Below are 57,671 nucleotides of genomic sequence, written 5' to 3'. Positions count from 1 at the left end.
TGTTGATATGGGAAGCGACTTCTGCATGTTTTCAGAATTAGAATCCGATTGCCGTATTAATAACAAATCTATTGAAAAATATCTGGGCTATGTAAAATACTTGATATCCCACTACTCTCTGCCTTCTCTAAATGTTTCTGGTATACAAGAGCTACTCCGAGCTGGTGCACGCGAGTGTGAAGACCAACAATTTTTCCCATTAAGCCCATTGTGGCACAACAGCCTACTCAGCGAAGCTGCCATTGAATCGGGATCCGAGATCATTGAAGGCGCTCATATTAAAGCTGCTTTGGCATCAAGGTACTTCTCCGAATCTTATCTACCGAAACGTGCACTTGAAGACATTCTGGATGGTCAGGTCGTTATTGAGACCGAAGGCGAGCAAATTGGGCAAGTCAATGGGCTAACTGTGGTTGATGTTACAGGTCACCCTGTATCTTACGGTGAGCCAGCACGTATTTCCTGTGTTATGCACTTCGGCGATGGCGACATTTCAGATGTTGAACGCAAAGCAGACTTAGCTGGTAATATTCATGCCAAAGGTATGATGATAATGCAGGCTTTTGTAAGTAGAGCATTGGATCTAGAAGAGCCGTTGCCGTATTCAGCATCCATTGTATTTGAACAGTCCTACTGCGAAACAGACGGAGACAGTGCCTCACTGGCGCAACTGTGCTCCTTCCTAAGTGCACTTGCGGAAGTACCAATAAATCAGCAAATCGCGGTTACAGGTGCGGTTGACCAATTTGGTCGTGTACAGGCTGTAGGCGGGTTAAATGAAAAAATTGAAGGCTTCTTTGACGTTTGTGCTCATCAAGGTCTGAGTGGCGGTCAAGGCGTTATTTTACCCCTTACAAACCTTAAGCACCTCGTGTTAAAAGACGAGGTTGTCGAAGCCATTAAAGAGAATAGATTCCACATTTGGACCGTCGAATCTGTTGATCAAGCCTTGCCATTACTGACTGGTAAGGAGTTCAGAGGTGACGGTGAAAACACCATATTGGCGAAAATCATTGAAAGATTAGAAAATTTTGATAAGCCAGAACAAGGTAATCGTTTGATTGATCGAATAAAACAGTGGTTCGACCATAACTGATCCGACTTGTTTAGCGTACACCTGTTCACTAAGATGCCCCTACGTATTTTTGGAGTAATAAATAATGCAAAATAAACGTGAATCGTATAATCGCGAAGAACTTCTAGCTTCCAGCCGCGGCGAGTTGTTTGGTCCTACTGGTCCTCAACTTCCTGCACCAAACATGCTAATGATGGATCGCATCACAAAGATGTCTGAAACTGAAGGCGAATATGGGAAAGGACGTATTGAAGCAGAGCTAGATATTACTCCGGATCTCTGGTTCTTTGACTGCCACTTCCCTGGCGACCCTGTTATGCCAGGTTGCCTTGGTCTCGATGCTATGTGGCAGCTAGTTGGTTTCTATCTAGGTTGGGTTGGCGGCGAAGGTAAAGGTCGTGCTCTTGGGGTTGGCGAAGTGAAATTCACAGGTCAAATTCTTCCAACAGCAAAAAAAGTGACTTACCAAATCGACATGAAGCGTGTCGTAAACCGCAGACTGGTTATGGGCTTGGCAGACGGCCGAGTTCTAGTCGACGGAAAAGAAATCTACGTAGCGAAAGATTTGAAAGTGGGTCTTTTCCAAGACACTTCTTCTTTCTAAGATCGAAGTTAAGCATGACGAATACAGTGGCTAACCCACTGTATTTTTTTGTTCAATACATTTAGTTATAGTGCATTAAGAATTATTTTAAAAGACCCCAAGATGTGGGGTCTGTAAAGAGTAATGTGTATGGGTGGATAAATTTATTTATAGAGACCAGCTTGCTTGTCATCTCTGGCATCACGCCAACCGCCTAGCCAATACGATTTCGCGTCCATCTGCTGGTAGGGGCAAGCCTCCTGAGATCGACCGTTCAGACCCGCTTTATATCCCTGAGATTGAGCTCTTTCAAGGCGATCACGCTTCTGTCTCTTCATAGTACAGTCCTCATACAATGTAAATCGTTATCTTACTACTATTACTGTTGCGTGGAGTTTTTATGACTCCGCTATTAAGAATTGTACAATCGGCCGCGATCCTCAAGGCACAAAAAAGGCACGGATCCATTTTTGTGAACCCATGCCCAGTATTAACAATATTTCTATTTACGGCGGAAACTGATTAGTGATAGGACACCTAACAAGAGGATCCCTAGCCCTGCACCTTTACGTTCTACAGGATCTTTATCGGCAGTTCGCTGCTGAATATTCGATGCTGTAGCACCATTTATCGGTGTAAGTTTAATAGAAACAAGCTTTTCCGTGCCGCTGCACGAAGCATTGTGGCTCGTCGTTTTATAGCCACCAGCACACATCATTGCAGAAGCAGAAATGATGCCAGCATTGTTAATGTCATTTGCATCGATGATCCTAAATTGGTTACTATGACCCGAAACCGATCCATCGTTAGTTAAATCATCAAGCCACCAAGCTTTATTTTGGAAAATACTGCCGCGGTTACCCGCTATGCTTCCAACATTGTATGGGTAAATGAAAGCACGCTTACGTCTAAGTTTACCATCCACTTCACGAACGTTTTCAGCGTCAATACGACCTACAATTTCATTGAAATCGTTCACTGCACGCATATCACCACCCGACCCCGCGAAGAAGATCCCGCCAGTCAAATAAGTGGCCGTTGGATTAGCAGAAGAAGCATTCGCAAGCCATAAACGATTGTTCAATGAGCCCTCTTCTACTGGCACATCAGTACGGCTACGTTTGTAATCGTAGTTACCACGCTTGGTCGAGCCTATAACCAACATATTTTGGTTAATATCTGTCGCAATAGAGCTATGGTAAATGTACCCATCTGGGTTTAATGTCGTCCCGTCAATGTCTTTTGTTGACCAGCCAGTAATTTTTTGAGGGTTTAAGCTATCTTCAAATTTTGGCTCAAATATAGCCGCTTCTGGAAGCATATCTGAAGAGTTCTTACGGTTATAGTAACCTACAAGAACAGGCTTATCTTCTAAAGTAGAACCCGATACTTTATTAATAACTGCGGCGCGAACACTAGCCTGACTTGACTGAGTGCCGCTGGATGTAACCGTTACTTTCGTTACGCTTACCGACGCAGGATCTGTGACATCCCACATCACCGCTTGATTATTGAAACGTAAGTTTTGGCACTGAGAGCGTGTATGAGGGTCGGAAACTGTTTCACAATCCGACTTAGTACCAAATATTGAGAATGCTGACGATCCCACAACGTACTTTTTCTCACCTGATCCGTCCTGATTATCATAAGCAAACGAATCAAACGCGCGAGTCACACCCATTGTATCGAGTGGCTGAGAAGTCACGATAGGTGCAAGTACGGTAGAACCATAGAAGCCTCGGCTTTTATACTGGCGAGCGTAGTTGCTAGACCCCGTATGAAGGTAGCCGCTGCTTGAATTACCTATAGCCGTTGTCCCATCAAAGTTGTTCACTACTATTTCATTTGTACCAGAAATATTGCCCGATACTTCAGAGATCAAAGAACCACTCGTTAAAAATGCTTTTGTGTTGTTGTTGTCTGCTGAAAACGGTGTAGACCACGTAAACGAGTTCAAGACACGCTGGGCACCGCCTGAACCATTCGTACCATAGAAAAAGCGGTTAGCCCATGCTTCACATGTGTTGTAGCGCAAGTTGTAATCGCAATATTTACGATATTCGTCGCGATTACTTGTTTGATCAACAAATCGGAAGCGGTTATCAAAAAGAAAATCCATTTCATCGTTGATCCACTGACCTGCCTCACCAATACGACCACGAGAGGAGACAACAGGGTTACTACTACTGCTTGCACATGCTTCTGCAAAGCAGTTAGTCACACCCGTGGATTCGCTTATTGCAGAGCCAAAGTTCTCATTCTCTGAACTGCTTACAACTTCAATATTGTATAACGCTGCATGAGCAGACGTTGCACCTATGATCAGTGACGTTATTGCCGAAAGTTTAAATACTCTATTACGACTCATAGTTATTTCTTATTCCTGTTGCATCGCTTCAAGCTCTTCCCAGCGCTCAAAGGCAATTTCTAATTCCTGTTCCGCAGCGGACAACTTATCCAATACAGATTGTGTAGCATCTACCGGTTTTGAGAAAAACTCCGGATCATTCACCTGTGCTTGAAAATCTTCAATCGTTTGCTCTAAGTCCTCTAAGCGTTGCGGCAAGGTCTCTAGCTCTCGCTGTAGCTTATACGATAATTTCTTAGGCTTAGCACGGGCTGCTAAATTTTTGGGACTTTCCTCAACCTGTTTTTCACCTGTAACCTGAGCACCAACATCAGCGGGTTTCTCAGCAGCTCTTAAAGAGCGAGATTGAGATCTTTGTTGCTGCGCGTCATGATAGCCGCCAACAAATTCTTCTATCTGACCATTGCCTTCAAAAATCCAGCTGGTCGTGACAGTATTATCAACAAATTCCCTATCGTGGCTGACTAACAGCAAAGTACCCTGATAGTTGGCAAGTAATTCTTCCAAAAGTTCCAGAGTTTCGATATCCAAATCGTTCGTTGGTTCATCGAGAACCAATAAATTATTGGGACGAAGGAAAATGCGCGCCAATAAAAGGCGATTCTTCTCACCACCAGATAAGGCTTTAACAGGAGTACGAGCTCGCTTAGGAGCAAAAAGGAAATCTTGAAGATAGCTTAACGCGTGACGCTGACGGCCACCTACCATCACCTCTTGCTTACCATCTGCAAGGTTATCAATGACGGATTTTTCTGGATCTAGAATCTCGCGATACTGATCGAAGTACGCCACTTCGAGTTTGGTACCACAATGAAGTTTGCCTGAATCCGGTTCGAGCGTTCCTAGAAGCAACTTTAACACGGTACTTTTACCGCATCCGTTTGGACCGATCAGCGCAATTCGGTCACCACGCATAATATTAAAGGTGAAGTCATCAACAATTGTATTGCCTTCGAAGCCAAAGTTAACGCTTTTAGCTTCAAATACGATCTTCCCTGAGCGCGATGCCTCATCAATCTGGATATTCGCTTTTCCCTGCACTTCACGGCGATCGCTTCTCTCTTGACGTAGCGCTTTTAACGCTCGAACACGTCCTTCATTACGAGTACGTCTAGCTTTAATGCCTTGACGGATCCAAACTTCTTCCTGAGCAAGCTTTTTATCGAATTCTGCGTTTTGCATCTCTTCAACGCGAAGCATTTCTTCTTTTTCAACCAAGTAGTTTTCATAATCACCAGGGAAACTGGCTAACTGACCACGATCCAAATCCACAATTCGCGTTGCCATGGATTTTATGAACGCACGGTCGTGCGAGATGAAAATGATGGATCCACGAAAGTCTTTCAGGAAACCTTCTAACCATTCAATCGTTGTGACGTCTAGGTGGTTGGTCGGCTCATCCAGTAACAAAACATCTGGCTCACAGACAAGCGCTCTCGCTAGCGCGGCTTTTCGTTGCCAGCCACCAGATAAATCAGAAAGCAGTGTATGTCCATCAAGGCTCAGCGCACCCAAAACATTCTCAATTCTATCTTCAAAACGCCAAGCACCAGAATGCTCGAGTTGCTCTTGTACCGTAGCGAGCTTATTTATGTTCTTTTCACTTGGGTCGACAGCAACGAGATCGAGCAGATCTTGATAGATCTTAAGTTGCTCACCAGCTCCAGCCAGACCTTCTGAAACATAATCGAAAACAGTGCCTGATTCATTGCGCGGTGGATCTTGTTCTAAACGGGATACAACAACGTCTTGCGTTACTTGCATCTTGCCGTCGTCCATAATAATTTCGCCCGCCAACACTTTCATAAGTGTTGATTTGCCCGCACCGTTGCGCCCTACTAAACAAACGCGTTCATTTTCCTGAAGCGCGAAATCTGCGTGATCAAGTAATGGGTGATCGCCGAACGCAAGTTGTCCATTATGAATGGTAATTAATGCCATGTTCTTCTAACCATTGTTGTAATTCTTGTAAATCGAAAGGCCACCCCAGTTCTGAAGGCTCTGAACCTACTATTGAAACAACCGGAATAGTGACCCCGTAACGTTGAAATAGGTTGTCGTCAAAAGCGATATCAACGACTTTGACGTGTTCAATCACGCCAGCCTGCCCTAATAAGCCATATGCCATCTCACAGAGATGGCATCCTTCAGTACTGTAGAGTGTTAACACACCTTATCCTTGATGAGTGACGATCCAGCAATTGTGGATATGCTTATTACGCGAGAAATCTTGAGGTAACGTCTGTGATGAAATGTTCTCAGCTTTCAACCCAAGCTCCGCGAGCGCGTCCAAATCCATTTTGAAATGACGTTTATTGTTTGAAAAGACAATTGTGCCGTTACCGCGTAACAGCCGCTTTAAATTTTTCATTAACTGAATGTGATCGCGTTGTATATCGAACGACTGTTCCATGCGTTTAGAGTTTGAAAACGTCGGGGGATCAATAAAAATAAGATCGAACTCACCATCTGCTTGCTCTAACCATTGAAGGCAATCGGCTTGAACGAACTGATGCTCGCTCCCAGAAATGCCGTTTATGGCTAAGTTTTCTTGAGCCCACTCTAGGTAAGTTTTGGACATATCTACTGTGGTTGTAGATTTGGCGCCACCGCAAGCTGCATGTACCGTCGCAGAACCTGTGTAAGCAAATAGGTTTAGGAAGTCTTTACCACCAGCTAGTTGGCCAAGCTTACGACGCGTTAGCTTGTGATCAAGGAATAAACCGGTATCGAGGTAATCGTGGAGATTAACTAAAAGATCCACACCGTATTCCGTTACCTGCATAAACTCAGAGTTTTGACTGAGTTTTTGATACTGGCTACTTCCCTTTTTCTTCTCTCTTACTTTAAGTACGACATTGTTCGCTTCTACACCTGTTACTTGAATAGTCGCGCGGATAATATCGGTTAATCTGCGTTTGGTTTTTTCTTCCGGTATATTTTTAGGCGCCGCATATTCTTGAATTACGATATGGTCTTGGTAAATATCAATCGCCGCGTTGTATTCAGGTAAGTCCGCATCGTATACACGATAACAATCTAATTTCTCTTTTCTCGCCCACTTACTCAGTTTTGTTAAGTTTTTCTTTAGGCGATTCGCAAAATCAGGGGCAACCAAGGTTTCTTGCTTCGTTTCTTGGCTGGACTCAGATGAAGTAGCATTTCTTTCACTGATACTATAGTTCTTTTGGTGACATTGTAACGCACCATTCGCCAGTTTGAACTGTTTCTCAGCACGCATACGCAAACAGGCAAGCAATTCATCAGATGAAGAGAAAATAGAAGCTTGGCAACCGCCAAATTCTGTTTTTAATTGCGCTCCAAAAGCAGTGTATAAGGCAATGAGACCAGGCTGTGTTCCCAAGCGCTCACCATAAGGCGGGTTTGATACGATAACACCACCATCAAACTCTTTAGGGCGTTTAACCTGCGCGGCATCCTCTTTTGCAAAGAGAATCAGTGACTCCACACCTGCTCGTTTGGCGTTTTCACGCGCCGTTTTTAGAACACGTGCGTCGTTATCAAACCCAAAGAACTTCGATTCAACCTTTTTAACACCCCTACGCGCTTGCACATTGGCTTCAGATTTAATCTCTGCCCATTTCTCAGGCTCAAAATCAGAAAGTGATTCAAAACACCAATATTTGCGATTCACGCCAGGAGCCATGTTAGCCGCCATCATTGCTGCTTCAATCAACAACGTACCGGAGCCACACATAGGATCTAACAAGTTATTCCCTTGCTGCCAGCCACTACGCGAAATAATGGCTGCAGCAAGTGTCTCGCGAAGTGGTGCTCTACCGGCCTCAGTTCGATAACCACGATGATGCAGCCCAGAACCAACCATATCAAAGCCGACCAATGCATTGTCTTTAAATAGACGAACATGCACACGCAGATCTGGATGATCTTTTTGGATCGACGGTCTAGAGAGATTCTTTTTGTTAAAAGAGTCAACGATGCCATCTTTTACTTTTAAAGCACCGTATTGGCTATTACGAATTTCTCGGTTTGTACCGTTGAAGTCCACCACAAAAGTTTTGTTGCTATCGAAGTGCGATGACCAGTTAATCGCTGCAACCGACAAGTACAAGTCCATATCATCCTGACAATTGAATTCAGAAAGAATACGAACGAAACGTGATGCCAACCTACTCCACAAACATACTCTGTAGATTTGCGTGTTGGTCGCTTTAAATTTTACCCCTGCTTGAACTGGTTTTGGATCTTCAATCCCCAAATTTTTCAATTCATCTGCAAGTAGGTTTTCAAGCCCGTTGGAAGTGACGGCTAAATACTGATTCATACTGGTCTTTTGGTAACAAAAATGAGCTCGATTATACCTGAGCAAGAAGCACAAACCGAACTCAATCTTTCCAAAAATTAGTCTTAGCAATCTAAGTGCACATTTTTCAAACAATTTACTCGCGCCTTTAAAGAAATTACTCCTGTTTTAGTCAGTAAGTACTTAGTGACAATAAAACTGACGCTTTTAAAGGGAACACAGGGATAGTGCATACTTATTCTCGCCAATTTTGGTATATACCAGATCGGATTTATTGATGTAATTAAGGTACATTTCGGGCTAAAACAGGAATTTTTTCACCTTATAAACGGGAATTTAGGTATAAACGTAAGCATAAATAGAGAAAACTTTTATTTGACGGTGTTCAAATTTCTCACAACTGATATCGGCTAGGACCGGATTCGGTGTATTAGAGGCTGGCTGAGACAAGAGAAATTGCGCGAAATGAAGACAAAAAAAGAGCCATTGGCAATGCCAACAGCTCGAAGGAACGATTTCATTAGGGATGTAAAAACGCGTTTTAGCCTACCAGAGCTATCGGCGCATAGTTGTCAAATGCTTCTGCCTTTGCTATGCGATCATGCATAACTTTGACAGACTGACAAAAACTGAGAGATTTCGATGCAGTAAGTTGGAATCCATCTAATTCTACTGAAGCGCATACGCTGGCGTTGTCGCAAACTTCTACAACAACAAAAAGACCGCTATTTAATTCATTTTTTAAATAAACTAATTCGCCTTGCGAAGGGTTATGCCCTTCTCCTTGATAGTCGAAAAACCAGCTTTTAGGTTGCACAGGCTTATGGTAGCGGTGCGTTGCGACACAATTCAGAACCAACTGAGCCTGCCTAGGCTCTGTTAGAGGAAGAGTTTGTACGGATTCCTTAAATTGCTGGAATACTGAAGCGTCATCAACAGAAAATTCACTGTCTCTGAATGCGCAGTCCACTAAAAACTTTTGGGGAATCTCTACTTTAAAAGCCATGCCGTCATCAAGCCCTAATACCAGGGCGCTTACTTTTTTATCAAAGTACCACTTCCAGTTGTCGCTTGGTTTCAACATGTTCCGTCTCTTCAATCTTCATAGTGATCAGTAATTTAGAATTCAAGTCACTGAACTAAAATCCATTTACTCATTTATTCTACAAAGCGATCGACAAAAAAAAAGGGGAAAAATCCCCTTTTGTTTTTGTGAATATGATGTGATTTTCAGAAGAAAATTTATAGGTTTTTCACAATATCTCTGACTAAACCAGGACCTTTGTAGATAAAACCTGAATAGACTTGAACCAACTTAGCGCCTGCAAGCATTTTTTCTTTTGCAGCAACATAGGAATCAACACCACCCACTCCAATGATAGGAAGTTTGTCGCCTAGCTCTTCGTGAAGTTTGCGAACGACTTCAGTACTTCTCGATTGTACTGGTCGCCCACTTAACCCACCCGCTTCGTTTGCGTTTTTCATTCCTTCAACAATCGAACGGTCTAACGTTGTATTAGTTGCAATTACGCCATCAATTTTATTCTTGATGAGTGATTCACAAATCTGAACGATTTCATCGTCACTGAGGTCAGGAGCAATTTTCAATGCAAGTGGAACGTATTTTCCGTGTTCAGTTTCAAGTTCTGCTTGTTTGGCTTTCAAGTCAGACAATAATTCATCAAGCGCTTCGCCATACTGAAGTGAGCGAAGTCCCGGCGTGTTTGGAGAAGAAATGTTTACCGCAATGTAACCGGCATACTGATACACTTTTTCCATGCAGATCAGGTAGTCTTCACTTCCCTTTTCAATTGGGGTGTCTTTGTTCTTGCCGATGTTGATTCCAAGGACGCCATCATAAGTTGATTTTTTTACGTTTTCGACAAGATGATCCACACCAAGATTGTTAAAGCCCATACGGTTGATAATGCCCTCGGCTTCAACCAAACGGAACAAACGAGGTTTGTCATTACCTGGTTGAGGTTTGGGTGTAACAGTCCCTACTTCTACAAAACCAAAACCCATCGCACCAAACGCATCGATACATTCTCCGTTCTTATCTAAGCCAGCCGCTAAGCCAACTGGATTTTTAAACGTAAGACCCATGCATTCTACTGGTCGGTGAGGAAGTTGCTGTCGATAGAAGAGATCAAGAGGAGTGCCGTTGAAGCGTTTGAAATTATCTATTGCGAGCTCGTGTGCCTTTTCGGCATCGAGTTGAAAAAAGCCAGTTCTGGCTAGACGGTAAAGCATTGTGCCTCCGAAAGAAAAAAGCCCCGTTAAACGGGGCTGTATTATTTACTCATTTGAAGCACAATTCAAATTTAATAACGTTAATTCTCTCAGAGCGACGGAAAATTTAGCAAATTCATGGACCGAACCCACTTTAAACTCGTTAAGAATGTTCTCCCAACGAACCAAAGACGATCCATTATTCTCAATCCACTCATCCAGTGCTTTATCCACATTGACCTTACCTTCACTGCAATCGCAATGGAGAACTTGCGCAGTTAACAATCTCTGCTGCCAATCAAGATCTTCTCTGAAAGATGCTCTCGCAAGGGCTTGCCAGTTGTTTTCTACCGCTTGATTATTGATTTGTTTGAGGAACCAATGCAAAGACAGACGATCACCTAATGTGAAGTACATCTTAGCCGCTTCTTTCACAGATTTGCCTTCATCACGGGCTACTGAGGATATATCCAGTGCCGAGTACAGACTCGACAATCGAGACACATAGTTTGCGACAGGACGCTCAATACCCTGTTCGATCCACAGATCGGCAAGATCGTTGTGCTCTTGAACTTCGTCTTTAACCAATAAGTTATCCAGATCTTTCATTACCGCTTGAACATCATCGTGGTAAAGAGCAACAAGCTCATTAACTGTTGACTTGTTCGAACGATTTCTTAATAACCAGCGGCTAAGTCGACGCAAAATACGACGAATTGAGTACATAAGATCATACTGAGCGATCGTGGTTGCTGTATTGTCGAAGCTTCTCACTTGCTTCATTATTCCGCCAAGCTCGAAGATTTCGCGGGCAGCAGAGTAAGCATTTGCGATATCAACAACGGTTGCACCCGTCTCCTCTTGCATTCGAGTGACGAAATTACAACCCATCTCGTTAACCATCTGGTTTGCAAGACATGTCGCAATAATTTCTGCTCTTAGAGGATGGGTATCCATTTGTGACAAATAGTTACGGCGTAACTCTGATGGGAAGTAATTGACCAATTGCTGTGCGTGAAACTCATCATTCGAAATTTCATCACTGACCAACTGCTCTTTCAGAACCATTTTACCGTATGCTACGAGTACCGAAAGTTCAGGACGGGTCAACGCCTGCCCCATTTTTTCACGCTCTAGTAGAGTTTCGTCATCCGGAATGTATTCTAATGCGCGATCCAAATGCCCCGATCGTTCCATTGTGTGAATAAAGCGGATTTGCTCTTTCACCAAAGAAGAACCTTGCTGTTCACTTACTGAAATAGATTCGGATTGCCAATAGGCGTCTTTTAGTACGATTTCGCCAACTTCATCTTCCATCTTATCTAGGATAAGGTTTCTTTGTTTAACCGTTAGGTCGCCATTAGCGACTAAGCTGTTCAGGAAGATCTTAATGTTGACTTCATTATCTGAACAATCAACACCGCCAACGTTATCAACAAAATCGGTATTCACTCGACCGCCACGCAAAGCGTATTCGATACGACCAAGTTGGGTCATACCCAAGTTACCACCCTCACCGACAACTTTGGCTCTCATGTCTTTGCCGTCGATACGCAATGCATCATTCGCTCGGTCACCAACATCAGTGTGTGTTTCAGTTGAAGCTTTAACGTAGGTGCCGATACCACCATTCCAGAACAAATCGACTTCCATATGTAAGATCGCTTTGATCAAGTCATTGGGTGCCATTGAACTTTTGCGTGTACCCAGCATTTTTTGGATCTCTGGCGTCAAGTCGATCGACTTAGCACGACGGGAGAAAATACCCCCACCTTTAGAGATCAACTTCTTGTCATAATCTTCCCAACTTGAGCGTGGCAATTTAAACAAGCGATCACGTTCTTTCCAGCTTTTCGCCGAATCTGGTGTTGGATCGATAAAGATGTGTAAATGGTTAAACGCTGCTTGCAATCGAATATGCTTTGAAAGAAGCATACCGTTACCAAATACATCGCCCGCCATATCTCCAACAGCAATACAGGTAAAGTCTGTGGTTTGACAGTTCACACCCATTTCACGGAAGTGACGTTTTACCGATTCCCAACCGCCTTTCGCAGTAATACCCATTGCTTTGTGGTCGTAACCATTAGAACCACCAGAAGCAAATGCGTCACCAAGCCAGAAGTTGTACTCATCAGCAACTGAGTTTGCAAGATCCGAGAATGTTGCTGTGCCTTTATCCGCCGCGACGACTAAATACGCATCGTCTTCATCATGACGAACTACGTTCTCAGGATGAGAGACATTACCTTCTACAATATTGTCGGATACATCGAGCAATGCGCGAATGAATTGTTTGTAACAACGTTGACCTTCCGCAAAGATCTCATCACGCGTGGTCAAATTTGGTTGACGCTTACAAACAAAGCCGCCTTTAGCACCAACTGGAACAATAACGGTGTTCTTGACCTGCTGTGCTTTAACCAAGCCCAAAATTTCTGTACGGAAATCTTCTTGTCGGTCTGACCAACGAAGACCACCACGAGCCACTTTACCACCACGTAAATGGACACCCTCTATGTCAGGGGCATAAACGAAAATCTCAAACGCTGGTACAGGCTGAGGTATTTCTGGAATATCGGTGGGTTTTAGCTTCAACGCCAACCATGGTTTCGGCTGACCATCTTGTGCAAGCTGGTAATAGTTAGTGCGGAGCGTAGCAAGTATCATATCCGTGTAGCGACGAATGATACGATCATCATCGAGGCTTTCAACTCCATCCAGTTGCTCATTGATCTTGTTGATCAGCTCTGTTTGGTTCTTTTTGGCACCTTTAAATTTAGGATCAAAACGTTTACCAAATAAATCAACTAACCCTTTTGCAATATCAGGGTGATGCGACAGCGTTTCTTCAATGTAACTTTGACTGAATGGGAAACCGACTTGACGCATGTATCTCGCATAGCTTCGAAGTATCGTGATTTCACGCCCCGATAGGCCTGCACCAAGAACCAATCTATTGAACCCGTCACTCTCTAGCTTACCCGACCAAATATCGGCGAAAGCTTGTTGGAAACGATCTCGCGCTTCACGTAAGTCAACCGATACGCTCGCACCGAGTAACATTGAGAAATCAAGAATCCAATACGTAACTCCATTGGATTTTCGAACTTCGTATGGCGCTTCACCGATAACACGCAGTCCCAAGTTTTCCAACATAGGGAGTACATCAGAAAGATGAATCGGTTGCTCACGATGGTACAGTTTTAAGTGTACGGCTTTGGAATCATGGCTCTCTTCTTGAGGGCGATAGAAAAGCATACCCAGATCTTCAGCATCTTTAAGTGCTTCTAATCGTTCTATATCGGCAACCGCAGAACCTGGCAGCATCGCCTCTTTGTATGAACGAGGGAAAGCACGAAGGTATTCTTTTGATAAAGGCAAACCCGTACTTTCACCGTTGTTAGCAATGATCGCTTCTTGTAGTCGGTCATCCCAAGACGAAGATACTTCCATAAGGTTTTGCTCTATTTCTTTAACATCGACATCAATGTTGTTGTTTTTCACATGGACAATGTAGTGAGTTCTCGCCAATGGACTTTCTGAAAAGAACGTTGTGAATTCTACTTCTTGATCAGAATTGAGGTATTCCCCAAGTATGCGCTGAGTTTGACGACGCAGCTGGGTGTTGTAGCGCTCTTTGGTTACATAAACCATGCAACTGAAGAAACGACCAAACGGGTCTTTACGAATGAACAACCGAAGCATGTCTCGGTCTTGCATTTGAACAACACCAGAACCAACTTGAAGTAGCTCTTGCTCTGTCGCTTGAAGCAACTCATCACGTGGGAAATTTTCTAAAATATTGTGTAGTGCTTTGAAAGAGTATGCCCCTTTCATGTAACCACTAGACTCAAGAATTCGATTCGCTTTATCGCGAATCAGCGGAATACTCGATACGCTCTGGTTATAAACAGCCGAAGTGTAAAGACCGGTGAAACGGTGTTCTCCAATCACTTTGCCGTTCTTACCTATTTTCTTAATACCGATGTAGTCGGTATAAGCTGGACGGTGAATGTGTGAAGCAGTATTGCCTTTAGTCACAATCAGCAAGTAAGGTTTTTTGGCTTCCAAGCGCGCAGAATCTGCAAGGTCAGAAAGTTTTACACTACGTACGCGACTATCTACTGAAAGAATGCCTAAACCAGTTTCTTCCGTCGGACGAAGCTCGTGATCCCCTTCTACGGCAACTAAGTCGTATTCTTTGTAGCCCATAAAGGTAAAATTGTGATTGCCTAACCACTTAAGAAACGCAATGGTTTCATCAACACGCTCTTTTTCTACAGGAAGAGATACGCGTTGATCTTCAATTTCTTTGATCACTTGTTTTAGCTTGGCCGCCATCGGCTTCCAATCAGAAACAACCAGCCCTGTGTCCGTCAAAATTGATACAAGCTCGCTTTTCAAATCCGACATTTTGGATTTGTCTGCCAGCATGTCGACTTCTATATGGAAAAGGGATAGGTCGTCACCAGATTTTTCGTTTACGCCTGTGGTTTTATTATTTTTGTCGCGGGCGATTCGCGTCGGACCATGGAGCATTAAGTGGCTAGAAAGATCTAGACGCGCAAGCGCCATCTTTACCGAGTCCACAAGGAATGGGCTATCAGGTACCACGATTTCAACGATCGTGTGGGTAGACTTCCATCCATGTCGGCTTACCGTAGGGTTAAATACTCTTACCGAAATTTCTTTAGGTTGCTTCTCGCTGATGTGATGCCACAAGCTGACAACGGCACCATAGAGATCTGACTCGTTTCTCTGTACTAGGTCTTCCTGACCAATCGTACTAAATAGGTGCTTAGCAAGTTTTGTTACTAAAGGTTGGTGGGCAAGCTCGAGTTTGTCTTGAATCAGTTTGTACACTTTTTCAAGAAGAACCGGCACAACGTTTTCTCGCGCGGCCATATTAACGCTCCAATCTTAGAATTTTTGTAGGGTGTTGCTTAATGCAACTTGGTAATGCCTTAGCCTGACTAGAAAAACAGGCTATCTATATTGTAAAAGCAATATTGATAAAAGGTTAAATGAATTGCGGGTAGGATTATGAAAAAAGTTTGAATCTGTGATTAAGGTACCTATTTAAACATCTGAAAACTCACAAGTTCACAGAACTTCCAACTTTAGAAGTTTATTATTCTGGTCAGTTGTTAGCCTAAAGCGCCCTTTTACACCAATTTGACTAAGAAAGGGTCTGAAACGAGATGCAGGCAATTGAATTTTTAAACCTTGGTCAGTGAAGACAATTACTGAACTTGCCACTCCTGAGTAGTGGCTGAGAAATTCTTGATAGGTAATATTAAGAGAGAAGTAATATTGATTCATGGATAACAAAAGTGGCAGTAAAAACTGCCACTTATATTCATTCGCTAGTCAGTCTTACTTAAGATTCTAACGCTTTTGTTACTTTTTCATAGAGATCTTTGGCTAGATTGTCGAGATTGGACAATTTTTCCAACTCTTTACGCATCATCGCTTGGCGATCTTCATCATAATTTCTGTATTTAAGAAGAGGATCTATTAGGCGCGAAGCAACTTGCGGGTTGCTTTCATTCATTTGGATCAAAATCTCACCGGCAAATGCATAACCACTGCCATCTTTGTTGTGGAAGTTTACTGGGTTTCCACCGAAGAAAGTGCCAATTAAGTTACGAGTACGGTTTGGATTCTTAAGATCAAATGCAGCGTGAGACATCGTTTCACGAATGGTATCGAGCACATTGCTCGCTGGGTTAGTGCCTTGAAGTGCAAACCACTTATCCATAACTAAACCATCATGGCTCCACTTGTCGCTAAAGCTTGCCATCAACTCTGAACGACACGGTAGTTGTGCTGTGTTTGCCGCAGTCAGTGCAGCCATAGTATCAGTCATGTTGTTCGCTTCTCGATACACAACTTTTACAATATCATCGCCTTGGTCAGTCAATGCCAAATAAGACAAGCACACATTTCTTAGAGATCGTTTACCAATGGCATCGTGCTCTACAACGTACTCAGCTTGCTTGTTACTGTGGAACGTAGCGCTTAATTCATCCACTAGCCCAAAAGCAAATGCTTTACGGATCGACTCTCTAACAAATCGGATAGCATCTACATCTGCTGGCTTAAACCACCCCGCTATTTCCACTTCACTTGGAACTTTTAAAGCTTCGGCAATAAATGCTGGTTCCAAGCTAGCATCAAGCAACACGCCTCTGAATGCATCAATCACATCTTCAGGAAGCTCGAAACTTTCTCCGTTTTGCTGACGTGTAATGTTTAACTTAATGTATTTGGCAAGAAGCAATTGCCCTGCATCCCATCGCGCAAAATCATTTCTAGCGTTAACCATCAAAAACTTCAAATCTTCATCTGAATATTCATAGTTCAATTTAACGGGCGCCGAAAACTCACGCAGCATTGAAATAACTGGACGTTCAGTTACATTTTCGAAAACAAAGGTTTGCTCATCTTGAGTGAAATCAAGAACATTGCTGATTTCTTTAGAGTTACAGCGTAACTCAATAACACTTCCGTCCTGCGCATATAACTCAATATCAAACGGAATGTGCAATGCTTGCTTTTCTGATTGCTCCAATGTTGCAGGCGTTTGCTGTTTCAATGTTAGCGAGAACGTGCTTTCGGCTTGATTGAATTCAGTGGTTGCTTCAACCGTCGGCGTACCAGACTGGCTGTACCACAAACGGAAATGCTTCAAGTCGACACCAGAAGCGTCTTCCATTGCAGAGACAAAGTCTTCACAAGTTGCTGCCGTACCGTCATGGCGTTCAAAATAAAGCTTCACACCTTGTTGGAATTTTTCTTCACCAAGAAGTGTGTGCATCATTCGAATAACTTCACTCCCCTTTTCGTATACCGTTAACGTGTAGAAGTTGTTCATTTCTATCACTTTTTCCGGACGAATTGGATGAGACATTGGGCTCGCATCTTCAGCAAATTGCGGGCCACGGATAATTCTCACGTTGTTAATTCGATTCACGGCACGAGAACCTAGATCCGATGAGAACTCTTGATCGCGGAAAACCGTTAGGCCTTCTTTCAAACTAAGTTGGAACCAATCACGACAAGTAACTCGGTTACCCGTCCAGTTATGGAAGTATTCGTGTCCGATAACCGCTTCAATACCTAAGTAATCATCATCAGTTGCAGTTTCATTGTTTGCTAACACGTATTTTGAGTTGAATACGTTGAGACCTTTGTTTTCCATCGCACCCATATTGAAGAAATCAACGGCAACAATCATGTAAATGTCGAGGTCATATTCAAGACCAAATCTTTCTTCGTCCCACTTCATTGAATTAATCAATGACGTCATCGCGAATGGTGCGCGGTCTAGGTTTCCTCTGTCGACATAAATTTCTAGATCGACCTCACGACCTGAGACCGTTACGTATTTGTCTCGAAGAACATCAAAATCACCAGCAACAATGGCAAACAGGTAAGCTGGCTTCGGGTGTGGGTCATTCCATTTAGCCCAATGTCTGCCGTTTTCGAGCTTACCTTCATCAACACGGTTACCGTTACTTAGAAGGAATGTATTCTTAGATTCTTCCGCGATAACAGTCGTTGTAAAAATCGCCAACACATCTGGGCGATCCATGTAGTAGGTAATTCGGCGGAAACCTTCTGCTTCACATTGGGTACAAAATCCATCTCCCGATTTGTACAGACCTTCCAAAGCCGTGTTGGTAGAAGGGTTAACCTCTGTTTTAATGGTCAACTCAAAATCTTTAGTCAGACCATTAATTTCAAGACCACCTTCCACTTCTTGGTAGTCAGTCCAATCTTCTCCATCAACTTTTACAGAAAGCAAAGTTAACTCATCACCATCAAGAAACAGCTTTGTATTCTCTTTTAGTTTTTTCACTGTCGATACAGCCGTTATAACACTCGCTGTGTCGTGCAAATCGAAAGTCAGGTCTACGTGAGTGATAGTAAAGTCAGGAGACTGATAGTCTTTACGATATTTTGCTTGAGGGCTTTGAGCCATATTGAAATTTCCTTTTATATATCTGCCAGTTGCGTTTACCTAATATAGCCATTTGCTTACGAGCGGAAAATGAGATTTTCTGCTGAATATGAGAAATGAGCTAGCAGGGAAAGATTTCAGATTATTTGACTGAAAATATAGCGCACAATAGCTTGTACTTCGTCAAAAGTATCATATGGCAATGTGAATTGGTGGTATAACAAAAAATAATGAGTCTCAAAAAATGAGACCGGAACAGCGTACGATGCTATTCCGGTTTAGTTCTCTGATGTTCGGGTCTGTCGATTTAATCGCTACTCTACACGATTAAGTACCGCGTACATATCAGATGTCTGGCTATCAAGAGTGAGCTGATTATCGATCAAAGTGTAACGTGAATCCTGCTCTCCATCACTGTACATAAGCACAAGATGATCCCCTTCTATAATGTAGATGCCTTCATGCGTTGCTTCGTTGCCGTTGCCGGAAACGACTCGAAAAGAAAACACAAAGTCGGCTTGAAGTACTAAATCCATCTGGCTGACATCGCTTGCCAGTATATCGTCGCCAGCCAGTGACTCACTAGTCCAACTACCGACTAAAGCTGTAGGTAAGGCTTTTTGAAAGATCACACCGTTCAAATTGAGCTGGTTGTGATTATTGTTATAGTGATAAACCTGAGGTGTTTCCGTATCCATTCCAAGCACTAATGTTGTCTCATCAGCTTCATAGTTTCCTTGCCAATAATCCACGGAATGATCTTTCTTTTGAATTTCGATAGTGAACACATAGTCAGACTCTAATGTGAGCCTTATCGCGAGGAAGTCTTCAGAAGTGCTATCCGGATCCGGATTAAACAGGTACCAGTCCCCTAGTAGGAACGGGTGGTTAAATTGCGTTAACTCAGCTTTTTGCTTAACCTCGGCATGGGTCGAACCAAACAAAAAACAGGTAAAAATTAGTAGGAATAATCTCATCACTTCCACCTCGCTTTTCTTTAAGCTTAGGAGTGAATTGACTATACACCCAATATTTTAGATCTATATCACATTAATTTTTGTCATTAAAAAAGCGAGCACTAGGCTCGCTTTTATTTTAAGAGGTTGATTTTTTTACAATATCAACCGTTATTGCAACGGCTTCATCTAGATAAGCATCGGGGGCTTCGTAGTCCTTTGGAACATCTTCCAAAGTTTTGAAAACGGGTTCTCCCTGAGCTTTTTGACGTTGATTGATACGACTCAATCGCTTGTCTTCAGACTTATCCTGATCGCTATTACGTACTGCTTCTTTCAAAGAAATAGAGTTATCTTCTTTCTCTGCTTTGTATTCAGCAATATCCTCAATGATAAATGAAAACTCTAAATCTTTAGCGATTCGTTTATCATGAAGGGAGGTCAAGTTCGTAATGAGCTTAGACTTGTCATCCAGTTCGCTATATTCCGCTTTTTTAATTTGATCCCAAGGTAGCGCGTTATCTTCAACACTCTCACCTGTCTCGTCTGGGTCAATAGCCGTCGGGAATGGAATATCTGGCACCACGCCTTTATTTTGAGTACTTCCACCATTGATTCGATAGAACTTTTGAATCGTATATTGCACGTATCCAAGTTCTTTTTCGAACAAGTCGTATATGTGGTTCAAACTTCTGTGTTGCTGAACCGTACCCTTACCGAACGAGTTTTCACCTAAGATAACTGCACGACCATAATCTTGGAGTGCTGCGGCAAAAATTTCTGAGGCTGATGCGCTGTAGCGGTTTACCAAAACAGTCACTGGACCTTCATAACTGATCTGGTTGCCTGTGTCGCTATTTTGCTCGATTCGACCATAGCTGTCGCGAACCTGAACAATTGGACCGCTCTTGATGAACAACCCTGAAAGCGCTGTAGCTTCAGTTAAAGCACCACCACCGTTATTCCGAAGATCGACAACGATTCCATCGACCTCTTTCTCTTTCAATTCAGCGATCAGCTTATCTGTATCTTTCGAAAGACCAACATAGAAGCTTGGGACTTCAAGTACACCAATTTTCTTTCCATCTTTCTCATGAATCTCAGACTTAACTGCTCGATCTTCTAAGCGAATCTTATCGCGCACAATTGTTACATCGTAACTTTTTGCGCCTTTCGCTTCAGGAAGAATGTGCAACCTAACCTTAGTACCCTTAGGTCCCTTGATAAGCTGAACAACGTCGTCTAATCGCCATCCGATCACATCAACCATGTCGTCTTTATCTTGAGCGACACCAATAATTCGGTCACCTTCAGACAACTGCTTACTATTCGACGCCGGACCACCAGCGACCAAAGAGCGAATCACGGTATAATCTTCTGTCATTTGCAGAACCGCACCTATCCCTTCTAGAGACAAGTTCATTTCAGACTGAAACTGTTCCGCATTTCTCGGGGAAAGATAACTGGTGTGTGGATCCACTTCTCGAGCGAAAGCATTCATGTAAAGCTGGAAAACATCTTCACTTTTGGTCTGAGAAATGCGTTTCATTGCGTTGTTATAACGCTTTTCAAGCATTTCCTTAATTTCAGGCCAATCTTTGCCAGTGAGTTTTAAATTAAGAGCGTCATACTTTACACGTTTACGCCATAATTCGTTCACTTCGCTTTGGCTTTTAGGCCATTCTGCATCAGAACGGTCAACCATCATTGACTCGTCTACGTCGAATTTAATTTCTTCGTCTAACAAGGTCAGAGCATAAGAAAAGCGCTCGAAGCGTTTTTCATTTGCGAGGTTATAGAGTTTGAAAGCAATTTTGTTGCTGCCAGACTTCAGCTGATCATCAAGCTGAACTGACCATTCAACAAACGAATTGATATCACTCTGGGTGAAGATATTCTTGTTGTAGTCCAGCATTTCCACATAACGATTAAACATCGCTTGGGAGAATTCATCATTGAGATTGAAGTGCTTATAATGCGAACGAGTCAATCGGGAAGTCACTCGTTTGCTCGCTGTGGTATGTTGAACTTCAGGAGCTAGAAGTGGCAAGTCGGCTTTGGAAAGTTTGGCTTCGAGAGCCTGAGCTGATGCTGCCAGCATCAAGCTGGCAGCGATCATAGTCAATTTAGAACGACATTTCATGCGTAGGAGTTTCTCCTTTAAGCGCGTAAGTGCTCCGCTTTTACGACCATTTGCAGACCGTTATTAAGCTGCACCCGCACATCATCCTTGTTAATTTCTACAATTGTAGCAGCCATATTCCCTTTACCCATGTTTACGTTCACTGCATTACCAATGATCATATCATCGTCATTTAGCGGACGCGTAGGCGCTGCTGCTTTATTGTTCTGAGGTTTTTGTGCTTTAGGTTTCGATTTACGAGCTTGAGGCTTATTCGCCTTAGCTTTTGCTTTACCTTCTTCACGTGCTTTTTCAGCTTTTTCTTTGCGACGAGCCTGAACTCGTGCCTTGCTTTCCGCTAGTGCAGTTTTGGCATGCTCGATGTGCTCTTCTTCAAGTGCACCCGCTTCATTACCATCTAAATCCACACGAATTGCGCCAGGTTTTGCGCCATGCAGGTAACGCCAAGAAGACGTATATTGTCTTAATGCAGCACGTAACTGAGTTTTACTTACTTTTGGATCATCACTCAGACGATCTGCCAAATCTTGAAAGATACCAATTTTTAATGGCTTAGCTTCACCTTCTAAAGTAAAGCACTTAGGGAAACATTCAGCAATATATGCAATGACTTCTTTGCTGTTTTTTAACTTTTCAGTGTTTTCCATGAGGATTCCTGGTTGTTGCGGCCTTTACCCGCAAAGCGTTCATATAAATATTTTCGCTATTATAGTGACATGCTTAGGAAAAACCACAACCAAGTTGTAAATTAATCGTTGTTCGCGTGGGAATTGAGCAGCTTTTCAACTTCCTTCATCAGGAAGGTCAAACCATTCTCATCATTTTGGTCAAATCGACCGATTTCAGGGCTATCAATATCAAGTACCCCTGCAATCTCTCCGTTTATACGAAACGGAATGACAATTTCTGAGTTACTCTCAGCATCACAAGCAATGTGCCCTTCGAAATCATGTACGTTTTCGATTCGTTGAACAGTATCGGTTGCCACTGCTGTTCCACACACCCCGCGCCCCACTGGAATCCTGATACAAGCGGGCTTACCTTGAAAAGGACCGAGAACTAACTCATTATCTTTCATTAAGTAAAAACCTACCCAATTCAGCTTATTCAGCTCCATATTCAAAAGCGCACTTAGGTTAGATAAGTTAGCAATTAAATCCGGCTCATCTCCAATGATTGCTTGTGCTTGTTTCGTTAATGTCTGGTACTGCTTTTCAATCATTTTCTTCTTTTTCCGAGAGATGTACGTACAATGCCACATCAACAAGAAAACTTGGCATTTGTAAAAAATTCGTTATGAGTGAACACACTATTAGCCGTTCGTGGTTATTAACACAAGCAAAAAAACACAAAAAGCGCTTAATGGTCGCTAACTTAATCGCGATAGGCGCAACTTTAATCAGTGTACCCATTCCATTACTTATGCCATTAATGGTTGATGAAGTGCTGATGAACCAACCCGCAAGTGGTCTGGATGCCATGAATCAGCTATTACCTTCAGCCTGGCAGACCCCCATTGGATATATTGGGCTAACACTTGTACTGGTTATTCTCATGCGCTGTATGTCACAGGCACTTAATATCCTTCAGAGCCGACAATTCACTCTAGTGTCCAAAACCATTACCTGCAAAATGCGTGAAATCATGATCGACAAGTTAGGTCGAATCAGTATTGCACAGTATGAAACACGTGGTAGTGGTGGTATCAATGCACACCTTATTACTGACATAGAGACTATTGACCAATTTATTGGTTCCACTCTAAGTAAGTTTGTAGTGAGCTTGCTTACGGTTATTGGTACAGCGGGAATATTGCTTTGGTTAGATTGGCGTTTAGGGTTGTTTATTTTATTAGTCAATCCGATCGTTATTTATTTTTCAAGAAAGCTTGGCAGCAAAGTTAAACACCTTAAAAAACGTGAAAACCAATCCTTTGAAAGATTCCAAAATAGACTTATCGAAACATTGAACGGCATCTATCAGTTACGAGCAGCTAATAAAGAAAGTGTGTTTCTTAAACAACTTAAAGAACAAGCAAATGACATCCGCGTAGATGCAGACAAATACGCATGGCAATCAGAAGCTGCCGGGCGTGTCTCCTTTTTACTCTTTCTGCTTGGGTTTGAGCTCTTTAGAGCTGTTGCTATGCTGATGGTACTATTCAGTGACCTTACCATTGGGCAGATCTTCGCGGTATTTGGTTACCTGTGGTTCATGCTCACCCCCGTACAAGAATTGTTAGGCATTCAATTTTCTTGGTACAGCGCAAAAGCGGCACTCAAGCGAATTAATTCTTTACTTAACTTAGAAGAAGAGGCGAGAACAGGCGGAAAAGTTGATCCGTTTGCCTTAAATGAAAGTGTTGATGTCGGCATTCAAAACGTCACGTTTTCATATAATGATGAAAAAACCGTGCTCAGTAACCTTTCATTGCATATCCCTAATGGCAAAAAAGTGGCACTTGTTGGTGCAAGTGGTGGTGGAAAGTCGACCCTAATACAACTTCTCATTGGTGTTTATGGGGCAAAATCGGGACAAATCACCTTTAATGGGCATACAACTGAAGACATTGGCTTCGAGCTAATACGTAAACATATTGCTGTTGTATTACAACAACCTATACTTTTTAATGACAGCTTAAGGCATAATCTCACGTTAGGAACGGAATATAGCGATGCCCAGCTTTGGAAAGCGCTCGAAGTAGCTCAACTGCAAGATGTTACTGAGCAGCTTACCGAGGGGCTAGACACGCAAATAGGCAGACAAGGTGTTCGGTTGTCTGGTGGACAAAGGCAGCGTTTGGCCATCGCACGAATGGTACTAAGCGACCCTAAATTTGTTATCTTGGACGAAGCAACATCGGCACTCGATACTGCAACGGAGTCGGCTCTACATACAGCGCTGAATCAATTTCTTGCCGGTCGAACAACCTTAATTGTCGCGCACAGACTTTCTGCCGTAAAACAGGCCGATCTGATCTATGTTTTAGAAGATGGGCAAGTCACACAAGCGGGGACACATGTTGAACTGGTTCAACAAGATGGGCTTTATCAAACACTTTATGGTAGCGTTCAAACTGGATCGTGACATTGTCACCTTTATACCCAGTAGAATGCGATTCGTTGGTGATTGAATGACGACTGAACACAGCCAAAGTGTGAGCCAAGTTCGTCTTTGTCAACACTGCGAATTGCCTGTTGATAAGCTCACTATCCCCAAAGGTCAAAGTGCGCACTGCCCTCGCTGCAATACTCAGCTTTATCGGGGCGGCGAACGGTCAATCAATGGCGATCTGGCTTTAGCAGTCGCCTGCCTCCTACTTTTTATTCCGTCGCATTTTTTTCCATTTATCAGTATTCGCCTCTTCGGAGTAATGATTCCAGCCACATTAACGGATGGAACCTTTACGTTAATGCAAGAGGGGTTTATTGGCTTAGGGTTACTGGTTTTATTCTGCGCATCCATTGCTCCGTTTATTGTTTGTATGTCGGTGGTGATGGCACACCTTTCACTCAAAAAGCGTTGGCTAAAACCACTGCAGTATTCGTTATTGAACATTCAACACCTTAAGCATTGGATGATGCTAGACGTGTTCTTAATCAGCATCGGCATCTCCTGTTTTAAGTTGCAAGACTACGCTGACATTTTTGTAGGATGGGGGCTATTAGGGTTGATTCTCCTTCAGCTTTTTTCACTCATGCTCATTTCACGAGTTAGCGTTAGGCGCTACTGGGAAACATGGGAGCCTGAAACAAGCTTCAACTATTCCATGAAAGAAATTCATTGCCACAGCTGCCATTTATCACAACCCGATTCCATTCGCTGCGATCGCTGCGACAACCCGTTACACCATAGGCGACCATTCTCTATTCAAAAAACGTGGGCGTATCTGATCGCTGCTTCCATCGCTATTGTGCCAGCGAATGTCATCCCGATCTCTATATTGCTGACTAACGGAAAGCGATTGGAAGACACCATTTTCTCTGGCGTGGCATCATTAGTAAAAACGGGTATGCCTGGCATCGCACTCATTATTTTTGTGGCGTCGATAATTGTGCCTGCCATTAAAATTCTTGGGCTCAGCTACATACTGCTGAGTATCCAGTTTAAACAAAAAATGCATAAGAGACAGCGAATGAATATCTACTTCGCTGTCAAGTGGATTGGAAAATGGTCGATGATGGATTTATTCGTTATTTCGATCATGATGACTTTGGTCGATAGAGGCCAAATTCTCGATTTTACACCAGGATACGGAGCCGTTGCGTTTGCTATTGTCGTGATACTCACGATGCTAGCAACAGAGAGCTTGGATCCTAGGCTAATTTGGGACAATGAAGATGTCCCTGAACGGAAAGCGACTGTAAATGAGTAATTTAGACAATAATCAAAATGCCCATTCGCCGAGAGTTAAACGAGACATCGGTATCTCTCCTCTTTGGCTCTTACCCATTATTACAATCTGCTTGGCTGGGTGGCTTGTCGTAAAGGCCGTCAATGAAGCAGGGCAAAGAATTCAAATTTACTTTTCTGACGCACAAGGCTTAATTGCGGGTAGAACAACAATTCGTTATCAAGGTTTAGAAGTGGGGATGGTGCGAGATATCAAGCTTTCTCCAGAACTAGACAACATCTTTGTAGAAGCTGATATATACCCAGAAGCCACTAAGCTATTAAGCGGGCAGACTCGGTTTTGGCTCATCAAACCCACAGCAAGCCTTTCTGGTATCTCAGGGTTAGATGCCCTTGTTTCTGGTAACTATATTGCGATACACCCTGGAACTGGTGACATTGAAGATGATGACTTCGAACCAGTTTTTACGGCTCTCGAAAACAGCCCAACCGATCTTCTCGCAAATCAAGGATTAAACATTGTTTTGCACTCATCGGACTTAGGCGCTATTTCCGTCGGCTCTCAGATCGTCTACAAGAAAATCCCTATTGGAGAAGTATATGGCTATCAGTTAGATGAAGATGGTAACTCGGTCAGTATTCGCGCTTTCATTGAAGACGAATACACTCACCTAGTAACCAGCGAAAGTCGTTTTTGGAATGTCAGTGGAATTGGCGCTAATGTTGGATTTGGTGGCGTTGATGTCAAAGTTGAAAGCTTAAGTGCGATGCTTGGTGGCGCTATAGCAGTAGACTCCCCCGACGAAGGTCGACCCGTGATTGAAGGTGCAGAGTTCAAACTTTATCCCGATCTAAAAACTGCTGGGCGCGGTATTCCTATTCAGATCGAACTTCCTTATGACAATAAAGTAAGTACCAATGGCGCACCGATAGTGTATCGAGGCATCGAAATTGGTCAGATTACCGATGTTCAGCTTTCTCTGGATCGCACAAAAATCATCGCATACGCTTCGATTCAACCTAGCTTTGCCGATACCTTAAAAACTGAAACACGCTTTTTACTTGAAGAAGCAGAAGTGTCACTCACTGGCGTAGAAAACATCGGCAACCTTGTGACTGGCAATTTCTTAACCTTGGTGCCAGGTGGCGGTGAAAAATCTCGTGAGTTTGTCGCGATAAGAAAATCAAAACTGGCACTTGAAAGCCCGGGTTCTATAGAGATCACCTTTATTTCAGATGATTCATTTGGGTTGGAGTTTGGTACCCACCTACTCTATCGAGGTATTCAAGTTGGTAGCATTACCAAAATTAGCCTTTTAGACGATCAAGTTCAGATGACGGCTCTTATAGACGGTCAATACGCTCACCTGATTAAAAGTAGGAACCGTTTCTTCGTCGACGGAAGCGCTAAAGCAGAACTGACCGATTCTGGTTTAAGTGTTTCCGTTCCACCTGCAAAGCGTTTATTAACGGGCTCGATTAGCTTTACTAGCCAAGGAAGTAAGAAAGCCAGAACACAATACACATTATTTGCTAGCCAGTCACTTGCCCAGCTAGCTGAATTCAATCAGAGCGGCTCTCAAAGCATAACGCTATTCAGCCAAACATTGCCTTCCGTTTCCAAAGGAGCACCGCTTCTTTATCGCAATCTTCAAGTTGGTAAAGTTTCCGATTTCAAGCTTACAAATGGTGGAGTCTTGCTTCACTTAAAGGTCGAAAACAAATACAAACATTTGATGAATAAGAGTACTGTTTTTTGGAATCGCTCTGGCATTGAGGTCAATGCGGACCTGAATGGTATCAATATTACGGCATCGCCTGTTAAAACCTTAATTCAGGGCGGCATAGCATTTGATTCGCTACCGGGAGTGGAAAACAAACTGAATCAACATTGGAAGTTATACAGCAACTATGAAGATGCGAGAAAATTTGGACGCCTAATTACATTAACCAGCGCGAGCGCAAATGGCGTAGCAAAGGGAATGAAGCTTAAATACCAAGGTGTGCCTGTTGGTGAAGTAACGCTTGTTACGCCTGATTTCAAAAACGAAAAAGTTGAGATTAAAGCTCGAATCTTGCCAGAGTATGTTAAAAACATCGCTCTGAATGGGACACATTTTTGGTTGGTCCAACCCGAACTGGGTTTGAAAGGTGTCAAGAACATCGAAACATTACTAAGTAAGTACATTGATGTAGAGCCATCCGGAAACAAAAGAGCATTTGCATTTAAATTACACACACAAAGCAGTCAGTTGCAAGGTAAGGCATTTCAATTACAAAGTGAGCGCAGAAACTCTATTTCAGTAGGAACTCCACTTTTGTATCGTGATATGGAGGTCGGCAGAGTAACTGATGTTGCATTGGGTGCATTTGCAGACAGAATCATTACAACCATTCAAATAGACAATCAATTTGAACACTTAGTGAGAAAAAACACCGTATTCTGGAATGTATCGGGCGTGGATGTTTCTATCGGGATAACAGGAGCGAAAATAAAAGCCGGCACTGTAGACAGTATCGTCAGAGGCGGTATCGCTTTCGCAACGCCAGAAAGTAGCCCATTAGAGGGGTTAGCAAAGGAAAAATCGGCGTTTTTCTTATATGAAATTGCTCAGCCAGAATGGCTAGAATGGCGCACTCCAATTCCGAAATAAAATTGCTGTATTGTCTCTAAAAATGCAGCTTCAGTTTAAGCTGCATTTTTTTTGATTTGCGATAGAATTGGCAGCAAAATTTTCTTCAGAGATACTAATTTGCACTCTAATATCAAACTACCTGACGCATTCATCAATCAGATCCAAGAAATTATGCCTTCTCACCTGGACATGGATGAATTTATAGCAGCATGTAAACGCCCGTTGCGTCGAAGTATTCGTGTAAATACTCTGAAAATTTCTGTTGAAGCGTTTTTAAATAGAGCCAAATCCAAAGGGTGGACGCTTACGCCAGTCCCTTGGTGTGATTCGGGGTTTTGGATAGAGCGTGATGAATCCGATGCAGTGCCACTTGGTAATACATCGGAGCATATGGCAGGGCTGTTTTACATACAAGAAGCAAGCTCTATGATGCCAGTCACCGCATTACTCACAGACAATAACGTTGACAAATTGAATACGGTACTTGATGTGGCCTCTGCACCTGGGTCTAAAACGACTCAAATCGCAGCCGCACTTAAAAACCGGGGTACGCTTGTCGCTAACGAGTTTTCAGCCAGTCGAGTTAAAGTACTTCATTCCAATATTCAACGTTGTGGCGTACGAAATGTTGCGTTAACGAATTTTGACGGTCGTGTTTTTGGTGGATGGTTACCAGAAAAATTTGACGCGATTCTGCTCGATGCACCTTGCTCTGGCGAAGGAGCTGTGCGCAAAGATCCTGACGCAATGAGTAACTGGAGCAAAGAATCTGTATTGGATATCGCCCTTACTCAAAAAGACCTGATAGAAAGTGCTTTTCATGCATTAAAACCCGGTGGTGTGCTGGTTTACTCTACTTGTACCCTTAACTTGGAAGAAAACCAACAAGTCTGTCATCACCTTAAAGATAAATTTGGTGATGCTGTCGATTTTGAACCTTTAGGACACTTGTTTGAAAATGCAGATGCAGCCATTACCGAAGAAGGCTTCTTACATGTTTACCCGCAGATTTTTGACAGTGAGGGTTTCTTTGTTGCGAGGCTGCGAAAGCATCATTCGGTAGAAGCACCTCAAGTAAAGAAACGCTTAGGAAAGTTCCCATTCGTAAAAGCCTCGACAAAAGTAACCACGGACATCGAGAAACACTTAGCAGAGACCTTAGGCATATTACTGCCAGAGCAAACGCAGCTTTGGGTAAGAGACAAAGAAGTGTGGCTGTTCCCTGTGGCATTAGAGCCTTTGATAGGTGAAATTCGTTTTAGTCGAATGGGAGTAAAACTGGCAGAGACTCACAAGAAAGGATATCGCTGGCAACATGAAGCGGTTATGGCACTTTCAACAGGAGAAGAAACCCAGAGTGTGTCTTTAAGTATTGAAGACGCACGTCAGTGGTATATGGGGAGAGACGTAAGACCTGAAAACTTATCTGGCAAAGGTGAAGTTATCGTCAAACTTGATAACGATGTCATTGGAATTGGAAAATGGGTAGGCAATAGAATAAAAAATGGTCTTCCAAGAGAACTAGTTAGAGACGTAAACCTGTTCTAACCACTATATATGGTGGTAATTGAGCCTGCGTGTACTATGATTAAGTAAAAGCAATTAGCGCAGGCTCTTTCTACAAGAGCCATTCCCCTAGCCCAGAACAGGAATCGTTCTGGGCTCTTTTTCGGCAGTAAACTAATAAGCTAATTTTCACTTAAAAGTTTAATGTCTAACAAATCATAAAGTTAAAAATCAAACAACCTACTCTTACCCCAACTAAAACGCTAACAGCTTGAGCGATTTAGTTAAGTCGAATGCCTTCTTTATCGATCGTAATTTTGCCCAATTTATACAAGCCACCGATCGTTTTCTTAAATGTACCCTTGCTAGTACGGAAAACGGCAAAAATAGCTTCAGGTGTAGACTTGTCATTTAGAGGCAAAAAGCCGCCTTTTTTCTCTAAAACATCAAGGACTTTACTACTCAAATCATCCATCTTGGCCGTACCAACCTTCTGAAGTGACAGATCGATTTTTCCATCTTCTCGAACGGATTTGATATAACCTTTCAAACGCTTACCGATAAACAGCTTACCAAATACATCAGAGCTAAATATCATGCCCCAATGTTCACCGTTAACGATGGCTTTGTAACCTAACTCGCTCCGTTCAGCAATAATCAGGTCAACTTGCTGATTTTTTGTGTAGTTTGCAGGCGTGTTATCAAGCCATTTATTAAACTTGGTCGTTCCTACAATGCGCCCCGATGCTTTATCGGTGTAGACCAAAACCAACACATCTTGACCAACACGAAACCTTGCACGTTGCTCGCTGAAAGGAATAAGCAAATCTTTCTTATCAATTCCCCAGCTTGCAAATGCACCAGTACTGTTTACGCCTTCAATTTTCATCAACCCCCACTCACCAACTTGTGCAATAGGTGTTTCAGTCGTCGCACATAATTGATTATCAGAATCAAAATACAGAAAGACATCTACTTTACTGCCTAAGTCTGTACCCTGTGGTACATACTTGTTAGGTAAAAGTACGCTTCCGTATTCGGACGCATCAAGAAATAGTCCAAATTCTGCTTTGCGAACAACTTCTAATGTGTTGGTTTGACCAATTTTAATCATGTTAGGGTGTTACTCATCTTAAATTTGGCAGAGATTATACGTTAACTCTGCTATGATTGCTGTTGTAAATCACTCTTCATTTTCAATACGATGCAAGCCGCACGGGTTGCTTATTGATATCTGACTTTATATTTTATACCAACCTCTTTGAAAACGCTTTCACGCTATAACAATAAAAATGAAAGGATCTTTTAGTGATTACTGTTGAGAAACAAGATGCGCTAACTCTTAAAGTGACACACGTAATGCCCACTTCTAAGAAGCTGGATTTGGATGTGTACCTTTTCGCTCCCGGAGAATTGGGGTTGAGCTCGGATGTGGTGTCAGAAAATGACTTTTACTATGGGGCCCTCAGTGAAAAACGCGCTTATTACAGTGATCAAACCCACCTACCTTTGGTCCACAGTCGGTTAGCAAAACGGGGTCAATTATCGAATAACCAATATCGTGTCAGTTTAAGCTTATATGCCTACCAATATGTTATCGCGCTTGATAAAGCTGTTGATGAATTAAATCATCAAAGTCGTGACAGCGTCACTGAAGATGAAGTGGATGAAGTTATTAGCCTTGCTCTCGATATCCTTAAGCGCTTACGCCGTTCTATACCCTACGACGAAACTCAAAAACGTTATTACGCCAATATCGACAACTACCTTTCGTGGTACACCGAGCAACACTTTCTCTCTTTAGTTGCACACATGCCAAGAGGCAAAGAGTATGCAGCCATTAAAGAACGCCTGATCACACTATGTGAAAAGGAAGTCGCGCACCGGGAGCTTAACCGATACAACTCTAAAAAAGCCCGTACCGACATTACCCGCATGTCGAACAAAATGCGCTTGCTCAGACGCTTAATTGAATACCCGATTGTACTTAAAAAGAAAAACCGTTCGATGGGGAAAAATGTAATGAGGGCGGTAAAAGGCATCGCTACGGGCATTGTCATGATTTTCGTAACAACCATCGCGATTTTGATGCGTGATCAATTAGGTGAAATTACGGCATCGTTTATCATCATTATGTCGTTTATCTACGCGTTGCGTGAAATCTTCAAAGATGATCTCAGGGATATCCTTTGGCGCTGGATACGCAAAGGCAAGCCTAAATGGCGAGGTCGCTACTACGACCCTAGCACCAACAAAATGGTGGGTCACAAAATTGAATGGATGGACTACACAAGCTATTCAAAGCTGCCCGATCGAGTACAAAAAATTCGAAAACGTCGCGTGGCTCAGCGAGAAGAAAAAGTTCTGCATTACAGAAGCCAAACAGAAATGACGACAACGTTATTTATGAGTGGTTATGAACAAACACGTGAAACGTTAAACATCAGCTTAAGCCAAATCGCTAGGCTAATGGACAAGGGATCCAGCAAGATCTATCAACTCAACGATGGTCAGGTGAGTAAGGAATCAGTTGAGAAACGCCACTTATTGAACCTAATCGTTCGAGAAAACAACCATGATGGCGAATCAAATTACTATCGTTGGAAAATTGTTTTAAATCGCTCCAAGATTGTGGATATAGAGCAAATTTCTCTTTAGTGACATGGGCTCAAATCGTTATCGGCGCAAGTTATTATCAGAACGAATACTACCCCCTAAAACACTGCCTAGCTAACCACTTTTACCGATAGCACCAATTCAAATACAGCCATGGGCTCCTCCGCATGTAAGGTTGGGCAAATGGCTGTAATCGTAACCGCCTTATTTACACGTTTACCCGTTTGAAAGGTTTCATCCAACATTTCATCAATTAAATGTCCATCATGACATAAGAAATGCACGTCGCCTTCTGGTCGCTTTAGAAATTCTCCTTTCACACCTTTAAATGCTAGCGACACTTTTCCTCCTCGCTCTTGCGCTTTCCCCATCGCCATAAATCCACCAGCGACGTCGGCCCCTATCGCCAACGCTCCAAAATACATGCTATTGAGGTGGTTTTTTGTCCTTTTCTTGAGCGGGATTCTGACTTCAACGGTTTTCTCATTTAGTTCAAGAATTTTAGGCCTGCATAGCCAAATAAGCGGAACCTTAAAGAATCCGAACGTGTTCAAGTAAAAATTTGCTTTTTGTATCGCAGAAAACATTGGCTAGACCTACAGAATAAACTAGTCAGACCAGTTAAAAATACAATAGTTGAATTGTCAATGGATTGTAATGAATGTTAATGGTGCGATCGCGCAAAAACTGCTTTATACCCATAAACGTGACACTGTCATGATTACTATAAGATCAACTCTCGCCATACCATCACGTCAAAATAATCAAACACAATGTCAAGAACGATGTACAGTTGAGGGCGATTTTCAGAGGTATTTAGGATTGAAAGGTAAGTTTTTGTTCATATGAATAAATGCGTGTTTATTCCCTATGTATTTTCCGCTATCTTAACCGTTTTGCAGTATAACTACAGGCGTGCACATGCCCTTAAAGACAGACGAATTAAGAACTCAGCCTCTGGGCCCAATGCCCACTCCTGCAGAGCTGGTTCAAGCTCACCCTCTCACGGATGACGTTGCCGAGCGAATCGAACAGTCTCGTCGACAAATTGAAGCCATTTTAGCGGGTCAGGATAACCGGCTGCTGGCAATTGTTGGCCCTTGCTCAGTTCATGATACCGAGGCAGCATTAGATTACGCGAGACGCCTAAGCGCCATTCAAGATAAGTATAAAGATGAACTTTTCATTGTAATGCGCACCTATTTTGAAAAACCTCGTACAGTTGTGGGTTGGAAGGGTTTGATAACCGATCCAAACCTAGATGGTTCTTACGCATTAGAAACGGGTTTAAATAAAGCAAGAAAGTTGCTGCTAGACATTAACAAGCTAGGCTTGGCTACAGCAACAGAATTTCTTGACATGATTACGGGTCAATACATCGCTGACCTTATTACATGGGGTGCCATTGGCGCTCGCACTACAGAATCACAAATTCACCGCGAAATGGCTTCTGCACTTTCTTGCCCTGTCGGATTTAAAAACGGCACAAACGGAAACGTTAAGATTGCAATTGATGCCATTCGTGCATCCAAAGCTTCTCATTATTTTTACTCTCCAGACAAAAATGGTCGAATGACGGTTTATCGCACTTCCGGTAACCCTCACGGGCACGTTATTCTTAGAGGTGGAGACAAGGGACCGAATTTCGATTCAGATTCCGTTGCTGAGGCATGCGCGCAACTTAGCAGTTTCGATTTACCGCAAAAGCTTGTTGTCGATTTTAGCCACGCTAACTGCCAAAAGCAGCATCGTAAACAGCTGGAGGTGGCTGAAGACATTTGTCAGCAAATACGTTCTGGTTCTGATTCCGTTGCTGGAATTATGGCTGAAAGTTTCATTCTTGAAGGTAATCAGTCAATGAACGACATTACTTCACTTACCTATGGTCAGTCGATCACCGACCCATGCTTAAGCTGGGAGCATACCGTCGAGATGCTAGATATGCTCGCTGAAGCCATAAAAACACGATCAGACAAAGGATAATTCTTATGCCTTCTTTTGACATTATTTCTGAAGTCGACACAGTTGAACTTCGTAACGCTGTCGATAATGCCAGTCGCGAGCTTTCTACTCGCTTCGATTTTCGAGGTGTTGAAGCCAACTTTGAATTTAAAGATGAAACCGTAAAGCTTCATGCTGAAGCCGAGTTTCAGTTGAAACAAATGAGGGATATCCTACGTGGTAACTTGACTAAGCGTGGTGTGGATGTCAATTCCATGGACTCCCAAAAAGCTGATGCCTCAGGAAAAAGCTGGAACCAGGTCGTACTGTTCAAGCAAGGTATTGATAAGGAAATGGCTAAGAAAGTTGTGAAAACAATTAAGGATGCCAAGCTCAAAGTTCAAGCCGCAGTGCAAGGCGAAAAAGTACGCGTTACTGGTAAAAAACGAGACGACTTACAATCTGTCATTGCTTTACTAAAGCAATCAGAATTGGGTCAACCTTTTCAGTATGAGAACTTCCGCGATTAATGCCCATTAACCTATCGAGACATATTTCGTAATTTCGATAGGTTAGCTAGGGTCTGTTGGCTTTAAACGATACATATTTTAAAAGGCTTCAATTACGAAGCCTTTTTTGTTTACACACTTTTACTGAATTGAGCAAATTGTTGTCCCGAGTTCAGGTTAGTTAATACCTGCAACTTCGATAATTCGGTGGTTTTGAGCAAGTAATTTAAGCTCTGGATTATGCTGCTCACCCTTGGGAAAAAATACAACCACTCTCTGCGGAGATACGTTAGGGTCGGACAACCTTGCCGACAATTCAGCATAGTTTTTATAGCTCTCTCTCTCAGCGTCTCTTCGGCATAGATCAACAAATTCAAATGGACAATCTTTGTGGGCAAGTACGAGTTCAGCTTCTTGCATGAACCTTAAGCCTTTGATTGACATAAGTTCAATGTCATCACCAAACTCGAGCCATGTGAGTGAACCACTTTCAAAGTCAGTATCTTTCAAACGCGCTTCATATAGATTTTCAAGATAAGCCCTATCCTGTACCGATTCGATATTTGGGTCAGAAAAGAACGCTTCCCAAAACTTTCTTCTTTCATCCACTGAAGGGAGAATCTCTTTAATACTGTTTCTCTTTGAAGAAGCAAACTCGGCGAGAAGACCAATATTTTGCGAAAGAATCGATTCAAGCTTCTCTCGAATATTTCTAACCAACACCGGAGACGCACCACCGCTCGAAATCGCAATTTGAATGCGACCACGGTTTACCATTGAAGGCGTGATGAAATCACAATATGGCTGGTCATCGACGACGTTAACCATAATGCCTTTACTCTTGGCATCCGCATGGACTTTGTGGTTCAGCTCAGGGTTATCTGTTGTCGCCCATACTTGAACATAATCCTGCATCATATCTGGGCTATAAAAAGCTTTAACCCAATGGCATTTTTCTTCTTCTACTAGCTTTCTTAGAAACGGGTCAATTTTAGGGGAAACAATCGTAACGTCTGCTCCTGCTCGAAGCAGCGAGTCAACCTTTCTAGATGCAACCTCTCCCCCTCCGATTACCAATACTGGCTTGTGATTTAAGTCAAAAAATAACGGGAAATATCGCATCCTAATCCTTTGTTGCAATTCTATTGTTTCCGTAATACTAACAAAAAGGGGGCACTAGGGACATCTGGTTAAGAATCCTCCAGAGATCATCATTCAAATTTTCTTCTATTGTGAGACATATCATCTAGAAATTATTTTGATAGCAATATCAATGGCTAAATTATAACCTTTACCAGAACTTAAAACTCTGCCTCACTATTTTGTAGCGTCGTTGCACTATTTACATTCGTATTACATTTCGTCATTCTAATTACGTTCGGTTCTGTGATTGCACTCAAAAATTCTTTTAAATTAACAATTTGAGAAATCCCAGATCCTTTCCTACGCTTATAAATAGCTGTATGAATAGAGTGCCGTACTTCTTTCATAACAGCACAAAATACTAACATAACTAAACGTGAACCAATTTCGATTGGTATTGCATGGATGATACAGGAAGGATTCAAATGGCAAAGAAACTCACTATTCTTGCTTCAGTAGTCGCTGCTTCAACCGCCATGATGGCAACTTCTGCTTTCGCAGCAGATGGTACGTTGGATAAAGTGAAGTCAAAAGGCTTCCTTCAGTGCGGGGTAAGTACTGGTCTACCAGGTTTTTCTAACCCTAACTCAAAAGGTGAATGGGAAGGTATTGACGTAGAGTACTGTCAAGCACTTGCCGCTGCTGTTTTAGGCGATAAATCAAAAGTTAAATATGTTCCTCTAACTGCAAAAGAGCGTTTCACCGCACTTCAATCTGGTGAAATCGACGTTCTGTCTCGTAACACGACTTGGACTCTGCATCGTGATACAGCACTTGGTCTGAACTTTGTCGGCGTGAATTACTACGATGGTCAAGGTTTCATGGTTAAGAAAGACTTAGGTCTAAGTAGCGCGAAAGAGCTGGACGGAGCTTCCGTTTGTGTTCAATCAGGTACGACTACCGAGTTAAACCTTGCAGACTACTTCCGTAACCAAGGCATGTCTTACAAGCCAGTTGTATTTGATACAGCAGCTCAAACATCCAAAGGTTTCGATTCAGGTCGCTGTGACGTACTGACTACAGACCAATCTGGTTTGTATGCACTTCGCCTTAACTTAAAAGATCCGGCGTCTGCAGTCGTACTTCCTGAAATCATTTCTAAAGAACCACTTGGTCCTGTAGTGCGCCAAGGTGACGATGTTTGGTTTAACATCGCGAAGTGGACACTGAACACTATGATCAATGCCGAAGAGTATGGCATTTCCTCTAAAAACGCAGACCAAATGCTGAAATCTAAAGATCCGAACATCAAGCGTATTCTTGGCGTTGACGGTCCTAAAGGTAAGGGTCTAGGTTTGGCTGACGATTGGGGCTACCAAGTTGTCAAACAAGTCGGTAACTACGGTGAAAGCTTTGAAAGAACTGTAGGTGCAGGTTCTCCGCTACAAATTTCTCGTGGCGTGAATGCACTATGGAATGCTGGCGGTTTCATGTACGCGCCACCAATCCGATAAGCTATTGATTAGTATAATCAAATAATAAGGGCGGTGTATGCCGCCCTTTGCTTACCTAGATTTAGCTACATGGATTTGAGGTTATAGCTGTATGCAACCTACTGATAAAAAAGTGTCTGGCTCGGGTAAACCGGCACAGAACACAAATCTTCTATATAATCCTACGTTTCGTTCAATTGTGTTTCAGATTATTGCTGTTGCAGCATTGGCGAGTTTTTTCTACACCATTATCGACAACGCGCTGAGCAACCTTGACGCTCGCGGCATTGCCACTGGTTTTGATTTTCTTTCTCAAGAAGCAGGCTTTGGGATTGGCCTAACTCTGATTGAGTATGATGAAACCTTTTCCTATGGTAGAACCTTTGTTATCGGTCTACTCAATACTGCATTGGTTTCAGTTTTAGGGATCATTGTAGCGACATTTCTTGGGTTCTTTGTTGGTATTGCTAGGCTATCTAGCAACTGGCTAGTCAGCCGTATGGCGGCTGTTTACATTGAAGTTTTCCGTAACGTTCCCCTACTCCTGCAAATTTTCTTTTGGTACTTTGCGGTGTTACAAGCTTTGCCTTCACCAAGACAAAGCCTCAGCTTAGGCGAATCCATTTTCCTTAATGTACGTGGTTTATATTTGCCAAGCCCCGTTTTTGAGGAAGGCAGTGGAATTATATTTGTTGCGCTTATTGCCGCCGTCATTGCTTCGGTTGTGATCAGCATCTGGGCAGGCAACAAACAAAAACTTACTGGTCAGCAAACACCTGTTGCACTAATTAGTATTGGTTTGATTGTTGGCTTACCTTTTATCGCGTACCTTCTTGCCGGAATGCCGATAAGCACAGACTACCCTGAGCTTAAAGGATTTAATTTCCGTGGAGGTATCTCCATTCTTCCCGAGTTAGCCGCACTATTGATTGCATTAAGTGTTTACACTGCATCCTTTATTGCAGAGATTGTCCGTTCTGGTATTAATGCCGTGAACCACGGGCAAACAGAAGCTGCGATGGCCTTAGGCTTACCTCGTGCGAAGACATTGAAATTGGTTGTGATTCCGCAAGCTTTGCGAATCATCATCCCACCACTCACTAGCCAATACCTTAACTTAACTAAGAACTCATCACTTGCGATGGCGATAGGTTATCCAGATCTTGTATCTGTGTTTGCCGGAACGACATTGAACCAAACGGGTCAAGCAATCGAAATTATCGCAATGACAATGGGTGTTTACCTCACTTTGAGTTTGGTGACCTCTAGTCTGATGAACATTTATAACCGCAAAGTGGCATTGGTGGAGAGATAGTATGACACAACATCAATTTCAACCAGATCTCCCGCCTCCTGCTAATACTGTAGGTATTGTTGGCTGGATGAGAAAAAATCTATTCAATGGTCCTGTAAATTCTGTTGTTACTTTGATTCTTGGTTACATTGCATTGATGGCAACTTGGAACATTATTGACTGGGGTTTTCTATCTGCAGATTGGGTAGGCACAACACGAGAAGATTGTTCAAGAGAAGGAGCATGCTGGGTATTCATCGGTGTACGATGGGATCAGTTCATGTTTGGGTTCTATCCTGCTGAAGAGCTGTGGCGACCTCAACTTTTCTTCGCAACACTTGCTATTTTTGTTGGTTTACTGGCATATGAAGGCACACCGAAAAGAACGTGGATTTGGCTATTCTTTGTCAATATCTACCCATTTTTAGCCGCAGGGCTTCTGTACGGTGGTGTTTTTGGCTTAGAAGTTGTCGACACGCATAAATGGGGTGGCTTACTTGTTACTCTGATCATCGCACTCGTCGGTATTATTGTTTCGCTACCTATTGGGGTTGCACTCGCGCTGGGTCGACGCTCCGATATGCCAATCATACGCAGCCTTTGTACCGTCTATATCGAGGTTTGGCGTGGCGTACCATTGATTACCGTTTTGTTTATGGCTTCGGTCATGCTGCCTTTGTTCTTGTCTGAAGGCTCTGAGACAGACAAACTGCTTCGTGCTCTTATTGGTGTAGTCATGTTTAGTGCGGCTTACATGGCAGAGGTAATTCGTGGTGGTTTACAAGCCATTCCAAAAGGACAGTATGAAGCAGCAGATGCTTTAGGCTTGTCATACTGGAAAAAAATGGGCTTAATCATCTTACCGCAAGCCTTAAAAATTACGATTCCATCGATTGTTAATACTTTCATAGGGCTATTTAAAGATACCAGCTTGGTGCTAATTATTGGTATGTTTGACGTACTCGGTATTGGTCAAGCTGCAAACACCGACCCCGAGTGGCTGGGCTTTGCAACTGAAAGTTATGTATTTGTCGCGTTAGTGTTCTGGGTGTTCTGCTTTGGCATGTCGAGGTATTCGATATGGCTCGAGAACAAACTTCATACCGGTCACAAACGATAATTAACAGGTTCAAGGACGTATTATGACGCAACAAGAAGATTACATGATCCAGTTAACGGACATGAATAAGTGGTACGGTGAATTTCACGTACTAAAGAACATCAATTTGAACGTGAAGAAAGGCGAAAAAATCGTTATATGTGGCCCTTCAGGTTCTGGTAAATCAACGATGATCCGTTGTATTAACCGTTTAGAAGAGCACCAAAAAGGTCAAATTGTTGTTTCAGGCACTGAACTCACAGAAGATTTGAAAAACATCGAAGCGGTTCGTCGTGAAGTCGGTATGTGCTTCCAGCACTTCAATCTATTCCCTCACCTAACGGTTTTGGAAAATTGTACCCTTGCTCCTATCTGGGTAAAGAAAATGCCTAAAGAGGAAGCAGAAGCCATCGCAATGAAATACTTAGAGCGCGTTAAGATCCCTGATCAAGCCGACAAGTTTCCAGGTCAGCTTTCTGGTGGTCAGCAGCAACGTGTAGCGATTGCACGCTCACTTTGTATGAGCCCTCAAGTTATGTTGTTCGATGAACCAACATCCGCTCTCGACCCTGAAATGGTTCGTGAAGTGTTAGATGTAATGGTTGAACTCGCGGGCGAAGGGATGACTATGTTGTGTGTTACGCACGAGATGGGATTTGCTAAAGAAGTTGCAGATCGCGTTATCTTTATGGATGCTGGTGAAATCATTGAAGAAAATAACCCAGTCGATTTCTTTGAAAACCCACAATCAGACAGAACTCAGAATTTCTTGAGTCAAATACTGCACCACTGATTTGGATTAACCTTGAAATCTAAGGTGATTTTGAAAGGTGGCTTTGCCACCTTTCTCGTTTTAGAGAGTTCCAAACAATGAAATACCAAGTATCTAACTGCACAGTAACAATATGTTACAAACGGTTTAATACATATCTCTTTATTTTTCGTACCATTTTTTAGACATACATTGCTTACAGCCCTTGATTTTTGGAACTTTAAGCGCCATAAATGTCTTATAAATAACTAGTCATACGACGAGGAACATTATGAACGGTCCAATAGTATCAAATTCTCGCAACACCGAGAGTCTGATCCAAACCAACAAAGTATTGAGAAATACCTACTTCCTACTTTCACTTACTCTACTTTGGTCTGCTGGCGTTGCTGGCGTGTCAATGGCAATGAATCTTCCACATCCAGGAATCATCATTACCCTAGTAGGTTTTTACGGTCTTCTGTTCTTAACTGAAAAGAACAAAAATAGCTCGATGGGCTTGGTGTTTACTTTCCTATTTACAGGCTTTATGGGCTACACACTTGGACCAATCTTAAATGCCTACATCGGTGCAGGCATGGGTGAGGCGATCGTTACTGCCCTTGGTGGTACAGCGTTGGCCTTTATTGGTGCATCTGCTTATGCAATGACAACTAAACGCGACCTTTCGATGCTAGGCGGCTTGATGCTGTCACTATTCGTTGTCCTTGTTGGTGGCATGATTGCAAGTTTCTTCTTCCAATCACCAATCTTAAGCCTCGCACTTAGCAGCTTGTTTATTGTTTTTTCCACAATGGCGATACTAATGACAACTCAAGGTATCATTCGTGGTGGTGAGACAAACTACATTTCAGCAACCGTGACATTGTATGTGTCTATCTACAATATCTTCATCAGCTTGCTAAGCATCCTAGGCATTATGAACGACGATTAATTCATATTGCACTAATCGAAAACCCGGTTTCTACCGGGTTTTTTTGTGCTTTAAAGTTTGTGTTAACTAAGATAATCTACGCCACCGTAATTTCTTCAGAGAATGATGACGATGATCGAACACCAAGGCAAAACAATTGAGACAGACGCTCAAGGGTATTTATGTAATCACACAGACTGGGATGAAGATCTAGTACCTATGCTTGCTGAAGCTGAAGGAATTGAGCTGACAGAGGCTCACTGGGAAGTCATTCGTTTCGTCCGTAAATTCTATGAAGAATTCAATACGTCTCCTGCTGTACGTATATTGGTAAAAGCGATAGAAAAAGAACATGGACCAGAAAAAGGGAATAGTAAGTACCTTTTTAAGCTTTTTCGCCAAGGTCCAGCCAAGCAGGCGACAAAGCTTGCGGGCCTACCTAAACCTGCAAAGTGCTTATAATTATTTCTTACAATATTTCAAAGCCCGTGTGATCCTCAAAGTCTATCTCTTTGGCTGTCATTGATTTTACGCTGGAGGTTTTAGGACCATTTTCCAACCACAACGCTAATTCATTGATTCTGCTCATCTCTCCACTCGCTACGACTTCAACATCGCCATTAGTTAGGTTTTTTGCGTAGCCTGACAAACCTAACTTTAACCCTTGGTGAGCGGTGTGATATCGAAATCCTACACCTTGAACTAATCCTTTCACACAAAACTTAACTGACTTTTGAGACATCCGTATATTCCTTTAAATTGCTCGATGTTATAGTGTATTCCGTCAATAATATCTGTTATTTGTTGTTAATAGGGACTATTTAAATCATGAAAGAAATACCATTTAGATGGATTGATAAATACCTTATCCATCTGAAATTGCAGGAAAAGTTTTACCTTTTATTTCTTCTTCCTACTCTAGCCATCATCATTATTTCCTCCATCTTAAACTACGCAGCCAATGAACTCACAACGCAAACGATTGCGCAAGAACTCAGAGCGGTCGCAACTCTCATTGAAAATTCTGAGCTAGAAAATAAAGAAATTCACGCCCTTATTTCCCAGTCCCCTAACATACAGTTCGGATCAGGCATTAACTCTGTCACGACTTCAGATGGGCAATACTCGCTCACCGCATCACCTTCAGCTAACTTGCTCTCCTCATTGTCAGTTACTCAAGTTTCATCCATTGTGGCTTGCCTTATTCTTGTTGGCTTAAGCGTCTACTATATTATGACCTTTATTGGTGGAGCAATGTTCTCGGCAAACAAAGCGCTGACGACTCTATCCAACGGGGATTTAACTAATCGATTAAATTATTTCCCTGTTAGAGATGAATTTAGCGTAATCGCTATCAATATAGACAAGGTGTCGGAGCGAGAGCAAAAACTGGTGCTATCTATGCAGGAATCCGTCGCCTTAATGCAGCAAATTAGCTCCGAGTTAAATCAGTCATCAACGTCAAGCTACAATATCTCATCTAAGCAACAGGAAAATTTGGACTCGCTTGCCAGCGCCTCTGAAGAAATGGCAACGACCATTAGAGAAGTCGCGGAGCTCGCGCAAGGATCTAGCAGCCAAACAGAAGAAGCTAAAGCAGTAGCACAAGGCGGGCAACGTAAAGTGGCGGATACATTAACGTCCATTTCCAGTTTGAGCACCGAAATCCAGTCTGCAGCCCAAGCTGTCGCAGAGTTAGATGCAAATGCTGCTCAAATTGATGAAGTGGTTGCGACCATTGGCTCTATTTCTGAGCAAACTAACCTGTTGGCACTCAACGCAGCGATAGAAGCTGCCCGAGCTGGCGAACAAGGACGAGGTTTTGCCGTTGTTGCAGACGAAGTTCGTACCCTTGCAGGGCGAGCGCAACAAGCCACCATTGAAATCCAATCTATGATTGAGTCACTGCAAAACAATAGCTCGTCACTCACTAAGCTGATGGAAGTAACTGTCGACAACGCCTCACAAGGTCAAGGTCTCATGAGTGAAGTAGACGGTGAAATTGGCAACTTATCTGCTAAAAATGAACAGCTTTCGGAATGCAGTATTCAAATAGCTACGGCATCGGAAGAGCAAGGCGTGGTTGCGGATAACATAGCTTTAAGTGTTGAAGACATCCGTAGCCAATCTGTCGAGGTGAATCATTTGATTCAGTCCGCTAACGGCAATATCGAGAGTCTTAAAAATCAAAGTAATCAAATGGAAGCTTTGCTAACCGGACTAAAAGCTTAAACTCACTTTCAAATAAAGGGTCGCTACTGTGGCCCTTTCAACCAATTCTTATACACCTCTAACGGCATTTCACATTTCCTTCGCCCTCTCGAAAAGTAAAAAGTCAATTAACTGAAATAACATCGTGATATCCATTTGCAATTGTCCCCATGCTGACAGAAAATACCGCCCCTACCCAACTTCGAACATCAGGCTGGTATATGACTCCTGCTATACATTTGACTAAAGGTCGTGAAAAATCACTTCGTCGCAAACACCCTTGGATATTTTCACGTGGCATTGAAAAGGTAACAGGTGAGCCTGAAATGGGCGAAACAGTTGACGTATTTGCGCATTCAGGTCAATGGCTAGCAAAAGCCGCATTTTCTCCGAAATCGCAAATCAGAGCGCGTGTTTGGTCTTTCGATAAATCCGATAAAATTGACCAATCTTTTTTTGAGAAACGCATTCGCGATGCCCAGCTTCTTAGAGAAGACATCATTGCGAGAGATGGGCTGACTGGATATCGCTTAATCGCCGCCGAATCAGATGGGCTGCCGGGAATCACTATAGACAAGTATGATAACTTTCTCGTGTGTCAGCTTTTAAGCGCTGGAGCTGAACATAACAAAGCCACTATCGTTAGCGCACTTATTGCTTGCTTCCCGAATCACAATATTTACGAGCGTTCAGATGTATCTGTAAGAAAGAAAGAAGGGTTAGAGGAAACGGTAGGCGTTTTGCACGGTGATTTGCCACCGAAATTCGTTACCATCGAAGAGAATGGTGTAAAAATCAATGTCGATATCGTAAATGGCCATAAGACTGGTTTTTATCTTGATCAACGAGACAGTCGTTTACAAGCGATGAAGTACGTAAAGGACAAAGAAGTTCTCAACTGTTTCTCCTATACGGGCGGGTTTGGTTTATACGCCTTAAAAGGAGACGCTAAGCGTGTCATCAATGCTGATGTTTCTCAACCGGCGTTAGATGCTGCCAAGTTCAATGCAGATGCCAATGGCTTTGATATCTCGAAAAAGCGTGCTGTCTTCCTTAATGCCGATGTATTCAAACTGCTTCGCGAATACCGCGATCAAGGTACAAAATTTGATGTCGTCATTATGGACCCACCAAAGTTTGCAGAATCTAAGTCTCAACTTAATGGTGCATGCAGAGGCTATAAAGACATCAACATGCTTGCAATGCAAATCCTAAACCCAGGCGGTACCTTACTTACCTACTCTTGTTCCGGTTTGATGGAAAGTGACTTGTTCCAAAAAATCATCGCTGATGCCGCTGTGGACGCAGGTCGAAGCGTAAAGTTTGTGGAGCGATTCGAGCAAGCCGCCGATCACCCTGTCGACACCGCTTACCCAGAAGGTTTTTATCTAAAGGGCTTCGCTTGTAAAGTGCTGTAGTACACTTTGTTTGCTAGGGCATTTCAATTGAAATGCCCTATTTCTCACACCTTTACTAATGCATTTAGAGTTATTGGAATGTAACTCTGCGATCTCTTCGAATTAGTACAAAATAGGTAGAAAAGCGACCGCTATATGGAAGTTACATCCTATGGCCCGTCCTTTGGAGGAAAAACTCTATTCAATAACGTCTCGACAACATAGTCTCTTGCATCTTCCTCATCATTCGCTGGATAAACAACATAATCATCATTCTCTAACAACATTGACCAAGAAATAGAAGGATCGCGAAAAAGTTTCATTAGCTCTTCCTCGATTTCAGCTCTCTGAATCGGTTCACTCAATACACGCTCAAACAAAACTATTTCATCACTTGTCTCCAACCCAACATCCACTGAAAAAATAAATGTAAACAAATTTCTTATGGAAGGGGAGTTTTCCATTTGATTACCTCACAGGGAAGTGGACAATAGCACTGGGGAAAGAAAGCCTCACCATTATCGATTCTTGTATTACTCGATTAAGACTGACACTTAAAAACCGAGATCTGACAGATGAAACAACCCAAAAAAATATCGGTGCCACGGGTGTAGTAAAGATAGGAACTAACAATTTGCAAGTGGTCATAGAGACAGAAACCAAGCAAATTGCTCACGAGATAATGCAGATTCCGAGCACTGAGGTGTTACTTAGGTAGGGGAACAGGTTGACGTTACATGTGACCAGACCGGTGTTTGTGACCGGTCTTTTTTCTAATTCTAAAATTCAATACGCTTGATTTACATGGATTTTACTTTAACTGGAGAACTTTAAGAGCTCTATGGTATTTCTTCAACCTAACAAGATCTTTTTCTAAAACCACTTCCAACCTGCTCAAGTCAAGGTTATCTTTTATATCTTCAATTTTTATGGTTCTTGCTAACGTATCTTTTGATAATCTTAATATGTATTCTTCGTATGCTTCATGGCTTCGCTTAGTCAAACAATCAACTGAATGAACGATGTCTCCTGAAAATCCAGCTTTCAGCAAGTATTCGAGTGTTATTGAACCATCTTCAATAACATCGTGCAAAACTGCTACTATCATTTCTTTCTGACATTGAAACTTAAACATCAATCTTAAAGGATGCAATACATAGGGTGTACCACCTTTGTCTAGCTGATGCTCATGAGCCTTTAGTGCAATCTCAATTGCAGTTTCTATATTGCTCAATATCATTTACCTTTTTCATACTCTTCTTGGGATATTTCTTCTCCATAAAGAATGGCATCATTAAATAATCTATTGTCCGAAGTAACGACCTTTACGGATTCTGGTTCGCGATAAAACTTTTTATAAATTTCAGAGGACTTCATACGCCTAAACATTACTTCTTCGAAAGGATAATCTATATACACATCTTTCGAATCCAAATATTTTCCAGTTTTAATTGCCATAAATCGATTCCCTTATAGACTTATAATACTCTTTGCTTTTGGCTTCTAACTTGGTTTTATTCACATCATTACTATCCATTACTATCCATTACTCGCCATTCTTCATACAATTTGTGCCCATCACCACCTTGAAGGCCTGACTTGGAAGAAATGCGGTTGTACTCGTCATGTCCTAACAATACTCTAGCTAGTTCCTCAGGTTCTTTCGCATATATCATAGCTGGTGTATTGACTTGAATCTCTCCAATAATTCCAGAATCAGTTTTTATCGATGAATTAACACCACTATACCCTAATGGATTGCTTTCTCCGTCAATCACTTTTACTTTAGCATCTAGTTTTATCAAGTCTTCAACGACTAAGTCCACATGCTCAGGGGAAACGATTATCGTATTTCTGGCTAAATCTTTGATTTTATGCGGATCTCCATCATAGTCTGACATAATTTTCTGTAAAGCTCTATCGCGAGATTTTATCGGCGCTTTAGCCACATGACCACCGTACTTTTTCGCGATTGAATCTGCGATTGCATCAATTTCTTGTTTTGCAATAGGGGCTTTTGCATACAAATCTTCGAACAATTCAGGCTTTTGTTTTATAGCTTTCATGACAGTACGACCACCAACCAACGTCCCAACAATCTCTACTGATTTGTGGGTAAGTGTCGCCTCAAGTGGTGAGCCAGTTGCGTCTAGAACTGCATCTCCTGCACTTTCCATCGTACTTTCATACATCTGCACATAATCTGATAGGTGCTCCCCTATCATTTGGGCTCCATCTGTCTTAGGTGTGTAGCTTAACGTATCCTGTATGCCTTCAATCCAGTTTACAGAAGTATTTAAATCACCGATTGCTAATGGCGCTAAACCGGCTAGACCAGCAACTATATCCACACCAGTGTTATAAACACCTGATATCAGTAATTCTGCCGCTCCTTCAACGTACTTCCCACCAACATTAGAACCTATAAGTTGAGGATGTAATGGGTATGTTGGTGCATTCACTTTAGCCGCAGATGTAAAATTCCCCGACCCCATAGCATAGACGATTCGTTTATCTGGCTGTGAATCCACTTCCCCAGCTTTTACTGCAGCATCTGGCTCTTCGCAACACAAACCGGATGGATCTATCCACATGACTGGGTTGGGGGCATATTGGTAGTGATTGATTCCGCCAAGTAAGCCGATTGGGTCGGGTTGGATAAAGCGACCTGTGAGTGGGTCGTAGTATCTAGCTAGGTTGTAGTGCAGCCCAGATTCTTGGTCGAAATATTGCCCTTGAAAGCGGATTGGGTTCGCGACCTCTTCTACCTCAACGGATGCCTGCCCTTGTGGATTGTAGTTGGCTTGCCATACCACTTTGCCATTTAAATCGACCATTCGGATTGGGGTGCCTAAGTGGTCGTTTTGGTAAAAGTAGCATACTCCATCCATCACCAGCATTAGCGGCGCGTGGCTATTGGGTTGATAGAGATACCAACGGTAGCTGTTCTGGGTGACTTCACCAATCAGTTTGCTGCCTTGCCAGATAAACTGGGTGACGCCTGTTTCTGTCGTCTTTTTGCTTCGGCGACCTAGCGCATCGTATTCGTAGTGGGCAAGCTTCCCATTGTGGTTGACGGTCACCAGTTGATTCAGCGCGTTAAACTCACGCCTTTGCAAGTGGTCGCCACCTGCGACTTTTACTTGATTTCCTTGGTCGTCGTAGTGATAACGCAGACCTTCGAATTCCAGTATGCGGTCTTGCTCTACGACAATGTCATCACCCGCGGGATTGCCAAAGCTGTCGAATCGATACTTATAAACATCGTCGGGTGTTTTAACACGGGTCAGTTGAGTCAGCTTGTCGTAATGAAAATGGGTATGCCCTAGTTCATTATCGACATAGCTAGCGAGGTTATGAGCTACATCGTAGCGGTATTGTCGACTACGAGTGCCCCACTCCTGAGATTTCAGCCGCCCGATGCCATCATACGCTCTGGTCTCGTTGAGATTATCGCCATAATTGAGAGAAGCCAACCGCCCCATCTGGTCATATTGAATTTCGACGTTTGGTGATAACGCGTTATCTCGGCTTTGGGCAACGCGAGTAATTGTGGTTAAGCGACCAAACTCATCGTAGCCAAAGTGCAGAAACTCGCCGCTCGGCAACTCGAGCGCTTCACAAAGCCCTTTGTCATTGTATTGATACCTGACACAGGCAGTCGATTGCCATTCAGCGGTAGGGAGACCTCGCTCATTGTATTCAAAGGCTAGGCTCGTCGATTCATTGGATGCATGAAGAAGTTTACCTCCATGGCTATGCTGAAAATGACACTCATTGAAAGTATGCCCTGTTTTCCCTTTGAGCGAAGCAATATCACCGTGGGCATTGTAAGTGATTTTTACAGCTCGATTGCCCGATTGTAATTCACTAATACGACCAGAAACATCGTACTGGTAGTGTTGCTTTATCCCATCAAACCCTTGCGTTTGAGTTAACAGCCCATCCGGTGACAACTCTAAGCGATAGTCTAGGTTATCACTTCGATGAATGGATTTGAGGTTGCGCTCTCCATCGTATTGAAAGTACAGCCCACTGCCATCACTGCGGTTTAACCCTTCTGGCTGAGAAAGCTCTCCCCATTCAAACCCTGTTAAACCACTTGGCGTTTGAATGGATGTAATACGTCCTGCATCGTCGTAAGAATACGAATGTTCACGACATACACTTTTATCAAAATCGTGAAAGGTGCGCTGACGAATTAACTGACCTTTGTCATTCTGTTCTAAAGTGACAAACATCCCGTCTGGGTATGCCATCCCATTGATTTTATTAGATTGGTTGTGGCTGTATCGAATTAATGTGCCGTTCGTTTGTAAGCCCTGAAGTTGGTTCTGTTCATTCCACCACCAGCGCTCATGGTTGCCATTTGATTGTGTTCGCTCTATCAAGCGGCCTTTTTTGTCATAGTGATATTGGCTGGAGATTTGGCTTTCATCAACACTAGAAACGAGCTGGCCAAGGCTATTGAACTTGCGACGACTTGTTTGCCCGTCTGGGATTTTAAAGTGCCTGTCCCTGATGTATCCCTGAGCACGGGCTTTGGTCATGGTTAACGAGGTTCTCTTTATAAAGAAGAGGATTCACCATGCGCGAAAGCCTTAAATCGGGAAATGAGCGAGTGCACCCTTTGTGGATTTAGGCGCAACTCACTGTAATTGATGGGTTTCGTATTTTCTTAAAGTGAGTGTCCCTTTAATTCTAATTCACACAGAGGAAATCAAAGAAAAACATTGAGTTAGAAGGAATTTATGCAGGAGTCAATGCGTAATATTCAGTCTATAAATAACTATTAAAATTGTTAAAAACCAGCTTTATAGCTGGCTTTTTTAAAACATCTAAAGATCAATATTCAAAATCCACGTTAAAGTTTCCATCATTTTTCAAAACAAACTTGCACTTTTTGTATAGACCTTTGTCTTCAGTACTTACAACCTTGGCCAACTCATAGAAATAGTCGGCTAACATTATCGTACGTACCCGACTTTCTTCAGACCCGTCTGGTCGGAAGTACGCTACTTCAAGACCAATCGATTCATCAAACAGAACTGCTTCAATTTCAATTGAAGTCCATGGTTCTTTAATTATATCCATTAGCTCATTAGCTATTGCTTGGTAATATTCTACGGGATCATTAAATAACAAAATTCTTAGCCTCCTTCTCGGTTAAAGAAAGTTCTTGTTCGCCAACGACCATTGTTGACTCTATATTCGACTATATATTTATCCGGTCGTATAGTTTTATTATCTGGATCAAATACACTTTGAAAATCCGCCTCTACACTACTGCCTTCTTGGAGATGAGACTTCAAGTCTCTTTCCAACGCACGGTATTCTTTAATATTAAGAGATTTGTTTCCTGGAGATAAATTTAACGCACCTACCTGAAAACCAAATTCGTCAGCTCCAGCGTGGAACGCAATATCATCTTGGATTCCTTGATGCCCAATGAGCCTATCATCATAAAAGCGGTTGCCTCCAGCACCAAGACGAAGTTGACCAGAAGTGCTAACTCCACGACCCAACTCATCAGTTCTATAGCTAAACTCATCAAATTCATAAGTGGTATTAGGTTGAGGGTTCTTAGACACTTCACGAAACTCGGCTCGTGAGTCCAAATATACTATATTTGGAGCATTATCCAAAGACCTGTTAAGGCTACCTAAGTCAGGTGCAACATTCAATACTCCATCACCTGCCTGAACCTCAGGCATTCCATCCATCAGCCAATCTGAATGTGATTTTTCGCCACCTGCGGCTTTATATGCTCTAAATGCAGTGTCTGATATTGGGGAAGCCGTAACCCAAGTACTCCCATCTGTAGCTTGGGCGGTCCAAAGTTCGGGGCTAGTTCGACTATAATACGTTCCATCGCTAGCTGTAACCTCTTCAAACTCTCCCAATGAAGGGCTATACAGTAAAAGTCCCAGTGCATTAGTCAACCGACCTATGGCAGGTGCAAGCTTGCTGAGTAAACCTCTTTCAACGATATAACTTGATTCATTTGCAGCAACTTGCGTAGCCAGAGTTTGGACCCTTACAGTGGCTTGGTTTAAAGGTGCTGTAGGAGTGGGTACCTCTTTAGCTACAGCCAAAGCTGCTGTAATCAACCCAACTACCGAGCAAACGACAGTGCGAGTTACTCAGTATTGCTCGCTCTACGGCTTACTATCAGCCAATAGGACTCTCTGCTGAGAAGGTCGATATACGTCGTATGACTGACGAAATTCATCTCCTATATCCATTTACCGAATGTAGGCGTATTCGAACTGAGTTGGATAAAAAGCCGCTATATAGAAGGTACAACTTATGGCGCATCCTATTTAGGAAAAACACTATTCCATAGCGTATCGACAACATAATCTCTTGCATCTTCCTCATTATCCGCTGGATAAACAACATAATCATCATTCTCTAACAACATTAACCAAGAAATAGAAGGATCGCGAAAAAGTTTCATTAGATCTTTCTCGATTTCAGCTCTCTGAATCGGATCACTCAATACACGTTCAAACAAAGCTATTTCATCACTTGTCTCCAGCCCAACATCCACTGAAAAAATAGATATAAATAAATTTCTTATAGACGGGTAGTTTTCCATTTGATTACCTCGCAGAGAAGTGAACAGTAGCACTGGAGAAAAGAAAGCCTCACCATTATCGATTCTTGTATAACTCGATTAAGACTGGCACTCAAAAACCGAGATCTGGTAGACGAAACAACCTTAAAAATATCGGTGCCATGGTAAAGTAAGAATTGGAACAAACAATTTGCAAGCGATCATAGAAATAAAGCAGATTATGAGAACAGAAATACTGACTGAGGTTGTTACACAGGTATGGTTAAGTGTTGATTTGATAATTAAAAAATCGGTCTGCTTTGTGACTTGATACACAGAAAGCCTTAATCTAAATCGAACTACATTGCTGTTTCTTTTCCTGTACATATTGATAAACACTCTTATATACGAGCAATTCAATATGTACAGGCACACGATTTTCCGCAGATTAGGTCGCTCTAGTTATAAAACCATCAATCTACCTGTCTAGTAACTCCAAGGCTCTATTAATCCATTCTGAAACAGATAGACCTTCAGATTCTGGTTTAAAGTTACCACCAAGCTTATTGAAGGTATTTTGTGGTAAATCGCCCGTGCTCCTAAGCTCGTTTAAAGCTTGTACTAACTGTTCAACAGAATCAATAGATTCTGCTTTAGCAAAATCTTTCACAGCACTTAGCGATGTTTCATAATCATCACGCCAATCCTGATGAAAATAAGCGTCAAAGAAATATTCAAATATTTCATTCATGTTTTAATCCTAGTTATTTGGCTTTGGAAACGAAGTATGGACACGATAACCATTTGGAGCTAGGGGATCTTTAACCAAGAGTACAAATGACTTATTTGATGGTCGGGATACAGTCCCCCCTTGAGCGATAACACGACAAACCTAGTACTCAAGTGTTGCATTAAGTGTAAGTCTGGGTTTAGAGCTGTTTTCCAACCAATCTTGCACATTATCGCTATTTCTTGACAATACATCACCAACTGCTCGTTGAGCAGTTTCCAAGTCCGGATACGTTGATGAACCTAAAATATCTGGCTCAGTATCTAACCGCTGTAGCAATTGCTCGTCAGTTCTACCTACATGTCTTCTAATGGTGTGCCCATCAAGATTTTCATGGATAAGCCGATACTGCATCAGAAAGAGATTTTTTACCTGACCCAAAAACAATGCGTAACAAATTACTGTTGGCGGACCCAGGTTACCCTGACTTCCACTTCTTTGACGAGCTAGAGCAATGTGGAGGCATCTATATAGACAGAGATTCTAAACCTCTGAATTATAATGTTATTGAGGCGCACAATAACCAAGGGAGACAGTTGCCTATACTCGAAGGTAAGCGGCTTAAAGACATTAATCTAGGCAACAATTGCTGAACGCGCAATCAAACCGCTGGTCATTGGAAGGAAGAACTGGTTGTTCTCGAACACAGCAAGCTGCGCTGATGCGAGCGCGATACGTTACATCATCGTCGAGACAGCGAAAGCCAACGGTCTTACCCTCTACGAATACATAGTTAGGTATATGAAGGAGCTAGCGAAGGCAGAACCAGATATCGATGCACTACTACCTTGGAACTTCAAACACTGACAGCTCGCCCCGTGGATTCATGGGGCGGATACCTTTATTCGATATAAAGATATAGATGTACTTTGACCTAGAGCCGTATCATATAGTCACAATACCTAACGGAGATAATCTATCTCAGACAATATCTGGCATTAAACAACTTTTTTTCGAAGGGAATCAACCAACATTGATTCAATTGAGCTAGATGATGTAAATTTATCAATAACTTCCCTTAGTAAGGCTTTTTCTTCAGTACTGGGTTTACCAAAGGATAGAATTGAGTTAATTGAATCTAAGGCTGCGACTTGAACTTGCTGACTTTTTGAGCTTTCAGCTTGTTTGATAAGAATTTGAAATGCGTTTTTATGCTCTTGATCTCCCAGTACTCCAATACATCGAACTTGCCACTGCTCCCCCCTTAAATCAATGGTACTTTTAAGTTCTAACCAATCCTGTTCAGAAAAATCATAAAGCTTACTATCTGCGATACTTATACCCTCGTCTTCCCAATAGTCTACGGAGTACGACATTGATAGAAAACTATCAAACTCTTCAAACATATTAAATTCCTTTGAATGTATTTGGATCCATACAATTTGCACCGCATGGATATCCCGCGGTCAGGTTCTCACCAACTTTAATAACTTCTATTCTAACTCCATTTACAGTTGATTGGTAAAGTGAAGCGCCATCGGAGGAGCGAGTTGCTAAAGGTTTTGTACCGCCAGTATCTTCAATGGCCGACAAAATTTCAGAATCACTCCAAGATTCAGGAAATAGTGTGCTGTTCTTAATCTTAGAAATGTTCCCATCCTCAAATTGAGTAATAATCTTAGCGCTCCTTGTTCCATCGGGATTGGTCGACATAACCTCAACAGCAAACTTTGGATGAGTGTTGCTTATATTACCGCTGTGAGCACCAATTAAACGATTCGTTACATTACCTTGCTTGTTCAAAGCGCGTTGCCCATACAAGACTTTCTCCGTCATTTCCGGAGATATTACCGTTCTTGGAACAGTTACTTTAGGTAAAGATTTTGTTGATTTCAGCAATGTACGACCACCAACCAATGTCCCGACAATCTCCACTGATTTATGTGTGAGTGTTGCTGCAAGTGGTGAGCCAGTTGCGTCTAAAACTGCGTCTCCTGCACTTTCCATCGTGCTCTCGTACGCCTGCACATAAGCTGATAGGTGTTCACCTATTATTTGGGCTCCATCAGTCTTAGGTGTGTAGCTTAACGTATCCTGTATGCCTTCAATCCAGTTTACAGAAGTATTTAAATCACCGATTGTTAATGGCGCTAAACCGGCTAGACCAGCAACTATATCCACACCAGTGTTATAAACACCTGATATCAGTAATTCTGCAGTACCTTCAACGTACTTCCCACCAACATTAGAACCTATAAGTTGAGGATGTAATGGGTATGTTGGTGCATTCACTTTAGCCGCAGATGTAAAATTCCCCGATCCCATAGCATACACGACTCGTTTTTCTGGCTGTGAATCCGCTTCCCCAGCTTTTACTGCCGCATCTGGCTCTTCGCAACACAAACCGGATGGATCTATCCACATGACTGGGTTGGGAGCATATTGGTAGTGATTGATTCCGCCAAGCAAGCCGATTGGGTCGGGTTGGATAAAGCGACCTGTGAGTGGGTCGTAGTATCTAGCTAGGTTGTAATGCAGCCCAGATTCTTGGTCGAAATATTGTCCTTGGAAGCGGATAGGGTTCGTAACCTCTTCTACTTCTATGGATGCTTGCCCTTGTGGATTGTAGTTGGCTTGCCATACCACTTTGCCATTTAAATCGACCATTCGGATTGGGGTGCCTAAGTGGTCGTTTTGGTAGAAGTAGCATTGTTCATCCATCACCAGCATTAGCGGTGCGTGGCTATTGGGCTGATAGAGATACCAACGGTAGCTGCTCTGGGTGACTTCACCAATCAGTTTACTGCCTTGCCAGATAAACTGAGTGACGCCTTCTTCTGTCGTCTTTTTGCTTCGGCGACCTAGCGCATCGTATTCGTAGTGGGCAAGCTTCCCATTGTGGTTGACGGTCACCAGTTGATTCAGCGCGTTAAACTCACGCCTTTGCAAGTGGTCGCCACCTGCTACTTTTATTTGATTTCCTTGGTCGTCGTAATGATAACGCAGACCTTCGAATTCCAGTATGCGGTCTTGCTCCACAACAATGTCATCGCTCACGGGATTGCCAAAACTATCGAATCGATACTTATAGACATCGTCGGGTGTTTTAACACGAGTCAGTTGAGTCAGCTTGTCGTAATGAAAATGGGTATGCCCTAGTTCATTGTCGACATAGCTAGCGAGATTATGAGCGACATCGTAGCGGTATTGTCGGCTACGAGTGCCCCACTCCTGAGATTTCAGCCGCCCGATGCCATCGTACGTTCTGGTCTCATTGAGATTATCGCCATAATTCAGAGAAGCCAACCGCCCCATCTGGTCATACTGAATTTCGACGTTTGGCGATAACGCTTTATCTCGGCTTTGGGCAGCACGAGCAATCGTGGTTAAGCGACCAAACTCATCGTAACCAAAGTACAGAAACTCGCCGCTCGGCAACTCGAGCACTTCACAAAGCCTTTTATCGTTGTATTGATACCTAATACAGGCAGTCGATTGCCATTCAGCGGTAGGGAGACCTCGCTCATTGTATTCAAAGGCTAGGCTCGTCGATTCATTGGATGCATGAAGAAGTTTACCTCCATGGCTATGCTGAAAATGACACTCGTTGAAAGTATGCCCTGTTTTCCCTTTGAGCGACGCAATGTCACCGTGGGCATTGTAGGTAATTTTTACAGCTCGATTGCCCGATTGTAATTCACTGATGCGACCAGAAACATCGTACTGGTAGTGTTGCTTGATCCCATCAAACCCTTGCGTTTGAGTTAACAATCCATCCGGTGACAACTCTAAGCGATAGTCTAGGTTATCACTTCGATGAATGGATTTGAGGTTGCGCTCTCCATCATATTGAAAGTAAAGCCCACTACCATCACTGCGGCTTAACCCTTCTGGCTGAGAAAGCTCTCCCCATTCAAACCCTGTTAAGCCACTTGGCGTTTGAATGGATGTAATACGGCCTGCGTCATCGTAAGAATACGAATGTTCACGACATACGCTTTTATCAAAGTCGTGAAAGGTGCGCTGGCGAATTAACTGACCTTTGTCATTCTGTTCTAAAGTGACAAACATCCCATCAGGGTATGCCATTCCGTTGATTTGATTAGATTGGTTATGGCTGTATCGAATTAACGTGCCATTTGTTTGTGAACCCTGAAGTTGATTCTGTTCGTTCCACCACCATCGCTCACGGTTGCCATTTGACTGTGTTCGCTCAATCAAGCGACCTTTTTTGTCATAGTGATATTGGCTGGAGATTTGGCTTTCGTCAACACTAGAAACGAGCTGACCAAGGCTATTGAGCTTGCGACAACTTGTTTGCCCGTCTGGCGTCACTATCGCTTCTGGTCTGCCTGATTCATCGTAACGATACTGGGTAACAGCACCACTGCTACGTCGCTTCACTGCTAGCTGACCAAACTTGTTGTAAAAATGCTCCGTGAAGGTTCCATCCGGTTGAATTTCTTTGGCGAGCCGCCCTAATTCATCGTATTGCCATTCTTGAATACGTCCCTCTGGGCTGGTTTTCTTTAACAACTTACCATTATTATCGTGATTGAAAAGCCAGCGGTTGCCTAAAGTATCGGTGTAGCTGGATTCGCCATCGTCAAAGACAAAACGGTAGTCATAGGTATTATTGTCCCCGTAGTTTCGAATGCACTTGGCATTTTTCCCATCACCTTGCCATTCAAAGTAATGAGTGAACCCACTTGGACGCTTTCTTGTGAGAAGCAATGCATCATTACGGTAAGTATATGTTTCGACTAGCCCAGACTGATTGCTAGCGGACGTGAGCTCCCCTTCTTCGACAGTATATTCTACAACGAGAGCTTCGGTATTCGGACATCTTAGACCAATAATCTGCCCTTCTTTATCGTATTGACAATACAAAGCGAGAACGCTGTTTGAATGCAATTCAATCAGTCTCCCATTAGAAGAATACTTTAGG

At 42.7% G+C, this 57,671-nt stretch carries 46 protein-coding genes and 3 pseudogenes (2 of these 49 cut by a window edge); 20 read left to right on the top strand and 29 right to left on the bottom strand.

Going from position 1 to position 57,671, the window contains the following annotated elements:
* Together Q8W40_RS05650 and fabA are read left to right on the top strand one after the other, a co-directional pair.
* Positions 1-1,096: the 3' portion of a Lon protease family protein gene (locus Q8W40_RS05650; protein WP_305396247.1), read on the top strand. Its footprint begins 566 nt before the window's first position; the window shows 1,096 of its 1,662 coding nt (coding positions 567-1,662); its start codon lies beyond the left edge, outside the window; its stop codon occupies positions 1,094-1,096.
* A gap of 64 nt (positions 1,097-1,160) precedes the next feature.
* Positions 1,161-1,679: a bifunctional 3-hydroxydecanoyl-ACP dehydratase/trans-2-decenoyl-ACP isomerase gene (fabA, locus tag Q8W40_RS05645; RefSeq protein ID WP_101113868.1), complete on the top strand. Its 519-nt coding sequence runs from the start codon at positions 1,161-1,163 to the stop codon at positions 1,677-1,679.
* A 143-nt stretch (positions 1,680-1,822) separates the two neighbouring features.
* Here fabA and rmf read toward each other — a convergent pair whose 3' ends face one another.
* The 14 genes from rmf to Q8W40_RS05575 all read right to left on the bottom strand — a co-directional run bounded on the left by rmf (position 1,823) and on the right by Q8W40_RS05575 (position 22,833).
* Complete coding sequence (gene rmf / locus Q8W40_RS05640) at positions 1,823-1,996, bottom strand: ribosome modulation factor (RefSeq protein WP_004409177.1); 174 nt, start codon at positions 1,994-1,996, stop codon at positions 1,823-1,825.
* Between the two features lie 164 nt (positions 1,997-2,160).
* Positions 2,161-4,026, bottom strand: coding sequence for a DUF3466 family protein (locus tag Q8W40_RS05635; protein ID WP_305396245.1), 1,866 nt, complete (start codon positions 4,024-4,026; stop codon positions 2,161-2,163).
* A 9-nt stretch (positions 4,027-4,035) separates the two neighbouring features.
* Entirely contained in the window at positions 4,036-5,967 is a 1,932-nt protein-coding gene (locus Q8W40_RS05630) for an ABC transporter ATP-binding protein (protein ID WP_305396244.1), read from the bottom strand.
* Positions 5,945-6,196, bottom strand: coding sequence for a glutaredoxin family protein (locus tag Q8W40_RS05625; RefSeq protein ID WP_101113871.1), 252 nt, complete (start codon positions 6,194-6,196; stop codon positions 5,945-5,947). Before Q8W40_RS05625 ends, Q8W40_RS05630 begins: the two co-directional genes overlap by 23 nt.
* Positions 6,197-6,199: 3 nt before the next feature.
* Positions 6,200-8,332, bottom strand: coding sequence for a bifunctional 23S rRNA (guanine(2069)-N(7))-methyltransferase RlmK/23S rRNA (guanine(2445)-N(2))-methyltransferase RlmL (rlmKL, locus tag Q8W40_RS05620; protein ID WP_305396243.1), 2,133 nt, complete (start codon positions 8,330-8,332; stop codon positions 6,200-6,202).
* A 520-nt stretch (positions 8,333-8,852) separates the two neighbouring features.
* Positions 8,853-9,395, bottom strand: coding sequence for a cell division protein ZapC (locus Q8W40_RS05615; protein ID WP_305396242.1), 543 nt, complete (start codon positions 9,393-9,395; stop codon positions 8,853-8,855).
* Between the two features lie 158 nt (positions 9,396-9,553).
* Positions 9,554-10,564 (bottom strand): quinone-dependent dihydroorotate dehydrogenase, encoded by a 1,011-nt coding sequence (pyrD, locus tag Q8W40_RS05610; protein ID WP_101113874.1) that lies wholly within the window; start codon positions 10,562-10,564, stop codon positions 9,554-9,556.
* A 45-nt stretch (positions 10,565-10,609) separates the two neighbouring features.
* Positions 10,610-15,451 (bottom strand): NAD-glutamate dehydrogenase, encoded by a 4,842-nt coding sequence (locus Q8W40_RS05605; RefSeq protein ID WP_305396241.1) that lies wholly within the window; start codon positions 15,449-15,451, stop codon positions 10,610-10,612.
* 198 nt (positions 15,452-15,649) lie between these two features.
* Positions 15,650-15,868, bottom strand: a complete 219-nt coding sequence (locus tag Q8W40_RS05600) for a DUF2835 domain-containing protein (RefSeq protein ID WP_305396240.1) — start codon at positions 15,866-15,868, stop codon at positions 15,650-15,652.
* Between the two features lie 58 nt (positions 15,869-15,926).
* Positions 15,927-18,533, bottom strand: a complete 2,607-nt coding sequence (gene pepN / locus Q8W40_RS05595; protein WP_305396239.1) for an aminopeptidase N — start codon at positions 18,531-18,533, stop codon at positions 15,927-15,929.
* Between the two features lie 293 nt (positions 18,534-18,826).
* A complete protein-coding gene (locus tag Q8W40_RS05590) occupies positions 18,827-19,489 on the bottom strand; it encodes a hypothetical protein (protein WP_305396238.1) in 663 nt (220 codons plus the stop codon).
* A gap of 118 nt (positions 19,490-19,607) precedes the next feature.
* The gene (gene prc, locus Q8W40_RS05585; protein ID WP_305396237.1) at positions 19,608-21,611 is read right to left on the bottom strand and encodes a carboxy terminal-processing peptidase; all 2,004 of its coding nucleotides are present in this window, start codon (positions 21,609-21,611) and stop codon (positions 19,608-19,610) included.
* A gap of 17 nt (positions 21,612-21,628) precedes the next feature.
* Positions 21,629-22,258 (bottom strand): RNA chaperone ProQ, encoded by a 630-nt coding sequence (gene proQ / locus Q8W40_RS05580; RefSeq protein WP_101113879.1) that lies wholly within the window; start codon positions 22,256-22,258, stop codon positions 21,629-21,631.
* Between the two features lie 101 nt (positions 22,259-22,359).
* The gene (locus Q8W40_RS05575) at positions 22,360-22,833 is read right to left on the bottom strand and encodes a GAF domain-containing protein (protein ID WP_126609640.1); all 474 of its coding nucleotides are present in this window, start codon (positions 22,831-22,833) and stop codon (positions 22,360-22,362) included.
* A 74-nt stretch (positions 22,834-22,907) separates the two neighbouring features.
* On the opposite strand from Q8W40_RS05575, the gene Q8W40_RS05570 reads away from it, so the two are divergent.
* The 4 genes from Q8W40_RS05570 (at position 22,908) to rsmF (ending at position 30,148) form a co-directional block, all read left to right on the top strand.
* On the top strand, positions 22,908-24,698 hold the full coding sequence (locus Q8W40_RS05570; protein ID WP_305396236.1) for an ABC transporter ATP-binding protein: 1,791 nt from the start codon (positions 22,908-22,910) through the stop codon (positions 24,696-24,698).
* Between the two features lie 46 nt (positions 24,699-24,744).
* Positions 24,745-25,986, top strand: coding sequence for a paraquat-inducible protein A (locus Q8W40_RS05565; RefSeq protein WP_305396235.1), 1,242 nt, complete (start codon positions 24,745-24,747; stop codon positions 25,984-25,986).
* On the top strand, positions 25,979-28,618 hold the full coding sequence (locus Q8W40_RS05560) for an MlaD family protein (protein ID WP_305396234.1): 2,640 nt from the start codon (positions 25,979-25,981) through the stop codon (positions 28,616-28,618). Before Q8W40_RS05565 ends, Q8W40_RS05560 begins: the two co-directional genes overlap by 8 nt.
* Positions 28,619-28,717: 99 nt before the next feature.
* Positions 28,718-30,148, top strand: coding sequence for a 16S rRNA (cytosine(1407)-C(5))-methyltransferase RsmF (gene rsmF, locus Q8W40_RS05555; protein ID WP_305396233.1), 1,431 nt, complete (start codon positions 28,718-28,720; stop codon positions 30,146-30,148).
* 238 nt (positions 30,149-30,386) lie between these two features.
* Here rsmF and Q8W40_RS05550 read toward each other — a convergent pair whose 3' ends face one another.
* Positions 30,387-31,220: a CvfB family protein gene (locus Q8W40_RS05550; RefSeq protein WP_305396232.1), complete on the bottom strand. Its 834-nt coding sequence runs from the start codon at positions 31,218-31,220 to the stop codon at positions 30,387-30,389.
* A gap of 194 nt (positions 31,221-31,414) precedes the next feature.
* On the opposite strand from Q8W40_RS05550, the gene Q8W40_RS05545 reads away from it, so the two are divergent.
* Entirely contained in the window at positions 31,415-32,764 is a 1,350-nt protein-coding gene (locus Q8W40_RS05545) for a hypothetical protein (protein ID WP_101113886.1), read from the top strand.
* 68 nt (positions 32,765-32,832) lie between these two features.
* Here Q8W40_RS05545 and Q8W40_RS05540 read toward each other — a convergent pair whose 3' ends face one another.
* Positions 32,833-33,309 carry a DUF4442 domain-containing protein gene (locus Q8W40_RS05540; protein ID WP_305396231.1) on the bottom strand — a complete coding sequence of 159 codons (477 nt, stop codon included), beginning with the start codon at positions 33,307-33,309 and terminating at the stop codon, positions 32,833-32,835.
* 334 nt (positions 33,310-33,643) lie between these two features.
* Here Q8W40_RS05540 and Q8W40_RS05535 point away from each other — a divergent pair, with 334 nt between their 5' ends.
* Positions 33,644-34,705 carry a 3-deoxy-7-phosphoheptulonate synthase gene (locus Q8W40_RS05535; RefSeq protein ID WP_305396230.1) on the top strand — a complete coding sequence of 354 codons (1,062 nt, stop codon included), beginning with the start codon at positions 33,644-33,646 and terminating at the stop codon, positions 34,703-34,705.
* Positions 34,706-34,710: 5 nt separating this feature from the next.
* A complete protein-coding gene (locus Q8W40_RS05530; protein ID WP_305396229.1) occupies positions 34,711-35,193 on the top strand; it encodes a YajQ family cyclic di-GMP-binding protein in 483 nt (160 codons plus the stop codon).
* Positions 35,194-35,349: 156 nt separating this feature from the next.
* Here Q8W40_RS05530 and Q8W40_RS05525 read toward each other — a convergent pair whose 3' ends face one another.
* Positions 35,350-36,294 carry a precorrin-2 dehydrogenase/sirohydrochlorin ferrochelatase family protein gene (locus Q8W40_RS05525; RefSeq protein ID WP_305396228.1) on the bottom strand — a complete coding sequence of 315 codons (945 nt, stop codon included), beginning with the start codon at positions 36,292-36,294 and terminating at the stop codon, positions 35,350-35,352.
* Positions 36,295-36,740: 446 nt separating this feature from the next.
* Between Q8W40_RS05525 and Q8W40_RS05520 the strand changes: the two genes are divergently transcribed.
* From Q8W40_RS05520 to Q8W40_RS05495, 6 genes are all read left to right on the top strand, one after another.
* Positions 36,741-37,769 (top strand): amino acid ABC transporter substrate-binding protein, encoded by a 1,029-nt coding sequence (locus Q8W40_RS05520; RefSeq protein WP_101113891.1) that lies wholly within the window; start codon positions 36,741-36,743, stop codon positions 37,767-37,769.
* Positions 37,770-37,860: 91 nt separating this feature from the next.
* Positions 37,861-39,063: an amino acid ABC transporter permease gene (locus Q8W40_RS05515; protein WP_305396227.1), complete on the top strand. Its 1,203-nt coding sequence runs from the start codon at positions 37,861-37,863 to the stop codon at positions 39,061-39,063.
* A gap of 1 nt (position 39,064) precedes the next feature.
* Positions 39,065-40,162, top strand: coding sequence for an amino acid ABC transporter permease (locus tag Q8W40_RS05510; protein ID WP_305396226.1), 1,098 nt, complete (start codon positions 39,065-39,067; stop codon positions 40,160-40,162).
* 22 nt (positions 40,163-40,184) lie between these two features.
* Positions 40,185-40,934, top strand: a complete 750-nt coding sequence (locus tag Q8W40_RS05505) for an amino acid ABC transporter ATP-binding protein (protein ID WP_101113894.1) — start codon at positions 40,185-40,187, stop codon at positions 40,932-40,934.
* A gap of 250 nt (positions 40,935-41,184) precedes the next feature.
* Positions 41,185-41,847 carry a Bax inhibitor-1/YccA family protein gene (locus Q8W40_RS05500; RefSeq protein ID WP_305396225.1) on the top strand — a complete coding sequence of 221 codons (663 nt, stop codon included), beginning with the start codon at positions 41,185-41,187 and terminating at the stop codon, positions 41,845-41,847.
* A gap of 111 nt (positions 41,848-41,958) precedes the next feature.
* Complete coding sequence (locus Q8W40_RS05495) at positions 41,959-42,288, top strand: TusE/DsrC/DsvC family sulfur relay protein (RefSeq protein WP_305396224.1); 330 nt, start codon at positions 41,959-41,961, stop codon at positions 42,286-42,288.
* A gap of 7 nt (positions 42,289-42,295) precedes the next feature.
* Here Q8W40_RS05495 and yccX read toward each other — a convergent pair whose 3' ends face one another.
* Entirely contained in the window at positions 42,296-42,568 is a 273-nt protein-coding gene (gene yccX, locus Q8W40_RS05490; protein WP_305396223.1) for an acylphosphatase, read from the bottom strand.
* 86 nt (positions 42,569-42,654) lie between these two features.
* Between yccX and Q8W40_RS05485 the strand changes: the two genes are divergently transcribed.
* Positions 42,655-44,058 (top strand): methyl-accepting chemotaxis protein, encoded by a 1,404-nt coding sequence (locus Q8W40_RS05485; protein WP_305396222.1) that lies wholly within the window; start codon positions 42,655-42,657, stop codon positions 44,056-44,058.
* A gap of 200 nt (positions 44,059-44,258) precedes the next feature.
* Positions 44,259-45,455, top strand: a complete 1,197-nt coding sequence (locus Q8W40_RS05480; RefSeq protein WP_305396317.1) for a class I SAM-dependent methyltransferase — start codon at positions 44,259-44,261, stop codon at positions 45,453-45,455.
* 149 nt (positions 45,456-45,604) lie between these two features.
* Here the strand turns inward: Q8W40_RS05480 and Q8W40_RS05475 are convergent, their stop codons facing one another.
* The 6 genes from Q8W40_RS05475 to Q8W40_RS28095 form a co-directional block, all read right to left on the bottom strand.
* Positions 45,605-45,898, bottom strand: coding sequence for a hypothetical protein (locus Q8W40_RS05475; protein WP_305396221.1), 294 nt, complete (start codon positions 45,896-45,898; stop codon positions 45,605-45,607).
* Between the two features lie 347 nt (positions 45,899-46,245).
* The gene (locus Q8W40_RS05465; RefSeq protein ID WP_305396220.1) at positions 46,246-46,668 is read right to left on the bottom strand and encodes a hypothetical protein; all 423 of its coding nucleotides are present in this window, start codon (positions 46,666-46,668) and stop codon (positions 46,246-46,248) included.
* 2 nt (positions 46,669-46,670) lie between these two features.
* Positions 46,671-46,892, bottom strand: a complete 222-nt coding sequence (locus Q8W40_RS05460) for a hypothetical protein (protein ID WP_305396219.1) — start codon at positions 46,890-46,892, stop codon at positions 46,671-46,673.
* Positions 46,893-46,963: 71 nt separating this feature from the next.
* Entirely contained in the window at positions 46,964-49,984 is a 3,021-nt protein-coding gene (locus Q8W40_RS05455) for an RHS repeat domain-containing protein (RefSeq protein WP_305396218.1), read from the bottom strand.
* 295 nt (positions 49,985-50,279) lie between these two features.
* On the bottom strand, positions 50,280-50,528 hold the full coding sequence (locus Q8W40_RS05450) for a hypothetical protein (protein ID WP_305396217.1): 249 nt from the start codon (positions 50,526-50,528) through the stop codon (positions 50,280-50,282).
* 56 nt (positions 50,529-50,584) lie between these two features.
* A complete protein-coding gene (locus Q8W40_RS28095) occupies positions 50,585-51,541 on the bottom strand; it encodes a DNA/RNA non-specific endonuclease (RefSeq protein ID WP_370693364.1) in 957 nt (318 codons plus the stop codon).
* Between Q8W40_RS28095 and Q8W40_RS05440 the strand changes: the two are divergent.
* Positions 51,541-51,717: pseudogene (locus tag Q8W40_RS05440) on the top strand (IS3-like element ISVpa4 family transposase); the annotation flags it as partial. The gene Q8W40_RS28095 and the pseudogene Q8W40_RS05440 sit on opposite strands and share 1 nt — an antisense overlap.
* Positions 51,718-51,753: 36 nt before the next feature.
* Here Q8W40_RS05440 and Q8W40_RS05435 read toward each other — a convergent pair.
* The 3 genes from Q8W40_RS05435 to Q8W40_RS05425 all read right to left on the bottom strand — a co-directional run bounded on the left by Q8W40_RS05435 (position 51,754) and on the right by Q8W40_RS05425 (position 53,137).
* A complete protein-coding gene (locus Q8W40_RS05435; protein WP_305396216.1) occupies positions 51,754-52,035 on the bottom strand; it encodes a hypothetical protein in 282 nt (93 codons plus the stop codon).
* Between the two features lie 436 nt (positions 52,036-52,471).
* On the bottom strand, positions 52,472-52,744 hold the full coding sequence (locus Q8W40_RS05430; RefSeq protein WP_305396215.1) for a contact-dependent growth inhibition system immunity protein: 273 nt from the start codon (positions 52,742-52,744) through the stop codon (positions 52,472-52,474).
* Between the two features lie 141 nt (positions 52,745-52,885).
* Positions 52,886-53,137 carry an RNase A-like domain-containing protein gene (locus Q8W40_RS05425; RefSeq protein WP_305396214.1) on the bottom strand — a complete coding sequence of 84 codons (252 nt, stop codon included), beginning with the start codon at positions 53,135-53,137 and terminating at the stop codon, positions 52,886-52,888.
* Here Q8W40_RS05425 and Q8W40_RS05420 point away from each other — a divergent pair.
* A pseudogene (locus tag Q8W40_RS05420) lies at positions 53,125-53,370 on the top strand (IS4 family transposase); the annotation flags it as partial. The gene Q8W40_RS05425 and the pseudogene Q8W40_RS05420 sit on opposite strands and share 13 nt — an antisense overlap.
* 1 nt (position 53,371) lies before the next feature.
* A pseudogene (locus Q8W40_RS05415) lies at positions 53,372-53,590 on the top strand (transposase domain-containing protein); the annotation flags it as partial.
* 131 nt (positions 53,591-53,721) lie between these two features.
* Here Q8W40_RS05415 and Q8W40_RS05410 read toward each other — a convergent pair.
* On the bottom strand, positions 53,722-54,129 hold the full coding sequence (locus tag Q8W40_RS05410) for a hypothetical protein (protein WP_305396213.1): 408 nt from the start codon (positions 54,127-54,129) through the stop codon (positions 53,722-53,724).
* A gap of 1 nt (position 54,130) precedes the next feature.
* Positions 54,131-57,671: the 3' portion of an RHS repeat-associated core domain-containing protein gene (locus tag Q8W40_RS05405; protein WP_305396212.1), read on the bottom strand. The gene runs 875 nt beyond the window's last position; only the last 3,541 of its 4,416 coding nucleotides appear in the window; the start codon falls outside the window, past its right edge; its stop codon occupies positions 54,131-54,133.

This window comes from Vibrio penaeicida (assembly GCF_030689305.1).
GTDB classification, from domain to species: Bacteria; Pseudomonadota; Gammaproteobacteria; order Enterobacterales; family Vibrionaceae; genus Vibrio; species Vibrio penaeicida_B.
The sequence above is the reverse complement of the archived record's forward strand: the minus strand, read 5'-3'. Positions and strand labels throughout refer to the sequence as shown.

Coding starts and splice junctions, on each gene's coding strand:
- Q8W40_RS05505 (WP_101113894.1), top strand. CDS start 40,185: ATGACGCAACAAGAAGATTACATGATCCAGTTAACGGACATGAATAAG.
- Q8W40_RS05450 (WP_305396217.1), bottom strand. CDS start 50,528: ATGGATATAATTAAAGAACCATGGACTTCAATTGAAATTGAAGCAGTT.
- Q8W40_RS05550 (WP_305396232.1), bottom strand. CDS start 31,220: ATGATTAAAATTGGTCAAACCAACACATTAGAAGTTGTTCGCAAAGCA.
- Q8W40_RS05565 (WP_305396235.1), top strand. CDS start 24,745: ATGACGACTGAACACAGCCAAAGTGTGAGCCAAGTTCGTCTTTGTCAA.
- prc (WP_305396237.1), bottom strand. CDS start 21,611: ATGAAATGTCGTTCTAAATTGACTATGATCGCTGCCAGCTTGATGCTG.
- Q8W40_RS05560 (WP_305396234.1), top strand. CDS start 25,979: ATGAGTAATTTAGACAATAATCAAAATGCCCATTCGCCGAGAGTTAAA.
- rlmKL (WP_305396243.1), bottom strand. CDS start 8,332: ATGAATCAGTATTTAGCCGTCACTTCCAACGGGCTTGAAAACCTACTT.
- pepN (WP_305396239.1), bottom strand. CDS start 18,533: ATGGCTCAAAGCCCTCAAGCAAAATATCGTAAAGACTATCAGTCTCCT.
- Q8W40_RS05615 (WP_305396242.1), bottom strand. CDS start 9,395: ATGTTGAAACCAAGCGACAACTGGAAGTGGTACTTTGATAAAAAAGTA.
- Q8W40_RS05600 (WP_305396240.1), bottom strand. CDS start 15,868: ATGAATCAATATTACTTCTCTCTTAATATTACCTATCAAGAATTTCTC.
- Q8W40_RS05525 (WP_305396228.1), bottom strand. CDS start 36,294: ATGCGATATTTCCCGTTATTTTTTGACTTAAATCACAAGCCAGTATTG.
- Q8W40_RS05635 (WP_305396245.1), bottom strand. CDS start 4,026: ATGAGTCGTAATAGAGTATTTAAACTTTCGGCAATAACGTCACTGATC.
- Q8W40_RS05540 (WP_305396231.1), bottom strand. CDS start 33,309: ATGTTTTCTGCGATACAAAAAGCAAATTTTTACTTGAACACGTTCGGA.
- Q8W40_RS05475 (WP_305396221.1), bottom strand. CDS start 45,898: ATGGAAAACTCCCCTTCCATAAGAAATTTGTTTACATTTATTTTTTCA.
- Q8W40_RS05435 (WP_305396216.1), bottom strand. CDS start 52,035: ATGGAAAACTACCCGTCTATAAGAAATTTATTTATATCTATTTTTTCA.
- Q8W40_RS05455 (WP_305396218.1), bottom strand. CDS start 49,984: ATGACCAAAGCCCGTGCTCAGGGATACATCAGGGACAGGCACTTTAAA.
- rmf (WP_004409177.1), bottom strand. CDS start 1,996: ATGAAGAGACAGAAGCGTGATCGCCTTGAAAGAGCTCAATCTCAGGGA.
- Q8W40_RS05530 (WP_305396229.1), top strand. CDS start 34,711: ATGCCTTCTTTTGACATTATTTCTGAAGTCGACACAGTTGAACTTCGT.
- Q8W40_RS05500 (WP_305396225.1), top strand. CDS start 41,185: ATGAACGGTCCAATAGTATCAAATTCTCGCAACACCGAGAGTCTGATC.
- Q8W40_RS05485 (WP_305396222.1), top strand. CDS start 42,655: ATGAAAGAAATACCATTTAGATGGATTGATAAATACCTTATCCATCTG.
- Q8W40_RS05460 (WP_305396219.1), bottom strand. CDS start 46,892: ATGGCAATTAAAACTGGAAAATATTTGGATTCGAAAGATGTGTATATA.
- Q8W40_RS05480 (WP_305396317.1), top strand. CDS start 44,259: ATGACTCCTGCTATACATTTGACTAAAGGTCGTGAAAAATCACTTCGT.
- Q8W40_RS05495 (WP_305396224.1), top strand. CDS start 41,959: ATGATCGAACACCAAGGCAAAACAATTGAGACAGACGCTCAAGGGTAT.
- yccX (WP_305396223.1), bottom strand. CDS start 42,568: ATGTCTCAAAAGTCAGTTAAGTTTTGTGTGAAAGGATTAGTTCAAGGT.
- Q8W40_RS05575 (WP_126609640.1), bottom strand. CDS start 22,833: ATGATTGAAAAGCAGTACCAGACATTAACGAAACAAGCACAAGCAATC.
- Q8W40_RS05630 (WP_305396244.1), bottom strand. CDS start 5,967: ATGGCATTAATTACCATTCATAATGGACAACTTGCGTTCGGCGATCAC.
- pyrD (WP_101113874.1), bottom strand. CDS start 10,564: ATGCTTTACCGTCTAGCCAGAACTGGCTTTTTTCAACTCGATGCCGAA.
- Q8W40_RS05520 (WP_101113891.1), top strand. CDS start 36,741: ATGGCAAAGAAACTCACTATTCTTGCTTCAGTAGTCGCTGCTTCAACC.
- Q8W40_RS05430 (WP_305396215.1), bottom strand. CDS start 52,744: ATGAATGAAATATTTGAATATTTCTTTGACGCTTATTTTCATCAGGAT.
- Q8W40_RS05605 (WP_305396241.1), bottom strand. CDS start 15,451: ATGGCCGCGCGAGAAAACGTTGTGCCGGTTCTTCTTGAAAAAGTGTAC.
- Q8W40_RS05425 (WP_305396214.1), bottom strand. CDS start 53,137: ATGCAGTATCGGCTTATCCATGAAAATCTTGATGGGCACACCATTAGA.
- Q8W40_RS05590 (WP_305396238.1), bottom strand. CDS start 19,489: ATGAGATTATTCCTACTAATTTTTACCTGTTTTTTGTTTGGTTCGACC.
- proQ (WP_101113879.1), bottom strand. CDS start 22,258: ATGGAAAACACTGAAAAGTTAAAAAACAGCAAAGAAGTCATTGCATAT.
- Q8W40_RS05535 (WP_305396230.1), top strand. CDS start 33,644: ATGCCCTTAAAGACAGACGAATTAAGAACTCAGCCTCTGGGCCCAATG.
- Q8W40_RS05515 (WP_305396227.1), top strand. CDS start 37,861: ATGCAACCTACTGATAAAAAAGTGTCTGGCTCGGGTAAACCGGCACAG.
- fabA (WP_101113868.1), top strand. CDS start 1,161: ATGCAAAATAAACGTGAATCGTATAATCGCGAAGAACTTCTAGCTTCC.
- Q8W40_RS05570 (WP_305396236.1), top strand. CDS start 22,908: ATGAGTGAACACACTATTAGCCGTTCGTGGTTATTAACACAAGCAAAA.
- Q8W40_RS05410 (WP_305396213.1), bottom strand. CDS start 54,129: ATGTTTGAAGAGTTTGATAGTTTTCTATCAATGTCGTACTCCGTAGAC.
- Q8W40_RS05510 (WP_305396226.1), top strand. CDS start 39,065: ATGACACAACATCAATTTCAACCAGATCTCCCGCCTCCTGCTAATACT.